The sequence below is a fragment of the Pseudomonas sp. R4-34-07 genome, assembly GCF_003852375.1.
Classification (GTDB): Bacteria; Pseudomonadota; Gammaproteobacteria; order Pseudomonadales; family Pseudomonadaceae; genus Aquipseudomonas.
This window is the reverse complement of sequence record NZ_CP027760.1, coordinates 5,256,937-5,312,391: the sequence shown is the minus strand read 5'-3', so window position 1 is coordinate 5,312,391 and position 55,455 is coordinate 5,256,937. Positions and strand designations below refer to the sequence as shown.

The 55,455-nt window shown below is 55.9% G+C and carries 58 protein-coding genes, 6 tRNA genes and 3 rRNA genes (2 of these 67 cut by a window edge); 62 read left to right on the top strand and 5 right to left on the bottom strand.

Annotated features, from left to right (window positions below; translation table 11 throughout):
• Window positions 1–225 carry the 5' portion of a protoporphyrinogen oxidase HemJ gene (hemJ, locus tag C4J85_RS24530; RefSeq protein WP_124368536.1) on the bottom strand. It extends 204 nt beyond the left edge of the window, so 225 of the gene's 429 nt are visible here — the first part of the coding sequence; it begins with the start codon at window positions 223–225; its stop codon lies beyond the left edge, outside the window.
• A gap of 135 nt (window positions 226–360) precedes the next feature.
• Here hemJ and argC point away from each other — a divergent pair, with 135 nt between their 5' ends.
• On the top strand, window positions 361–1,395 hold the full coding sequence (gene argC / locus C4J85_RS24525) for an N-acetyl-gamma-glutamyl-phosphate reductase (RefSeq protein WP_010206935.1): 1,035 nt from the start codon (window positions 361–363) through the stop codon (window positions 1,393–1,395).
• 164 nt (window positions 1,396–1,559) lie between these two features.
• A complete protein-coding gene (gene erpA, locus C4J85_RS24520; protein WP_003176443.1) occupies window positions 1,560–1,910 on the top strand; it encodes an iron-sulfur cluster insertion protein ErpA in 351 nt (116 codons plus the stop codon).
• Between the two features lie 75 nt (window positions 1,911–1,985).
• On the opposite strand, the gene C4J85_RS24515 is transcribed toward erpA, so the two are convergent.
• Window positions 1,986–3,077: an anhydro-N-acetylmuramic acid kinase gene (locus C4J85_RS24515; protein ID WP_124410899.1), complete on the bottom strand. Its 1,092-nt coding sequence runs from the start codon at window positions 3,075–3,077 to the stop codon at window positions 1,986–1,988.
• 3 nt (window positions 3,078–3,080) lie between these two features.
• Window positions 3,081–4,493, bottom strand: a complete 1,413-nt coding sequence (locus tag C4J85_RS24510; RefSeq protein ID WP_124369026.1) for a peptidoglycan DD-metalloendopeptidase family protein — start codon at window positions 4,491–4,493, stop codon at window positions 3,081–3,083.
• A 208-nt stretch (window positions 4,494–4,701) separates the two neighbouring features.
• Here C4J85_RS24510 and tyrS point away from each other — a divergent pair, with 208 nt between their 5' ends.
• The 55 genes from tyrS (at window position 4,702) to bfr (ending at window position 47,211) form a co-directional block, all read left to right on the top strand.
• Window positions 4,702–5,901 (top strand): tyrosine--tRNA ligase, encoded by a 1,200-nt coding sequence (gene tyrS, locus C4J85_RS24500; RefSeq protein WP_124408315.1) that lies wholly within the window; start codon window positions 4,702–4,704, stop codon window positions 5,899–5,901.
• Between the two features lie 497 nt (window positions 5,902–6,398).
• Window positions 6,399–7,935 (top strand): 16S ribosomal RNA (locus C4J85_RS24490).
• 122 nt (window positions 7,936–8,057) lie between these two features.
• Window positions 8,058–8,134: transfer RNA gene (locus C4J85_RS24485), tRNA-Ile, on the top strand.
• A 10-nt stretch (window positions 8,135–8,144) separates the two neighbouring features.
• Window positions 8,145–8,220: transfer RNA gene (locus C4J85_RS24480), tRNA-Ala, on the top strand.
• A 239-nt stretch (window positions 8,221–8,459) separates the two neighbouring features.
• Window positions 8,460–11,351 (top strand): 23S ribosomal RNA (locus C4J85_RS24475).
• Window positions 11,352–11,519: 168 nt separating this feature from the next.
• Window positions 11,520–11,635: ribosomal RNA gene (rrf, locus tag C4J85_RS24470) — 5S ribosomal RNA — on the top strand.
• Together the 16S, 23S and 5S rRNA genes with 2 tRNA genes alongside form the textbook arrangement of a ribosomal RNA operon.
• A 158-nt stretch (window positions 11,636–11,793) precedes the next feature.
• On the top strand, window positions 11,794–12,750 hold the full coding sequence (birA, locus tag C4J85_RS24465) for a bifunctional biotin--[acetyl-CoA-carboxylase] ligase/biotin operon repressor BirA (RefSeq protein ID WP_124410898.1): 957 nt from the start codon (window positions 11,794–11,796) through the stop codon (window positions 12,748–12,750).
• Window positions 12,740–13,489, top strand: coding sequence for a pantothenate kinase (locus C4J85_RS24460; protein ID WP_124368532.1), 750 nt, complete (start codon window positions 12,740–12,742; stop codon window positions 13,487–13,489). Before birA ends, C4J85_RS24460 begins: the two co-directional genes overlap by 11 nt.
• A gap of 7 nt (window positions 13,490–13,496) precedes the next feature.
• Window positions 13,497–13,943, top strand: coding sequence for a hypothetical protein (locus C4J85_RS24455; protein ID WP_124410897.1), 447 nt, complete (start codon window positions 13,497–13,499; stop codon window positions 13,941–13,943).
• Between the two features lie 141 nt (window positions 13,944–14,084).
• Window positions 14,085–14,169 (top strand) — tRNA-Tyr (locus C4J85_RS24450).
• 23 nt (window positions 14,170–14,192) lie between these two features.
• A tRNA-Gly gene (locus C4J85_RS24445) sits at window positions 14,193–14,266 on the top strand.
• A 26-nt stretch (window positions 14,267–14,292) separates the two neighbouring features.
• Window positions 14,293–14,368 (top strand) — tRNA-Thr (locus tag C4J85_RS24440).
• Window positions 14,369–14,531: 163 nt separating this feature from the next.
• Window positions 14,532–14,607: transfer RNA gene (locus C4J85_RS24435), tRNA-Trp, on the top strand.
• A 45-nt stretch (window positions 14,608–14,652) separates the two neighbouring features.
• On the top strand, window positions 14,653–15,021 hold the full coding sequence (gene secE, locus C4J85_RS24430; protein ID WP_005791990.1) for a preprotein translocase subunit SecE: 369 nt from the start codon (window positions 14,653–14,655) through the stop codon (window positions 15,019–15,021).
• A gap of 9 nt (window positions 15,022–15,030) precedes the next feature.
• Window positions 15,031–15,564, top strand: a complete 534-nt coding sequence (gene nusG / locus C4J85_RS24425; protein WP_003176436.1) for a transcription termination/antitermination protein NusG — start codon at window positions 15,031–15,033, stop codon at window positions 15,562–15,564.
• A gap of 116 nt (window positions 15,565–15,680) precedes the next feature.
• Window positions 15,681–16,112, top strand: coding sequence for a 50S ribosomal protein L11 (rplK, locus tag C4J85_RS24420; RefSeq protein ID WP_003176435.1), 432 nt, complete (start codon window positions 15,681–15,683; stop codon window positions 16,110–16,112).
• The gene (rplA, locus tag C4J85_RS24415) at window positions 16,112–16,807 is read left to right on the top strand and encodes a 50S ribosomal protein L1 (RefSeq protein WP_003232403.1); all 696 of its coding nucleotides are present in this window, start codon (window positions 16,112–16,114) and stop codon (window positions 16,805–16,807) included. The genes rplK and rplA overlap by 1 nt, the downstream gene beginning before the upstream one ends.
• Before the next feature lie 199 nt (window positions 16,808–17,006).
• Window positions 17,007–17,507, top strand: a complete 501-nt coding sequence (rplJ, locus tag C4J85_RS24410; protein WP_003232405.1) for a 50S ribosomal protein L10 — start codon at window positions 17,007–17,009, stop codon at window positions 17,505–17,507.
• A gap of 78 nt (window positions 17,508–17,585) precedes the next feature.
• The gene (gene rplL, locus C4J85_RS24405; protein ID WP_003176432.1) at window positions 17,586–17,951 is read left to right on the top strand and encodes a 50S ribosomal protein L7/L12; all 366 of its coding nucleotides are present in this window, start codon (window positions 17,586–17,588) and stop codon (window positions 17,949–17,951) included.
• Between the two features lie 219 nt (window positions 17,952–18,170).
• Window positions 18,171–22,244 (top strand): DNA-directed RNA polymerase subunit beta, encoded by a 4,074-nt coding sequence (rpoB, locus tag C4J85_RS24400; RefSeq protein ID WP_057724824.1) that lies wholly within the window; start codon window positions 18,171–18,173, stop codon window positions 22,242–22,244.
• Window positions 22,245–22,308: 64 nt separating this feature from the next.
• Window positions 22,309–26,508 carry a DNA-directed RNA polymerase subunit beta' gene (gene rpoC / locus C4J85_RS24395; protein WP_124364615.1) on the top strand — a complete coding sequence of 1,400 codons (4,200 nt, stop codon included), beginning with the start codon at window positions 22,309–22,311 and terminating at the stop codon, window positions 26,506–26,508.
• A 216-nt stretch (window positions 26,509–26,724) separates the two neighbouring features.
• On the top strand, window positions 26,725–27,096 hold the full coding sequence (gene rpsL / locus C4J85_RS24390) for a 30S ribosomal protein S12 (protein ID WP_002555494.1): 372 nt from the start codon (window positions 26,725–26,727) through the stop codon (window positions 27,094–27,096).
• Window positions 27,097–27,214: 118 nt separating this feature from the next.
• Window positions 27,215–27,685 carry a 30S ribosomal protein S7 gene (gene rpsG / locus C4J85_RS24385; protein WP_002555493.1) on the top strand — a complete coding sequence of 157 codons (471 nt, stop codon included), beginning with the start codon at window positions 27,215–27,217 and terminating at the stop codon, window positions 27,683–27,685.
• Between the two features lie 30 nt (window positions 27,686–27,715).
• On the top strand, window positions 27,716–29,821 hold the full coding sequence (fusA, locus tag C4J85_RS24380) for an elongation factor G (RefSeq protein ID WP_124364614.1): 2,106 nt from the start codon (window positions 27,716–27,718) through the stop codon (window positions 29,819–29,821).
• Between the two features lie 30 nt (window positions 29,822–29,851).
• The gene (gene tuf, locus C4J85_RS24375) at window positions 29,852–31,045 is read left to right on the top strand and encodes an elongation factor Tu (protein ID WP_003176426.1); all 1,194 of its coding nucleotides are present in this window, start codon (window positions 29,852–29,854) and stop codon (window positions 31,043–31,045) included.
• A 159-nt stretch (window positions 31,046–31,204) separates the two neighbouring features.
• Complete coding sequence (gene rpsJ, locus C4J85_RS24370) at window positions 31,205–31,516, top strand: 30S ribosomal protein S10 (RefSeq protein WP_003186070.1); 312 nt, start codon at window positions 31,205–31,207, stop codon at window positions 31,514–31,516.
• Between the two features lie 81 nt (window positions 31,517–31,597).
• Window positions 31,598–32,233, top strand: coding sequence for a 50S ribosomal protein L3 (rplC, locus tag C4J85_RS24365; RefSeq protein ID WP_003176425.1), 636 nt, complete (start codon window positions 31,598–31,600; stop codon window positions 32,231–32,233).
• Window positions 32,234–32,245: 12 nt separating this feature from the next.
• Complete coding sequence (gene rplD, locus C4J85_RS24360) at window positions 32,246–32,848, top strand: 50S ribosomal protein L4 (protein WP_057014518.1); 603 nt, start codon at window positions 32,246–32,248, stop codon at window positions 32,846–32,848.
• Window positions 32,845–33,144, top strand: coding sequence for a 50S ribosomal protein L23 (gene rplW / locus C4J85_RS24355; protein WP_002555488.1), 300 nt, complete (start codon window positions 32,845–32,847; stop codon window positions 33,142–33,144). The genes rplD and rplW overlap by 4 nt, the downstream gene beginning before the upstream one ends.
• Window positions 33,145–33,158: 14 nt before the next feature.
• Entirely contained in the window at window positions 33,159–33,983 is an 825-nt protein-coding gene (rplB, locus tag C4J85_RS24350; protein ID WP_003176423.1) for a 50S ribosomal protein L2, read from the top strand.
• 16 nt (window positions 33,984–33,999) lie between these two features.
• Window positions 34,000–34,275: a 30S ribosomal protein S19 gene (rpsS, locus tag C4J85_RS24345; RefSeq protein WP_002555486.1), complete on the top strand. Its 276-nt coding sequence runs from the start codon at window positions 34,000–34,002 to the stop codon at window positions 34,273–34,275.
• A gap of 11 nt (window positions 34,276–34,286) precedes the next feature.
• A complete protein-coding gene (gene rplV / locus C4J85_RS24340) occupies window positions 34,287–34,619 on the top strand; it encodes a 50S ribosomal protein L22 (protein ID WP_003103908.1) in 333 nt (110 codons plus the stop codon).
• Between the two features lie 13 nt (window positions 34,620–34,632).
• Window positions 34,633–35,319 (top strand): 30S ribosomal protein S3, encoded by a 687-nt coding sequence (rpsC, locus tag C4J85_RS24335; RefSeq protein WP_003176422.1) that lies wholly within the window; start codon window positions 34,633–34,635, stop codon window positions 35,317–35,319.
• A 12-nt stretch (window positions 35,320–35,331) separates the two neighbouring features.
• Window positions 35,332–35,745 (top strand): 50S ribosomal protein L16, encoded by a 414-nt coding sequence (gene rplP, locus C4J85_RS24330; RefSeq protein WP_003232424.1) that lies wholly within the window; start codon window positions 35,332–35,334, stop codon window positions 35,743–35,745.
• Complete coding sequence (rpmC, locus tag C4J85_RS24325; RefSeq protein WP_002555481.1) at window positions 35,745–35,936, top strand: 50S ribosomal protein L29; 192 nt, start codon at window positions 35,745–35,747, stop codon at window positions 35,934–35,936. Before rplP ends, rpmC begins: the two co-directional genes overlap by 1 nt.
• A gap of 2 nt (window positions 35,937–35,938) precedes the next feature.
• The gene (gene rpsQ / locus C4J85_RS24320) at window positions 35,939–36,205 is read left to right on the top strand and encodes a 30S ribosomal protein S17 (protein ID WP_003176419.1); all 267 of its coding nucleotides are present in this window, start codon (window positions 35,939–35,941) and stop codon (window positions 36,203–36,205) included.
• Between the two features lie 23 nt (window positions 36,206–36,228).
• Window positions 36,229–36,597 carry a 50S ribosomal protein L14 gene (gene rplN, locus C4J85_RS24315; protein ID WP_002555479.1) on the top strand — a complete coding sequence of 123 codons (369 nt, stop codon included), beginning with the start codon at window positions 36,229–36,231 and terminating at the stop codon, window positions 36,595–36,597.
• A gap of 11 nt (window positions 36,598–36,608) precedes the next feature.
• On the top strand, window positions 36,609–36,923 hold the full coding sequence (rplX, locus tag C4J85_RS24310) for a 50S ribosomal protein L24 (RefSeq protein ID WP_003176416.1): 315 nt from the start codon (window positions 36,609–36,611) through the stop codon (window positions 36,921–36,923).
• Window positions 36,924–36,943: 20 nt separating this feature from the next.
• Window positions 36,944–37,483, top strand: a complete 540-nt coding sequence (rplE, locus tag C4J85_RS24305; protein WP_003176415.1) for a 50S ribosomal protein L5 — start codon at window positions 36,944–36,946, stop codon at window positions 37,481–37,483.
• Window positions 37,484–37,496: 13 nt separating this feature from the next.
• A complete protein-coding gene (gene rpsN / locus C4J85_RS24300; RefSeq protein WP_003176414.1) occupies window positions 37,497–37,802 on the top strand; it encodes a 30S ribosomal protein S14 in 306 nt (101 codons plus the stop codon).
• Between the two features lie 209 nt (window positions 37,803–38,011).
• Window positions 38,012–38,404 (top strand): 30S ribosomal protein S8, encoded by a 393-nt coding sequence (rpsH, locus tag C4J85_RS24295; RefSeq protein ID WP_003176413.1) that lies wholly within the window; start codon window positions 38,012–38,014, stop codon window positions 38,402–38,404.
• A 12-nt stretch (window positions 38,405–38,416) separates the two neighbouring features.
• On the top strand, window positions 38,417–38,950 hold the full coding sequence (rplF, locus tag C4J85_RS24290; protein ID WP_003176412.1) for a 50S ribosomal protein L6: 534 nt from the start codon (window positions 38,417–38,419) through the stop codon (window positions 38,948–38,950).
• A 10-nt stretch (window positions 38,951–38,960) separates the two neighbouring features.
• On the top strand, window positions 38,961–39,311 hold the full coding sequence (gene rplR, locus C4J85_RS24285) for a 50S ribosomal protein L18 (RefSeq protein ID WP_017135964.1): 351 nt from the start codon (window positions 38,961–38,963) through the stop codon (window positions 39,309–39,311).
• A 3-nt stretch (window positions 39,312–39,314) separates the two neighbouring features.
• On the top strand, window positions 39,315–39,815 hold the full coding sequence (gene rpsE, locus C4J85_RS24280; RefSeq protein WP_003176409.1) for a 30S ribosomal protein S5: 501 nt from the start codon (window positions 39,315–39,317) through the stop codon (window positions 39,813–39,815).
• A 2-nt stretch (window positions 39,816–39,817) separates the two neighbouring features.
• Window positions 39,818–39,994: a 50S ribosomal protein L30 gene (gene rpmD, locus C4J85_RS24275; RefSeq protein ID WP_003176408.1), complete on the top strand. Its 177-nt coding sequence runs from the start codon at window positions 39,818–39,820 to the stop codon at window positions 39,992–39,994.
• A 3-nt stretch (window positions 39,995–39,997) separates the two neighbouring features.
• A complete protein-coding gene (gene rplO / locus C4J85_RS24270) occupies window positions 39,998–40,435 on the top strand; it encodes a 50S ribosomal protein L15 (protein WP_003176407.1) in 438 nt (145 codons plus the stop codon).
• Window positions 40,436–41,764, top strand: coding sequence for a preprotein translocase subunit SecY (gene secY, locus C4J85_RS24265; protein WP_003194637.1), 1,329 nt, complete (start codon window positions 40,436–40,438; stop codon window positions 41,762–41,764). It begins immediately after the preceding gene.
• A gap of 28 nt (window positions 41,765–41,792) precedes the next feature.
• On the top strand, window positions 41,793–41,909 hold the full coding sequence (rpmJ, locus tag C4J85_RS24260; RefSeq protein WP_002555468.1) for a 50S ribosomal protein L36: 117 nt from the start codon (window positions 41,793–41,795) through the stop codon (window positions 41,907–41,909).
• A gap of 129 nt (window positions 41,910–42,038) precedes the next feature.
• Window positions 42,039–42,395: a 30S ribosomal protein S13 gene (gene rpsM, locus C4J85_RS24255; protein WP_003210063.1), complete on the top strand. Its 357-nt coding sequence runs from the start codon at window positions 42,039–42,041 to the stop codon at window positions 42,393–42,395.
• Between the two features lie 30 nt (window positions 42,396–42,425).
• Entirely contained in the window at window positions 42,426–42,815 is a 390-nt protein-coding gene (gene rpsK / locus C4J85_RS24250) for a 30S ribosomal protein S11 (protein ID WP_002555466.1), read from the top strand.
• Window positions 42,816–42,833: 18 nt separating this feature from the next.
• Window positions 42,834–43,454, top strand: coding sequence for a 30S ribosomal protein S4 (gene rpsD / locus C4J85_RS24245; RefSeq protein WP_003176404.1), 621 nt, complete (start codon window positions 42,834–42,836; stop codon window positions 43,452–43,454).
• A gap of 22 nt (window positions 43,455–43,476) precedes the next feature.
• Window positions 43,477–44,478 (top strand): DNA-directed RNA polymerase subunit alpha, encoded by a 1,002-nt coding sequence (gene rpoA / locus C4J85_RS24240; protein WP_003176403.1) that lies wholly within the window; start codon window positions 43,477–43,479, stop codon window positions 44,476–44,478.
• Window positions 44,479–44,519: 41 nt separating this feature from the next.
• Window positions 44,520–44,906: a 50S ribosomal protein L17 gene (gene rplQ / locus C4J85_RS24235; RefSeq protein WP_007918448.1), complete on the top strand. Its 387-nt coding sequence runs from the start codon at window positions 44,520–44,522 to the stop codon at window positions 44,904–44,906.
• A gap of 236 nt (window positions 44,907–45,142) precedes the next feature.
• Window positions 45,143–46,591, top strand: coding sequence for a catalase (locus C4J85_RS24230; RefSeq protein WP_124410896.1), 1,449 nt, complete (start codon window positions 45,143–45,145; stop codon window positions 46,589–46,591).
• A 155-nt stretch (window positions 46,592–46,746) separates the two neighbouring features.
• Window positions 46,747–47,211, top strand: a complete 465-nt coding sequence (bfr, locus tag C4J85_RS24225; RefSeq protein ID WP_003176400.1) for a bacterioferritin — start codon at window positions 46,747–46,749, stop codon at window positions 47,209–47,211.
• A gap of 65 nt (window positions 47,212–47,276) precedes the next feature.
• Here the strand turns inward: bfr and uvrA are convergent, their stop codons facing one another.
• Window positions 47,277–50,111 (bottom strand): excinuclease ABC subunit UvrA, encoded by a 2,835-nt coding sequence (gene uvrA, locus C4J85_RS24220; RefSeq protein ID WP_124410895.1) that lies wholly within the window; start codon window positions 50,109–50,111, stop codon window positions 47,277–47,279.
• 178 nt (window positions 50,112–50,289) lie between these two features.
• Here uvrA and C4J85_RS24215 point away from each other — a divergent pair, with 178 nt between their 5' ends.
• The 3 genes from C4J85_RS24215 (at window position 50,290) to tam (ending at window position 53,065) form a co-directional block, all read left to right on the top strand.
• Window positions 50,290–51,684, top strand: coding sequence for an MFS transporter (locus C4J85_RS24215; protein WP_124410894.1), 1,395 nt, complete (start codon window positions 50,290–50,292; stop codon window positions 51,682–51,684).
• A gap of 9 nt (window positions 51,685–51,693) precedes the next feature.
• Window positions 51,694–52,209, top strand: coding sequence for a single-stranded DNA-binding protein (locus C4J85_RS24210; protein ID WP_003232445.1), 516 nt, complete (start codon window positions 51,694–51,696; stop codon window positions 52,207–52,209).
• A gap of 94 nt (window positions 52,210–52,303) precedes the next feature.
• Complete coding sequence (gene tam, locus C4J85_RS24205) at window positions 52,304–53,065, top strand: trans-aconitate 2-methyltransferase (protein WP_124410893.1); 762 nt, start codon at window positions 52,304–52,306, stop codon at window positions 53,063–53,065.
• 16 nt (window positions 53,066–53,081) lie between these two features.
• Here tam and C4J85_RS24200 read toward each other — a convergent pair whose 3' ends face one another.
• On the bottom strand, window positions 53,082–53,645 hold the full coding sequence (locus C4J85_RS24200) for a cysteine hydrolase family protein (protein WP_124408309.1): 564 nt from the start codon (window positions 53,643–53,645) through the stop codon (window positions 53,082–53,084).
• A 249-nt stretch (window positions 53,646–53,894) separates the two neighbouring features.
• On the opposite strand from C4J85_RS24200, the gene C4J85_RS24195 reads away from it, so the two are divergent.
• A complete protein-coding gene (locus tag C4J85_RS24195) occupies window positions 53,895–55,004 on the top strand; it encodes a DUF3182 family protein (protein WP_124410892.1) in 1,110 nt (369 codons plus the stop codon).
• Window positions 54,994–55,455, top strand: the 5' portion of a protein-coding gene (locus tag C4J85_RS24190; RefSeq protein WP_124408307.1) for a S9 family peptidase. Its footprint extends 294 nt past the window's final position; the window shows 462 of its 756 coding nt (coding positions 1–462); the start codon lies at window positions 54,994–54,996; its stop codon lies beyond the right edge, outside the window. Before C4J85_RS24195 ends, C4J85_RS24190 begins: the two co-directional genes overlap by 11 nt.

Sequence of the window (55,455 nt, the reverse complement as noted above, 5' to 3'; positions counted from 1 at the left end):
ACCGGGGTTGAGCACCAGCAACCAGATGCCGAAGACCAGCGTGGCAACCATCGCCGGGCCCATGATGCCCCGGTACAGCTTGCGCTCCATGACGCTGAAGCGCTCCTTGCTGACGGTGTCTTCACTTTGGGCGTGGTAGACAAACAGGCGTGGCAGGTAGAACAGCCCGGCAAACCAGCAGACGATGCTGACGATATGGAAGGCTTTGACCCATAGATAGAGCATTTTCAGTAATTCCCAGGTTCACGGTAGCGAAGATAGTAGTAGCTCATGCGCCCGTACGTCACGTTGGCGGTTGTCGCAGGGCGATACGGCCCCTATTATCGACGGCTTTCCAGTGGGTTCGTTGAGGGCAGGTTTATGGTCAAGGTCGGTATCGTCGGCGGCACGGGTTACACCGGTGTCGAATTGCTGCGTCTGTTGGCTCAGCATCCGCAGGCTGAGGTGGTGGTCATCACTTCACGCTCCGAGGCTGGCCTGGCCGTGGCCGATATGTACCCCAACCTGCGAGGCCACTACGACGGCCTGGCCTTCAGTGTGCCGGACATCAAGACGTTGGGCGCCTGTGATGTGGTGTTCTTCGCCACGCCTCACGGGGTTGCGCACGCATTGGCCGGCGAGCTATTGGCGGCGGGCACCAAGGTTATCGATCTGTCGGCGGACTTCCGCTTGCAAGATGCCGATGAGTGGGCCAAGTGGTACGGCCAGCCCCACGGCGCGCCAGAGTTACTGGAGGAGGCGGTGTACGGCTTGCCGGAAGTCAATCGTGAGCAGATCAAGCAGGCCCGCCTGATCGCGGTGCCGGGTTGCTATCCGACTGCGACCCAGCTGGGTTTCCTGCCGCTGTTGGAAGCCGGCTTGGCGGATGCCTCGCGTCTGATCGCGGACTGCAAGTCGGGCGTCAGCGGTGCTGGTCGTGGAGCTGCAGTGGGCTCGCTGTACTCCGAAACCTCGGAAAGCATGAAAGCCTATGCAGTCAAAGGGCATCGTCACCTGCCTGAAATTCGCCAGGGGTTGCGCCGTGCTGCGGGTAAGGATGTGGGCCTGACCTTCGTACCGCATCTGACGCCGATGATCCGTGGGATCCACTCCACGTTATACGCGACCGTTGTCGATCGCTCGGTAGACCTGCAGGCATTGTTCGAAAAGCGTTATGCCAACGAACCGTTCGTCGATGTGATGCCGGCGGGCAGCCATCCGGAAACCCGTAGCGTGCGGGGCGCCAACGTGTGCCGGATTGCGGTGCATCGTCCGCAGGATGGCGACCTGGTGGTGGTGCTGTCGGTGATCGATAACCTGGTCAAGGGCGCATCGGGCCAGGCGGTGCAGAACATGAACATCCTGTTTGGTCTGGATGAGAAGTTGGGCTTGTCCCATGCGGGCATGTTGCCTTAAGGCGTCGCCCTGATGCGCAAAAGGCCCGTAAGTCGGGCCTTTTGTATTTTTACGGGGTGCAACGCAGATTGATATACCGTAACAATAGTTGACCGCTTTTCTAGGAGAAGCGGATAATAACGGCCATTACGCATATGGCGGCGCTACGCCGGGAGATTATCAGCATGAGCGTTGAATCCTTCACCCCCACGGCTTTGCAATTCACCCACGGTGCTGCGCACAAGGTGAAGAGCCTGGTCGATGAAGAGGGTAATGATCGCTTGAAGCTGCGCGTATTCGTTACGGGCGGCGGTTGTTCAGGGTTTCAGTACGGTTTTACCTTCGATGAAGATGTGGCCGATGACGACACCATCGTTGAGCGCGAGGGCGTGAGCCTGGTCGTTGATCCGATGAGCTTCCAGTACCTGGCGGGTGCTGAAGTGGATTACCAGGAAGGGCTCGAGGGGTCGCGTTTCGTGATCAAGAACCCTAATGCTACGACGACCTGTGGTTGCGGGTCGTCGTTCTCGATCTGATCGAAGCCTGATTTGCACGCATAAAAAAACGCCGCTTGGCTTTGATCGGCCAAGCGGCGTTTTGCTGCCTGGCGATCAGGCCGGGTAGATCGCGCCCAGCACGCGCAGCCCGCGAGCACCCGTGACGCTAGGGCGGTTCGCGGCGATGCCTTCCAGGCAGCAATGGGCCAGCCAGGCGAAGGCCATGGCTTCCACCCAGTCGGGGTCTACGCCATAGAGCGCGGTGCTACTGACCTGTGTGGACGGTAGCAGCGCGGCCAATCGATTCATCAGCGTTCCGTTGTGGGCGCCGCCGCCGCATATCAACAGGGTTTCTGTCTGAGGTTGGGCGCTTTGCAGAGATTCGACGATGGTCAGGCTGGTCAGCTCCAGCAAGGTGGCTTGCACGTCCTCGGGAAGAAACGCTGGCAGCCCGTCGAGATGTTGCTGCAGCCAACGCAGATTGAAAACTTCCCGGCCGGTACTTTTCGGGCCTTTGGTCGCGAAAAAAGGGTCGCTGAGCAGCGTGTTGAGTAACTGCGGCTGAACTTTGCCGCTGGCTGCCCATTGCCCGTTACGATCAAAGTGTTCGCCACGTTGATGATGAATCCACGCGTCCAGCAAGACATTACCCGGGCCGCAGTCGAAGCCCGATACCGGCCTGCCGGTTTCTATCAGGCTCAGGTTGCTGAAACCGCCGACATTCAACACCGCACGCTTGCCGGCACTTTCACCGAACAGCGCCTCGTGGAAGGCAGGTACCAAGGGTGCGCCCTGACCGCCTGCGGCAACGTCGCGGCTGCGGAAGTCACTGACCACCGTGATGCCAGTCAGCTCGGTGAGCAACGCAGGATTGCCGATCTGTACCGTAAAACCTCGGGAAGGTTCATGGCGGATGGTCTGCCCGTGGCTGCCAATCGCACGGATGTCCTGGGGTGTGAGGTTTTGCTGGTCCAGCAAAGTGTGGATGCCTTGAGCGGCGAGTGTCACCCAGGATTGCTGGGCGATTGCCGAACGGGCGATCTCATCCGGGCCGCTGGCGCACAGGCTTAGCAGCTCGGCGCGCAGAGGGGCAGGCATGGGGATGTAATGGGTGGCGATCAGACTGATCGCCGAATCTTGTTCGATAAGGGCGATATCCAGGCCATCGAGGCTGGTCCCGGACATCACACCGATATAACGCGGCATGCCTTAACGCTTCGCCGAAGCCAGCAGGGTGGAGCGCTCCTGATCCATGCGGGCCATCAGCGGCTGGCTTTGTTGCATGAAGCGCGCGCGTTCTGCTTTGGCGATCGGGTCGGCCATTGGCAGTTTTTGGCCCAATGGATCTACGTGTACCCCGTTGACCTGGAATTCATAATGCAAGTGTGGCCCGGTGGACAGGCCGGTCGTGCCGATGTAACCGATCACTTGCCCCTGCTTCACGTTGCCACCGGTTTTGACGCCCTTGGCAAACCCTTGCATGTGGCCATACAGCGTACGGTAGGTGTTGCCGTGCTGGATGATCACCGTGTTGCCGTAACCACCACGACGCCCGGCCAACAGAACCTTACCGTCGCCAGCTGCCTTGATTGGCGTGCCACGGGGAGCGGCATAGTCGACACCTTTGTGAGCGCGGATTTTGTTCAGAATTGGATGCTTGCGACCCATGGAGAAACGCGAGCTAATACGAGCGAAGTCCACCGGTGTACGGATGAACGCCTTGCGCATGCTGTTGCCATCTGCGGTGTAGTAACTGGTATTGCCCTGTTTGTTGGTATAGCGCACTGCGGTGTAGGTTTTGCCGCGGTTGGTAAAGCGTGCAGACAGGATGTTGCCAGTGCCGACCACCTTGCCGTTGGCAACTTTCTGCTCGTAGATCACATCGAATTCGTCACCCTGGCGAATGTCCTGGGCGAAGTCGATGTCGTAGCCAAATACGCTGGCCATGTCCATGGTCATGCTGTGGGACAGGCCCGCCCGGGCGGCGGATTGCGACAGCGAGCTATTGATCACGCCGTGTACGTAGGCAGAGCGCATGACCGGTTTGGTGGTAATGCGATTGAAGGCAAAACCCTTTGCGCCTTTGCTCAGGCTGATGCTTTCCAGGTCATTGATATTGGTGTGCAGGTTGTTCAACTGGCCATCGGGCGTCAGTTCGAACTCAAGCTTCTGCCCATGTTTGAGCTGGGTGAATTGCTTGGCTTGCTTATCGGTGGCCAGGACGTCATTGACGGTGGCGGCAGGCAATCCGACCTTTTCGAACAGCGTTGACAGTGTGTCGCCTTTACTCACGATCACTTCGCGGTGCTGAGGACTCTTGGCTGCAACTGCTGCGGGCTTTTCCTGGGCGGCTTCCTGAGTTTCTTCGGGCGTGTTTTCAATCTGTGCGAACGGAGACTCAGCAGGGGTATTTGTGGCTTGTTGAGCGTCGGAAGCGTCTTGATCTTGTGTCAGTTGCTCAACAGGGCTTTCCAGGTCGAGGCTTAGGGATGTTCGTTTGGCTTCTACGTCACTGGAAGGGAATACCAGGAGTGCCAGGCTGAGAAGGGCGGCGATACCACTTGCGGCGAGCAGGTGGGTCTTCGGGTAAAGCGGCGGCGCTTTAGACGGTTCAGTGGTCATAGGTATTTTGACTTTGAAGATGAAATGGAAAAGATGAATGACATGATGAAGATGAAATAACTGTATAAAATATAACCAAATCATCTGTGGCGCAAGCTCGCGAACGCTGGGCTTGCGCAATGGTGTCCGTGCGCAGGGCAAAACTTGTAATTAGTCCCTGATCTTGTATGGTTGGTTCCCTTTTGAATCTGAGCCTTGCGGGTCTGTTATGAAGTCGGTTGAAGAGCAGCTAGCGCTGATAAAACGTGGTGCGGAAGAACTGTTGGTCGAAGCTGAGCTGGTCGAAAAGCTCAAGCGTGGCCAGCCCCTGCGTATTAAGGCCGGCTTTGACCCAACCGCGCCGGATCTGCACCTTGGCCATACCGTGCTTATTAATAAGCTGCGTCAGTTCCAGGAGCTGGGTCATCAAGTCATCTTCCTTATCGGTGACTTCACCGGGATGATCGGCGACCCGAGCGGCAAGAGCGCAACGCGTCCGCCGCTGACTCGCGAGCAAGTGCTCGACAATGCCGAGACCTACAAGACCCAGGTATTCAAAATCCTTGATCCGGCCAAAACCGAGGTGGCATTCAACTCCACCTGGATGGACCAGATGGGGCCGGCGGACTTCATCCGCCTGACGTCGCAATACACCGTCGCTCGCATGCTCGAGCGCGATGACTTCGACAAGCGCTATTCCACCAATCAGCCGATCGCTATCCATGAGTTTCTTTACCCGTTGGTCCAGGGGTATGACTCGGTGGCGTTGCGTGCGGATATCGAGCTGGGCGGGACGGATCAGAAGTTCAACCTGTTGATGGGGCGTGAGCTGCAGCGTGCCTATGGGCAGGAAGCTCAGTGCATTTTGACCATGCCGTTGCTGGAGGGGTTGGACGGCGTCAAGAAGATGTCCAAGTCGCTGGGCAACTATGTCGGCATCCAGGAAGCGCCGGGCGTGATGTACGGCAAGCTGGTTTCCATTCCGGATTCGTTGATGTGGCGTTACTTCGAGTTGCTGAGCTTCCGCTCGATGGATGAGATCAATGCGTTGCGTGCTGATGTGGAGGCAGGTGCAAACCCGCGTGATGTGAAGATCAAGCTGGCCGAAGAGATCGTGGCGCGCTTTCATGGTGAAGAGGCTGCGGCCAATGCTCACCGTGCGGCGGGCAATCGCATGAAGGATGGCGAGTTGCCGGACGATCTGCCGGAGATCGAGTTGACGGCGGCCGAGGCAATGCCTATCGCAGCTGTCCTTAATAAGGCGGGCCTGGTGAAGAACTCAGCGGTTGCCCGTGACCTTCTCGGTTCGGGCGGTGTGCGTATAGATGGTGAGGTGGTTGATCGCACCTTTATATACGAGCTGGGCGCGACTCACGTTTGCCAAGCGGGAAAGAAGGCATTTGCGCGTATCACGCTCAAATCCGAATAAGTCGTTAATTAGGGCTTGACGGCGAATTATATCGCTCTATAATTCGCCCCACTTCCGGCGCAGTCGAAACGGAAAACTTCTTGGTAAACAATGAGTTAAGTAGGTTTCGATAGCAGGTTGCTTCAGTTCATCGAAGCCAAAAGGAAGTTGAAAAAGAGGTGTTGACAGCAGCGTGTAACGCTGTAGAATTCGCCTCCCGCTTACGAGAGATCGCAAGCGCAAGTGGTTGAAGTTGTTGAAGAATTCTTCGAAAGCTTCTGAAAATAACCGCTTGACAGCAAATGAGGCTGCTGTAAAATGCGCGCCTCGGTTGAGGCGAATAGCTCTTAGCCAACCGCTCTTTAACAACTGAATCAAGCAATTCGTGTGGGTGCTTGTGGAGTCAGACTGATAGTCAACAAGATTATCAGCATCACAAGTTACTCCGCGAGAAATCAAAGATGTAACCAACGATTGCTGAGCCAAGTTTAGGGTTTCTTAAAAACCCAAAGATGTTTGAACTGAAGAGTTTGATCATGGCTCAGATTGAACGCTGGCGGCAGGCCTAACACATGCAAGTCGAGCGGTAGAGAGAAGCTTGCTTCTCTTGAGAGCGGCGGACGGGTGAGTAATGCCTAGGAATCTGCCTGGTAGTGGGGGATAACGTTCGGAAACGGACGCTAATACCGCATACGTCCTACGGGAGAAAGCAGGGGACCTTCGGGCCTTGCGCTATCAGATGAGCCTAGGTCGGATTAGCTAGTTGGTGAGGTAATGGCTCACCAAGGCGACGATCCGTAACTGGTCTGAGAGGATGATCAGTCACACTGGAACTGAGACACGGTCCAGACTCCTACGGGAGGCAGCAGTGGGGAATATTGGACAATGGGCGAAAGCCTGATCCAGCCATGCCGCGTGTGTGAAGAAGGTCTTCGGATTGTAAAGCACTTTAAGTTGGGAGGAAGGGCAGTTACCTAATACGTGATTGTTTTGACGTTACCGACAGAATAAGCACCGGCTAACTCTGTGCCAGCAGCCGCGGTAATACAGAGGGTGCAAGCGTTAATCGGAATTACTGGGCGTAAAGCGCGCGTAGGTGGTTTGTTAAGTTGGATGTGAAATCCCCGGGCTCAACCTGGGAACTGCATTCAAAACTGACTGACTAGAGTGTGGTAGAGGGTGGTGGAATTTCCTGTGTAGCGGTGAAATGCGTAGATATAGGAAGGAACACCAGTGGCGAAGGCGACCACCTGGACCAACACTGACACTGAGGTGCGAAAGCGTGGGGAGCAAACAGGATTAGATACCCTGGTAGTCCACGCCGTAAACGATGTCAACTAGCCGTTGGGAGCCTTGAGCTCTTAGTGGCGCAGCTAACGCATTAAGTTGACCGCCTGGGGAGTACGGCCGCAAGGTTAAAACTCAAATGAATTGACGGGGGCCCGCACAAGCGGTGGAGCATGTGGTTTAATTCGAAGCAACGCGAAGAACCTTACCAGGCCTTGACATCCAATGAACTTTCTAGAGATAGATTGGTGCCTTCGGGAACATTGAGACAGGTGCTGCATGGCTGTCGTCAGCTCGTGTCGTGAGATGTTGGGTTAAGTCCCGTAACGAGCGCAACCCTTGTCCTTAGTTACCAGCACGTCATGGTGGGCACTCTAAGGAGACTGCCGGTGACAAACCGGAGGAAGGTGGGGATGACGTCAAGTCATCATGGCCCTTACGGCCTGGGCTACACACGTGCTACAATGGTCGGTACAGAGGGTTGCCAAGCCGCGAGGTGGAGCTAATCCCAGAAAACCGATCGTAGTCCGGATCGCAGTCTGCAACTCGACTGCGTGAAGTCGGAATCGCTAGTAATCGCGAATCAGAATGTCGCGGTGAATACGTTCCCGGGCCTTGTACACACCGCCCGTCACACCATGGGAGTGGGTTGCACCAGAAGTAGCTAGTCTAACCTTCGGGAGGACGGTTACCACGGTGTGATTCATGACTGGGGTGAAGTCGTAACAAGGTAGCCGTAGGGGAACCTGCGGCTGGATCACCTCCTTAATCGACGACATCAGCTGCTCCATAAGTTCCCACACGAATTGCTTGATTCATTGAAGAAGACGATAGAAGCAGCTTTAAGCTCCAAGCTGATAGCTCTTAGCTAATCAGTTGCGCTCGAAATTGGGTCTGTAGCTCAGTTGGTTAGAGCGCACCCCTGATAAGGGTGAGGTCGGCAGTTCGAATCTGCCCAGACCCACCAATTTTGTTATGGGGCCATAGCTCAGCTGGGAGAGCGCCTGCCTTGCACGCAGGAGGTCAACGGTTCGATCCCGTTTGGCTCCACCATTAACTGTTTCTGCTGTTAGAGTTTAGAAATGAGTATTCCGCTGTGAATATTGATTTCTAGTCTTTGATTAGATCGTTCTTTAAAAATTTGGGTATGTGATAGAAAGATAGACTGGACGTTACTTTCACTGGTAACGGCTCAGGCTAAGGTAAAATTTGTGAGTCGCTCTTAATTGAGTATGATCGAATTTTCGGCGAATGTTGTCTTCACAGTATAACCAGATTGCTTGGGGTTATATGGTCAAGTGAAGAAGCGCATACGGTGGATGCCTTGGCAGTCAGAGGCGATGAAAGACGTGGTAGCCTGCGAAAAGCTTCGGGGAGTCGGCAAACAGACTTTGATCCGGAGATGTCTGAATGGGGGAACCCAGCCATCATAAGATGGTTACCTTACACTGAATACATAGGTGTATGGAGCGAACCAGGGGAACTGAAACATCTAAGTACCCTGAGGAAAAGAAATCAACCGAGATTCCCTTAGTAGTGGCGAGCGAACGGGGACTAGCCCTTAAGTGGCTTTGAGATTAGCGGAACGCTCTGGAAAGTGCGGCCATAGTGGGTGATAGCCCTGTACGCGAAAATCTCTTAGTCATGAAATCGAGTAGGACGGAGCACGAGAAACTTTGTCTGAATATGGGGGGACCATCCTCCAAGGCTAAATACTACTGACTGACCGATAGTGAACTAGTACCGTGAGGGAAAGGCGAAAAGAACCCCGGAGAGGGGAGTGAAATAGATCCTGAAACCGTATGCGTACAAGCAGTGGGAGCCTACTTTGTTAGGTGACTGCGTACCTTTTGTATAATGGGTCAGCGACTTATTTTCAGTGGCGAGCTTAACCGAATAGGGGAGGCGTAGCGAAAGCGAGTCTTAATAGGGCGTCTAGTCGCTGGGAATAGACCCGAAACCGGGCGATCTATCCATGGGCAGGTTGAAGGTTGGGTAACACTAACTGGAGGACCGAACCGACTACCGTTGAAAAGTTAGCGGATGACCTGTGGATCGGAGTGAAAGGCTAATCAAGCTCGGAGATAGCTGGTTCTCCTCGAAAGCTATTTAGGTAGCGCCTCATGTATCACTGTAGGGGGTAGAGCACTGTTTCGGCTAGGGGGTCATCCCGACTTACCAAACCGATGCAAACTCCGAATACCTACAAGTGCCGAGCATGGGAGACACACGGCGGGTGCTAACGTCCGTCGTGAAAAGGGAAACAACCCAGACCGTCAGCTAAGGTCCCAAAGTTATGGTTAAGTGGGAAACGATGTGGGAAGGCTTAGACAGCTAGGAGGTTGGCTTAGAAGCAGCCACCCTTTAAAGAAAGCGTAATAGCTCACTAGTCGAGTCGGCCTGCGCGGAAGATGTAACGGGGCTCAAACCATACACCGAAGCTACGGGTATCACGTAAGTGATGCGGTAGAGGAGCGTTCTGTAAGCCTGTGAAGGTGAGTTGAGAAGCTTGCTGGAGGTATCAGAAGTGCGAATGCTGACATGAGTAACGACAATGGGTGTGAAAAACACCCACGCCGAAAGACCAAGGTTTCCTGCGCAACGTTAATCGACGCAGGGTTAGTCGGTCCCTAAGGCGAGGCTGAAAAGCGTAGTCGATGGAAAACAGGTTAATATTCCTGTACTTCTGGTTATTGCGATGGAGGGACGGAGAAGGCTAGGCCAGCTTGGCGTTGGTTGTCCAAGTTTAAGGTGGTAGGCTGGAATCTTAGGTAAATCCGGGATTCCAAGGCCGAGAGCTGATGACGAGTTGTCTTTTAGACGACGAAGTGGTTGATGCCATGCTTCCAAGAAAAGCTTCTAAGCTTCAGGTAACCAGGAACCGTACCCCAAACCGACACAGGTGGTTGGGTAGAGAATACCAAGGCGCTTGAGAGAACTCGGGTGAAGGAACTAGGCAAAATGGCACCGTAACTTCGGGAGAAGGTGCGCCGGTGAGGGTGAAGGACTTGCTCCGTAAGCTCATGCCGGTCGAAGATACCAGGCCGCTGCGACTGTTTATTAAAAACACAGCACTCTGCAAACACGAAAGTGGACGTATAGGGTGTGACGCCTGCCCGGTGCCGGAAGGTTAATTGATGGGGTTAGCTAACGCGAAGCTCTTGATCGAAGCCCCGGTAAACGGCGGCCGTAACTATAACGGTCCTAAGGTAGCGAAATTCCTTGTCGGGTAAGTTCCGACCTGCACGAATGGCGTAACGATGGCGGCGCTGTCTCCACCCGAGACTCAGTGAAATTGAAATCGCTGTGAAGATGCAGTGTATCCGCGGCTAGACGGAAAGACCCCGTGAACCTTTACTATAGCTTTGCACTGGACTTTGAATTTGCTTGTGTAGGATAGGTGGGAGGCTTTGAAGCGTGGACGCCAGTTCGCGTGGAGCCAACCTTGAAATACCACCCTGGCAACTTTGAGGTTCTAACTCAGGTCCGTTATCCGGATCGAGGACAGTGTATGGTGGGTAGTTTGACTGGGGCGGTCTCCTCCTAAAGAGTAACGGAGGAGTACGAAGGTGCGCTCAGACCGGTCGGAAATCGGTCGTAGAGTATAAAGGCAAAAGCGCGCTTGACTGCGAGACAGACACGTCGAGCAGGTACGAAAGTAGGTCTTAGTGATCCGGTGGTTCTGTATGGAAGGGCCATCGCTCAACGGATAAAAGGTACTCCGGGGATAACAGGCTGATACCGCCCAAGAGTTCATATCGACGGCGGTGTTTGGCACCTCGATGTCGGCTCATCACATCCTGGGGCTGAAGCCGGTCCCAAGGGTATGGCTGTTCGCCATTTAAAGTGGTACGCGAGCTGGGTTTAGAACGTCGTGAGACAGTTCGGTCCCTATCTGCCGTGGACGTTTGAGATTTGAGAGGGGCTGCTCCTAGTACGAGAGGACCGGAGTGGACGAACCTCTGGTGTTCCGGTTGTCACGCCAGTGGCATTGCCGGGTAGCTATGTTCGGAATAGATAACCGCTGAAAGCATCTAAGCGGGAAACTAGCCTCAAGATGAGATCTCACTGGGACCTTGAGTCCCCTGAAGGGCCGTCGAAGACTACGACGTTGATAGGTTGGGTGTGTAAGCGCTGTGAGGCGTTGAGCTAACCAATACTAATTGCCCGTGAGGCTTGACCATATAACACCCAAGCAATTTGTTGCTCCTAGTTGAAAGACGAAAGAGGCCAGATTGCGGTGTGTGAAGACGCAATGAACCGAAAGTTCGATGCTCACAAAACACCGACTTCTATCCCATACCCAATTTGCTGAAGCGAGGCCACATGGTCACGACTCAGTACCCGAATTTCTTGACGACCATAGAGCATTGGAACCACCTGATCCCATCCCGAACTCAGTAGTGAAACGATGCATCGCCGATGGTAGTGTGGGGTTTCCCCATGTGAGAGTAGGTCATCGTCAAGATTAAATTCCGAAACCCCATTTGCGAAAGCAGATGGGGTTTTGTTTTGGGCGGTCGAAAAGTGCCAAGGCCTATATCTCCGGCTGAGGGCGTGCGGCCTTTCTATGCAATGCCTCTTGGCATGGCTATTATGCGTGCCTCATTGTGAGGCGATACCTGCATGCTTACGCTGTTAGAACTTCTGAAAGATGGCCGATTCCATTCCGGGGAGGCGCTGGGTGCCGCCTTGGGCGTTAGCCGCAGTGCCGTGTGGAAGCAGCTTCAGCTTCTCGAGGCTGAATTGAATCTACCTATTCATAAGGTGCGTGGTAAGGGATACCAGCTAGCAGCGCCGCTGGTGTTTTTGAATGCAGAAGAGATTGCGCGAAGTGTGCCGTCGTTGCCGTGGCCTATCCACATTCATGGCTCGATTGATTCCACCAACGCTGAGGCGTTGCGCTTGGTGGGTGCCGCGCAAGCCGCGCCGGTTCTGGTATTGGCTGAGCAGCAAACAGCTGGCCGGGGCAGACGTGGTCGAAAGTGGGTCAGTCCATTCGCCCAAAACATCTATTACAGTCTCGTGCTGCGTATTGAGGATGGTCTCCGGCAATTGGAGGGCTTGAGTCTTGTGGTTGGCTTGGCAGTCATCCAGGCTTTGCGAGAGTCGGGTGTGCAGGGCGCAGTCTTGAAATGGCCAAACGACGTACTGGTCGGGCAGAAGAAGATTGCTGGAATATTGCTGGAGTTGGTGGGGGATCCGGCAGACATCTGTCATGTGGTTGTCGGCATCGGGATCAATGTGAATATGCAGAAGGCTGAAGTTGACCAGCAATGGACGTCGGTACAGCTTGAGACGGGGACTGCTGCTGATCGTAATGCCTTGGTGGCCCAAGTCAGCTTGCAGCTCCAGCGCTACCTGGATCGGCACAGGGAGTCTGGCTTTTCAGCTCTCCAGGAGGAATGGGAGAGCAATCATGCATGGCAAGGGCGGGCGGTATCGCTTATCGCCGGTGTGAGTCGTATTGATGGAGTGGTACTCGGTGTTGACCGTCAAGGTGCGTTGCGCTTGAGCGTTGACGGTGTTGAGAAAACTTACAGCGGTGGTGAGCTAAGCCTGAGGTTGCGTGATGATTCTTGAGCTCGACTGCGGGAATAGCTTTATCAAATGGCGAGTGCTGGGTGCCGACAGGGTGGCCGCCGTGGCGGAGGGCGTTGTCGGTTCGAATCTCGCATTGATTGAAAGCCTGAATGCGGTGCCGGATATGTCGCTCACTCGTTGCCGGCTGGTGAGCGTTCGTGCGCTGGAGGAAACAAACAAGCTGGTCGAGACATTGGTCCAGGCTTTTGGCATCACTGTTTCGTGCGCGACATCGGCTGCGCAGATGGCGGGCGTTCGCAATGGCTATGACGATTTCGAACGACTTGGTCTTGATCGTTGGCTGGCGATCCTTGGTGGGTACAAGTTGGCGTCAGGCGCTTGCCTGGTGCTGGATTTTGGCACTGCGGCGACTGCCGATTTTATCGATGCCGATGGCGAACACTTGGGAGGTTTCATTTGCCCAGGTCTGCCCCTTATGCGCAACCAGCTGCGCACGCATACCCGCAAGATACGCTACGACGATGCTGCTGCTGAGCGTGCTCTGGAACGTCTAACGCCTGGACGTACAACCGCCGAGGCGGTCGAGCGTGGCTGTACACTGATGCTAAGGGGGTTTGTGTTGACACAGACCGAGCTTGCCAGAAGTTATTGGGGAAATGACTTCACGGTGTTCCTGACCGGTGGAGATGCTGACCTGGTGTTCGACGCTGTGCCGCAGGCGCGGCTTGTTCCTGATCTGGTATTTATTGGTCTGGCAATGGCATGTCCGTTGTTATGAGGTGTTTATGCGTTGGCTGTTCCTGCTTCTACTGATCCTCAACGTCTTTTATTACATATGGCATCAGCAAGAGGCGCCATTGCGCGCCAAGGACGTCACCCCCCTGAGCCTTTATCGTGGCTCCCAGCAGGACATACGATTGCTGAGTGAATCTTCCGAAACGATGGGTCGAAGAGATCGTGCAAAAACGCCCGACGCGCAAAATTCCTGCCTGTACATCGGAGGATTTACCGATCAGCGTCAGGCGCAAGCTGTCGAGCAGCGCCTCACCAGCCTGGATATAAAGGTCAGGGTTCAATTGCTGAACATGCCTGAGGCCAGCGGTTACTGGCTTCGAGTGGCCCCTGAAAGCAGGCGCTTGGCGGATGATCTGCCCTTTGAAAACCTTGCTAAGGAATTCAATGAGTTAAAACACAAAATAATGCTGTGCGAAGGCATTGCAACTCTCGAATAGTTTGCATAGAATGGCGCCCGCTTCGCAGTGAAGACCTTCAGAGGCTTTGGTGGGAAGCGGCGTCAATGCAGCTAACCTCATAATTTAAATGAGAAAATGCTTGACAGAAGGTCGGCGTGATGTAAAATGCCGGCTCGCTTAGGAGGGGTTCCCGAGCGGCCAAAGGGATCAGACTGTAAATCTGACGTCTACGACTTCGAAGGTTCGAATCCTTCCCCCTCCACCATTTTAGCGTGAGCTGCAAGCTCCGCGGGTATAGTTTAGTGGTAGAACCTCAGCCTTCCAAGCTGATGATGCGGGTTCGATTCCCGCTACCCGCTCCAAGTTTGCAGGTTGTGCACGGTGTTTTGCTCTTGTAGCTCAGTTGGTAGAGCACACCCTTGGTAAGGGTGAGGTCAGCGGTTCAAATCCGCTCAAGAGCTCCATATAACAAGGCAGATATGAAAATATCTGCCTTTGTTTTAACGGCTGCCTCGGCTTGTGTCGTGTTGTTTCTGGCGTTGGTTGTCAGTTGATTTCAAGTCTGTTGGGGTTGGTTGTTGTAAAGTCTTTTTCGGGCCTGCATAATGGTCGGCCTGATTTTGTTTTAGGTCAGTAGCTCAATTGGCAGAGCGACGGTCTCCAAAACCGTAGGTTGGGGGTTCGATTCCCTCCTGACCTGCCAGATTCACGTGGTGTGTCTGGCTTTCTTTTCACAGGATCTTCATAGATGACTCCTAAGGCTGAAGCTCAAAGCTCTCGTTTCGATCTGTTCAAGTGGCTCGCCGTAGTCGCCTTGGTGGTCGTAGGCGTTGTTGGCAATCAGTACTATTCTGCTTCGCCGATCCTGTACCGCGTTCTCGCTTTGCTTGCCCTTGCTGCTGTAGCTGCCTTTGTAGGTCTGCAGACCGCTAAAGGCAAGTCTTTCGCGGTCCTGGTAAAGGAAGCTCGCACCGAAATTCGTAAAGTCGTTTGGCCGACTCGCCAAGAAACCACACAGACCACATTGATTGTCGTGGCTGTCGTTCTGGTTATGGCGTTGCTGTTGTGGGGGCTTGATTCCCTGCTCGGCTGGCTTGTTTCCTTGATTGTTGGCTAAGGGTGTCCCGTGGCTAAGCGTTGGTACGTTGTGCATGCTTACTCGGGTTACGAGAAGCATGTTATGCGCTCTTTGCTGGAGCGCGTAAAGCTGGCAGGCATGGAAGATGGCTTCGGCGAAATTCTGGTTCCCACTGAAGAAGTGGTTGAAATGCGGAATGGTCAGAAGCGCAAGAGTGAACGCAAGTTCTTCCCTGGCTACGTGCTGGTACAGATGGACATGAACGAAGGTACTTGGCACTTGGTCAAGGACACTCCTCGTGTCATGGGTTTCATTGGCGGTACCGCTGATAAGCCTGCGCCGATCACTGACAAAGAGGCGGAAGCAATTCTGCGTCGCGTTGCTGACGGTAGTGACAAGCCTAAGCCGAAGACGTTGTTCGAGCCAGGTGAGGTTGTTCGTGTTACAGACGGTCCGTTCGCTGATTTCAACGGCACTGTCGAAGAAGTTAACTACGAAAAGAGCCGGATCCAAGTGGCAGTGCTCATTTTCGGTCGCTCTACTCCGGTAGAGTTGGAATTCAGTCAGGTCGAGAAGGTCTAGCTGAGCAAGCATCCCAACCCCGCAGCCTAGGCTGTGGGGTTTTGTCGTCACTGGGATAAACGCGCAAGTAACCGGGGAGCCTTTCGAGGCGTTCGAACCCGTAATTGGAGTGCCTCATGGCCAAGAAGATTACCGCTTACATCAAGCTGCAAGTGAAGGCCGCTCAGGCCAACCCTAGCCCACCCGTCGGTCCAGCTCTGGGTCAGCACGGCGTGAACATCATGGAGTTCTGCAAGGCTTTCAACGCCCGTACTCAGGGTCTTGAGCCAGGTCTGCCGACTCCAGTGATCATCACTGTATACAGCGACCGTAGCTTCACTTTCGAAACCAAGTCGACTCCGGCTTCGGTTCTTCTGAAGAAAGCTGCCGGTCTGACTAGCGGTTCCGCTCGTCCGAACACCGTTAAGGTTGGCACCGTAACTCGTGCTCAGCTGGAAGAAATCGCGAAAACCAAAAACGCGGATCTGACTGCAGCTGATATGGATGCAGCCGTGCGTACCATCGCCGGTTCTGCTCGTAGCATGGGCCTTAACGTGGAGGGTGTGTAATGGCTAAGCTGACCAAGCGCCAAAAGGCTATCGCCGGCAAAATCGAAGCGGGCAAGGCCTACAATTTTGTAGACGCTGCTGCTCTGCTGACCGAGCTGTCGACTGTCAAGTTCAGCGAGTCCGTTGACGTTGCTGTGAACCTGGGTGTTGACCCACGTAAATCCGACCAGGTCGTTCGTAGCGCTACTGTGCTGCCACACGGTACTGGCAAGACCGTACGTGTTGCTGTCTTCACCCAAGGCCCGGCCGCTGAAGCTGCTCTGGCCGCCGGCGCCGATCGCGTTGGCATGGACGACCTGGCTGCCGAAATGAAAGGCGGCGACCTGAACTATGACGTCGTTATTGCCTCCCCGGATGCAATGCGCGTTGTAGGTCAGTTGGGTCAGATCCTGGGCCCGCGCGGCCTGATGCCTAACCCTAAAGTCGGCACCGTAACGCCAGACGTAGCTACCGCGGTTAAAAACGCCAAGGCTGGTCAGGTTCGTTATCGCACCGACAAAAACGGCATCATTCACACCTCCGTTGGCAAAGTCGGCTTCGATGCCGTCAAGCTGAAGGAAAACGTTGAAGCCCTGATCGCTGATCTGAAGCGTATCAAGCCTGCTTCCTCGAAAGGTATCTACGTCAAGCGCGTTACCCTGAGCACCACTATGGGCCCAGGTCTGGTCATCGACCAAGGCTCGCTGGACGTATAAGACACAGGTTGGCGCAAGTGATTGCGCCAATTGAAAGATTGGGGTCCCTGCCTGGCGGGGGCTATCCAAGACCGTAGGCGACGCAAGTCTTAAACCAACAAGCCTACGCAGATGGTGCTCCCGGTTCCTTACCGAATCAGACACCAAAACGACATCAGGCCTAGGCCGGATGAAACGGTAACAAGCAGGAGTTAAACCCGTGGCAATTAATCTCGAAGACAAGAAGGCCATCGTCGCTGAAGTCAACGAGGCTGCCAAAGCTGCTCTGTCCGCTGTCGTGGCTGATGCCCGTGGTGTGACAGTAGGCGCTATGACCGGACTCCGTAAAGAGGCTCGTGAAGCTGGCGTGTACGTACGTGTTGTACGTAACACCTTGCTCAAGCGCGCCGTTGCTGACACTGAATACAGTGTGCTCAACGACGTGTTCACCGGCCCGACTCTGATCGCGTTCTCCAAAGATCATCCAGGCGCTGCTGCCCGTTTGTTCAAGGAATTCGCCAAGAGTCAGGACAAGTTCGAGATCAAGGCAGCTGCGTTCGAGGGCAAGTTCCTCGCAGCTAACCAAATCGACGTACTGGCAACACTGCCGACCCGCGACGAAGCCATTTCGCAGCTGATGAGCGTGATTCAAGGCGCTACCAGCAAGCTGGCTCGTACTCTGGCTGCAGTTCGCGAGCAAAAAGAAGCTGCCGCAGCCTAAGGCTGAGCAACTTCTCTCGCGTATTTTTGTTTATTTCGATGGCCGCGTAGGCCGTCCCCCAATTCAGGAAATACAGCAATGTCTATCTCCCAAGACGATATCCTCAACGCCGTAGCTGAAATGTCGGTTCTGCAGGTTGTTGAGCTGATCAAAGCTTTCGAAGAAAAATTCGGCGTTTCCGCTGCCGCTGCTTCCGCTGGTCCAGCTGTTGCTGCTGTCGCTGCTGAAGAGCAAACCGAATTCAACGTCATGCTGCTGGAAGCTGGCGAGAAGAAAGTAAACGTGATCAAGGCAGTACGTGAACTGACCGGTCTGGGCCTGAAAGAAGCCAAGGCTGTAGTTGACGGCGCTCCTGCCCAGGTTCTGGAAGCTGTGTCGAAAGACGCTGCTGACAAAGCCAAAGCTACTCTGGAAGAAGCAGGCGCTAAAGTCGAGCTGAAGTAAGCATCGACCTTGCGTCTCCAGCCCACGCTTTAAGCTGAAGGCTGATGGCTGGTGGCTCTTGCCACCGGCCTTTTTCCGTTCTTGGCTGACGACTCGGTCGCCGCCATTAACGCGCTGTAGCCACCCGATGCGGTGGTGCAAACCATGGGGTTTGCAAGATTTTCTGGCTGCTCCCGTCGGGAGGGCCAAACAAGCAGGTGACCAAGCTGGGGAACGCTGATGGCTTACTCATATACTGAGAAAAAACGTATCCGCAAGGACTTTAGCAAGTTGCCGGACGTCATGGATGTCCCGTACCTTCTGGCTATCCAGCTGGATTCGTATCGTGAATTCTTGCAGGCGGGAGCGACCAAAGATCAGTTCCGCGACGTGGGCCTGCATGCGGCCTTCAAATCCGTTTTCCCGATCATCAGCTACTCCGGCAATGCTGCGCTGGAGTACGTCGGTTATCGCCTGGGCGAACCGGCATTTGATGTCAAAGAATGCGTGTTGCGCGGTGTTACGTACGCCGTACCTTTGCGGGTAAAAGTCCGTCTGATCATTTTCGACAAAGAATCGTCGAACAAAGCGATCAAGGACATCAAAGAGCAAGAAGTCTACATGGGCGAAATCCCACTGATGACTGAAAACGGTACCTTCGTTATCAACGGTACCGAGCGCGTAATCGTTTCCCAGCTGCACCGTTCCCCGGGCGTGTTCTTCGACCACGACCGCGGCAAGACGCACAGCTCCGGTAAGCTCCTGTACTCCGCGCGGATCATTCCGTACCGCGGTTCGTGGTTGGACTTTGAGTTCGACCCGAAAGACTGCGTGTTCGTGCGTATCGACCGTCGTCGCAAGCTGCCGGCTTCGGTACTGCTGCGCGCGCTCGGCTATACCACTGAGCAAGTGCTGGACGCCTTCTACACCACCAACGTATTCAGCCTGAAGGATGAAACCCTCAAGCTGGAGCTGATCGCTTCGCGTCTGCGTGGTGAAATTGCCGTCCTGGACATCCAGGATGAAAAGGGCAAGGTCATTGTTGAAGCTGGCCGTCGTATTACCGCGCGCCACATCAACCAGATCGAAAAAGCCGGCCTCAAAGAGTTGGAAGTGCCGCTGGACTACGTCCTGGGCCGCACTACCGCCAAGGTCATTGTTCACCCGGCTACAGGCGAAATCCTGGCTGAGTGCAACACCGAGCTGAACACCGAGATCCTGGCCAAAATTGCCAAGGCCCAGGTCGTTCGCATCGAGACCCTCTACACCAACGACATCGACTGCGGTCCGTTCATCTCCGACACGCTGAAGATCGACTCCACCAGCAACCAATTGGAAGCGCTGGTCGAGATCTATCGCATGATGCGTCCTGGTGAGCCGCCAACCAAAGACGCTGCCGAGACCCTGTTCAACAACCTGTTCTTCAGCCCTGAGCGCTATGACCTGTCTGCGGTCGGCCGGATGAAGTTCAACCGTCGTATCGGTCGTACCGAAATCGAAGGTTCGGGCGTGCTGTGCAAGGAAGACATCGTCGCGGTACTGAAGACCCTGGTCGACATCCGTAACGGCAAAGGCATTGTCGATGACATCGACCATCTGGGTAACCGTCGTGTTCGCTGCGTAGGCGAAATGGCCGAGAACCAGTTCCGCGTTGGCCTGGTACGTGTTGAGCGTGCGGTCAAAGAGCGTCTGTCGATGGCTGAAAGCGAAGGCCTGATGCCGCAAGACCTGATCAACGCCAAGCCAGTGGCTGCAGCGGTGAAAGAGTTCTTCGGTTCCAGCCAGCTCTCGCAGTTCATGGACCAGAACAACCCGCTCTCCGAGATCACCCACAAGCGCCGTGTCTCCGCACTGGGCCCGGGCGGTCTGACCCGTGAGCGCGCTGGCTTTGAAGTCCGTGACGTACACCCGACGCATTACGGTCGTGTATGCCCGATCGAAACGCCGGAAGGTCCGAACATCGGTCTGATCAACTCCCTGGCCGCTTATGCGCGCACCAACCAGTACGGCTTCCTTGAGAGCCCGTACCGTGTGGTGAAAGAGGGTCTGGTCACTGACGAGATCGTGTTCCTGTCCGCCATCGAAGAAGCTGATCACGTGATCGCTCAGGCTTCGGCCACGATGAACGACAAGAAAGTCCTGATCGACGAGCTGGTAGCCGTTCGTCACTTGAACGAGTTCACCGTCAAGGCGCCGGAAGACGTCACCTTGATGGACGTATCGCCCAAGCAGGTAGTTTCGGTTGCAGCGTCGCTGATCCCGTTCCTGGAGCACGATGACGCCAACCGTGCGTTGATGGGTTCCAACATGCAGCGTCAAGCTGTACCGACCCTGCGCGCCGACAAGCCGCTGGTAGGTACCGGCATGGAACGTAACGTAGCCCGTGACTCCGGCGTTTGCGTCGTGGCTCGTCGTGGCGGCGTGATCGACTCCGTTGATGCCAGCCGTATCGTGGTTCGTGTTGCAGATGACGAAGTTGAAACCGGTGAAGCCGGCGTCGACATCTACAACCTGACCAAATACACCCGTTCGAACCAGAACACCTGCATTAACCAGCGTCCGCTGGTGCGTAAGGGTGATCGCGTTCAGCGTAGCGACATCATGGCCGATGGCCCGTCCACCGACATGGGTGAGCTGGCACTGGGTCAGAACATGCGCATCGCGTTCATGGCCTGGAACGGTTACAACTTCGAAGACTCCATCTGCCTGTCGGAACGAGTTGTTCAAGAAGATCGCTTTACCACGATCCACATCCAGGAACTGACCTGTGTGGCGCGTGACACCAAGCTTGGGCCAGAGGAAATCACTGCAGACATCCCGAACGTGGGTGAAGCTGCACTGAACAAGCTGGACGAAGCCGGTATCGTTTATGTAGGTGCTGAAGTTGGCGCCGGCGACATCCTGGTCGGTAAGGTCACTCCGAAAGGCGAGACCCAGCTGACTCCGGAAGAGAAGCTGCTGCGTGCCATCTTCGGTGAAAAAGCCAGCGACGTTAAAGACACCTCCCTGCGTGTACCTACCGGTACCAAGGGTACTGTCATCGACGTACAGGTCTTCACCCGTGACGGCGTTGAGCGTGATGCTCGTGCGCTGTCCATCGAGAAGACTCAACTCGACGAGATCCGCAAGGACCTCAACGAAGAGTTCCGTATCGTTGAAGGCGCGACCTTCGAACGTCTGCGCTCCGCTCTGGTAGGCCACAAGGCTGAAGGCGGCGCAGGTCTGAAGAAAGGTCAGGACATCACCGACGAAATCCTCGACGGTCTTGAGCACGGCCAGTGGTTCAAACTGCGCATGGCTGAAGATGCTCTGAACGAGCAGCTCGAGAAGGCCCAGGCCTACATCGTTGATCGCCGCCGTCTGCTGGACGACAAGTTCGAAGACAAGAAGCGCAAACTGCAGCAGGGCGATGACCTGGCTCCAGGCGTGCTGAAAATCGTCAAGGTTTACCTGGCAATCCGTCGTCGCATCCAGCCGGGCGACAAGATGGCCGGTCGTCACGGTAACAAGGGTGTGGTCTCCGTGATCATGCCGGTTGAAGACATGCCGCACGATGCCAATGGCACCCCGGTCGACGTCGTCCTCAACCCATTGGGCGTACCTTCGCGTATGAACGTTGGTCAGATCCTCGAAACCCACCTGGGCCTCGCGGCCAAAGGTCTGGGCGAGAAGATCAACCGTATGATCGAAGAGCAGCGCAAGGTCGCAGACCTGCGCAAGTTCCTGCACGAGATCTACAACGAGATCGGCGGTCGCAACGAAGAACTGGACACCTTCACCGACCAGGAAATCCTGGATCTGGCGAAGAACCTGCGCGGCGGCGTTCCAATGGCTACCCCGGTGTTCGACGGTGCCAAGGAAAGCGAAATCAAGGCCATGCTGAAACTGGCAGACCTGCCGGAAAGCGGCCAGATGCAGCTGTTCGACGGCCGTACCGGCAACAAGTTCGAGCGCCCGGTTACTGTTGGCTACATGTACATGCTGAAGCTGAACCACTTGGTAGACGACAAGATGCACGCTCGTTCTACCGGTTCGTACAGCCTGGTTACCCAGCAGCCGCTGGGTGGTAAGGCTCAGTTCGGTGGTCAGCGTTTCGGGGAGATGGAGGTCTGGGCACTGGAAGCATACGGTGCTGCATACACTCTGCAAGAAATGCTCACAGTGAAGTCGGACGATGTGAACGGTCGTACCAAGATGTACAAAAACATCGTGGACGGCGATCACCGTATGGAGCCGGGCATGCCCGAGTCTTTCAACGTGTTGATCAAAGAAATTCGTTCCCTCGGCATCGATATCGATCTGGAAACCGAATAACACGTGACGCGAATCGAGAGCGGGGCAGTGATGCCCGCTCTCTGCTCCGCCAGGAGGAAAGGCCTTGAAAGACCTACTGAATTTGCTGAAAAACCAGGGTCAAGTCGAAGAGTTCGACGCCATCCGTATTGGACTGGCATCGCCTGAGATGATCCGTTCGTGGTCGTTCGGTGAAGTTAAAAAACCGGAAACCATTAACTACCGTACGTTCAAACCTGAGCGTGACGGCCTGTTCTGCGCCAAGATCTTTGGCCCGGTAAAGGATTACGAGTGCCTGTGCGGTAAGTACAAGCGCTTGAAGCACCGTGGTGTGATCTGCGAGAAGTGCGGCGTTGAAGTTGCGCTGGCCAAGGTTCGTCGTGAGCGCATGGCGCACATCGAACTGGCTTCGCCGGTTGCCCACATCTGGTTCCTGAAATCGCTGCCGTCCCGTATCGGCTTGCTGATGGACATGACCCTGCGTGATATCGAACGCGTTCTCTACTTCGAGAGCTATGTCGTTATCGACCCAGGCATGACCACCCTTGAAAAAGGTCAGCTGCTGAACGACGAGCAGTACTTCGAAGCGCTGGAAGAGTTCGGTGATGATTTCGATGCCCGCATGGGTGCCGAAGCTGTCCGCGAACTGCTGCACGCTATCGACCTGGAACACGAGATTGGCCGTCTGCGCGAAGAAATTCCGCAAACCAACTCCGAAACCAAGATCAAGAAACTGTCCAAGCGTCTGAAGTTGATGGAAGCCTTCCAGGGTTCCGGCAACTTGCCAGAGTGGATGGTGCTGACCGTTCTGCCGGTTCTGCCGCCAGATCTGCGTCCGCTGGTACCGTTGGACGGTGGTCGTTTCGCGACGTCCGACCTCAACGACCTGTACCGCCGCGTGATCAACCGTAACAACCGCTTGAAGCGCCTGCTTGATCTGTCCGCTCCGGACATCATCGTGCGCAACGAAAAGCGTATGTTGCAAGAAGCCGTCGACGCCTTGCTCGACAACGGTCGTCGTGGCCGCGCTATCACAGGTTCCAACAAGCGTCCTCTGAAATCCCTGGCTGACATGATCAAGGGTAAACAAGGTCGTTTCCGTCAGAACTTGCTCGGTAAGCGTGTTGACTACTCCGGTCGTTCGGTAATTACCGTAGGCCCGACCCTGCGTCTGCACCAGTGCGGTCTGCCTAAGAAGATGGCGCTCGAGCTGTTCAAGCCGTTCATCTTCGGCAAGCTGGAAATGCGCGGTCTTGCGACCACCATCAAAGCGGCCAAGAAAATGGTCGAGCGCGAGCTGCCAGAGGTTTGGGACGTTCTCGCTGAAGTGATTCGCGAACACCCGGTTCTCCTCAACCGTGCACCGACCCTCCACCGTCTGGGTATCCAGGCGTTTGAACCGGTACTGATCGAAGGCAAGGCTATCCAGCTGCACCCTCTGGTCTGTGCTGCGTACAACGCCGACTTCGACGGCGACCAAATGGCCGTGCACGTTCCGCTGACACTGGAAGCCCAGTTGGAAGCGCGTGCGTTGATGATGTCGACCAACAACATCCTGTCGCCAGCCAACGGTGAGCCAATCATCGTTCCGTCGCAGGACGTTGTATTGGGTCTGTACTACATGACCCGTGAAGCGATCAACGCCAAGGGTGAAGGTCGTGTGTTCGCTGACCTGCAGGAAGTTGACCGTGTGTTCCGTGCCGGCGAAGCCGCACTGCACGCCAAGGTCAAAGTGCGGATTCACGAAACCGTCAACGACCGTGACGGCGGCAGCGTGAGCAATGTTCGTATCGTCGACACGACTGTCGGCCGTGCGCTGTTGTATCAGGTTGTACCAAAAGGCTTGTCGTACGACGTCGTCAACCTGCCAATGAAGAAAAAGGCGATCTCCAGGCTGATCAACCAGTGCTACCGCGTGGTTGGTTTGAAAGAGACCGTGATCTTCGCTGACCAGTTGATGTACACCGGTTTTGCTTATTCGACCATTTCCGGCGTTTCCATCGGTGTTAACGACTTTGTTATCCCTGATGAAAAAGCTCGCATCATCGCGGCTGCAACCGATGAAGTGAAAGAGATCGAGAGCCAGTACGCCTCCGGCCTGGTAACCCAGGGCGAGAAGTACAACAAGGTGATCGACCTCTGGTCCAAGGCCAACGACGAAGTTTCCAAGGCGATGATGGCCAACCTCTCGAAAGAGAAAGTCATCGACCGTCACGGCGACGAAGTTGACCAGGAATCCTTCAACTCGATGTACATGATGGCCGACTCGGGCGCACGGGGTTCTGCTGCGCAGATCCGTCAGCTCGCCGGTATGCGTGGCCTGATGGCCAAGCCGGACGGTTCCATCATCGAAACGCCGATTACAGCGAACTTCCGTGAAGGGTTGAGCGTACTCCAGTACTTCATCTCCACTCACGGTGCTCGTAAAGGCCTGGCGGATACCGCGTTGAAAACCGCTAACTCCGGTTACCTGACACGTCGTCTGGTAGACGTTGCCCAGGATCTGGTTGTAACCGAGATCGATTGCGGCACCGAGCATGGCCTGGTGATGACTCCGCACATTGAAGGCGGTGACGTTGTAGAGCCGCTGGGTGAGCGCGTATTGGGTCGTGTTATTGCCCGTGACGTCTTCAAGCCGGGTACCGAGGAAGTTATCGTTCCTGCCGGCACTCTGGTAGACGAGAAGTGGGTCGAGTTCATCGAACTCAACAGCATCGACGAAGTGATCGTTCGTTCGCCGATCAGCTGCGAAACCCGCTATGGCATCTGCGCCAAGTGCTACGGCCGTGACCTGGCTCGTGGTCACCAGGTGAACATCGGTGAAGCGGTCGGCGTTATCGCTGCCCAGTCCATCGGTGAGCCGGGTACCCAGCTGACCATGCGTACGTTCCACATCGGTGGTGCGGCAAGCCGGACCTCCGCAGCCGACAGCGTTCAGGTGAAGAATGGCGGTACTGTCCGTCTGCACAACCTGAAACACGTTGAGCGAGTGGATGGCCACCTGGTTGCTGTGTCCCGTTCCGGTGAGCTGGCGATCGCTGATGACTACGGTCGTGAGCGTGAGCGTTACAAGCTGCCGTACGGTGCTGTGATTTCGGTTAAAGAAGGTGACAAGGTCGACGCTGGCGCAATCGTGGCCAAGTGGGATCCGCACACTCACCCAATCGTTACCGAAATGAAAGGTACCGTGACCTACGTGGGCATGGAAGAAGGCATCACGATCAAGCGTCAGACTGACGAATTGACCGGTATGACCAACATTGAAGTACTCGACGCGAAAGATCGTCCAGCTGCCGGTAAAGACATCCGTCCTGCCGTGAAGATGGTCGATGACAACGGCAAGGACTTGTTGCTGCCAGGCACTGACGTAATCGCTCAGTACTTCCTGCCAGCCAACGCCTTGGTCGGTGTAGCGGATGGTGCGAAGATCGCGATCGGTGATGTTATCGCGCGTATCCCGCAAGAAACTTCGAAGACTCGAGACATCACCGGTGGTCTGCCGCGTGTTGCCGACTTGTTCGAAGCTCGTCGTCCGAAAGAAGCGTCGATTCTGGCTGAAGTCAGCGGCACCATCGCGTTCGGTAAAGAGACCAAGGGCAAGCGTCGTCTGGTCATTACCCCGAACGACGGTAGCGATCCGTACGAAGAGCTGATTCCTAAGTGGCGTCACCTGAACGTCTTCGAAGGCGAACAGGTAAACCGCGGCGAAGTTATCTCCGACGGCCCGAGCGACCCACACGATATCCTGCGTCTGCTGGGTGTGAGTGCGCTGGCCAAGTACATCGTTAACGAGATCCAGGACGTTTATCGTCTGCAAGGCGTGAAGATCAACGATAAGCACATCGAGACCATCCTGCGTCAGATGTTGCGTAAAGTTGAAATCGCTGAATCCGGCGATTCCAGTTTCATCAAGGGCGACCAGATGGAATTGACTCACGTACTCGTAGAGAACGAGCGTCTGGCTGGCGACGAGAAATTCGTTTCCAAGTTCACTCGCGTGCTGCTGGGTATCACCAAGGCGTCGTTGTCCACTGAATCGTTCATCTCGGCGGCCTCCTTCCAGGAGACCACTCGCGTACTGACCGAAGCTGCGGTAACCGGCAAGCGCGATTACCTGCGCGGCCTGAAAGAAAACGTGGTCGTGGGTCGTTTGATCCCGGCTGGTACCGGTTTGGCTTACCACAGCGAGCGCAAGCGCCGCCGTGACGCTGACAAGCCGTTGCGCGTAAGCGCCAGTGAAGTGGAAGCTGCACTGACCGAAGCGCTGAACTCAAGCGGTAACTGAGTTCTGCGATAAATAAGTCCGGGCCCTGGCAGCCCCATTCGTCGGATCGAGGCATTTTTGCCCCGGTTCGACGGGCGGGGAGGTCGGGGCCTTGCCTTGACTGGGGGCAAGATCCTCTTTAGACTCTTGTACCCCTAAATTTGGCGGGAATTCGTTCCTGCCATTTTGCTTTTCTTGCAAGACAATAGCGTCGCAAGACAACAGTGGAGCTAGTAGATGGCAACTATCAACCAGCTGGTACGTCAGCCGCGTAAGCGTATCGTCGAGAAATCCGACGTGCCTGCGCTGCAGAACTGCCCGCAACGTCGTGGCGTATGCACCCGTGTGTATACCACCACGCCGAAAAAACCTAACTCGGCACTGCGTAAAGTATGCCGTGTGCGCCTGACCAACGGTTTCGAGGTTTCCTCGTACATCGGCGGTGAAGGCCACAACCTGCAAGAGCACAGCGTGGTACTGATCCGCGGCGGTCGTGTAAAAGACTTGCCAGGTGTTCGTTATCACACCGTACGCGGCTCCTTGGATACTTCCGGCGTTAAAGGTCGTAACCAGGGTCGTTCGAAGTACGGTACCAAGAAGCCTAAGTAGTAACGGCTTTTTGTAAACCTGAATCATCTTATTTTCTGAGTCGATAAGAGTAAGGTCGGAGGCGTCCCGAAAGGGCACCGATTCCGAGCGAACCTGAAGACCGTTTGAGGGCTTATCCATGCCAAGAAGACGCGTAGCAGCCAAGCGCGAAGTGCTTGACGATCCAAAATACGGAAGCCAAATTCTGGCCAAGTTCATGAACCACGTAATGGAAAGCGGCAAGAAAGCCGTTGCCGAGCGTATCGTTTATGGCGCGCTGGAAAAGGTTAAAGAACGCAAGAACAGCGACCCCCTGGAAATCTTCGAGAAAGCTCTCGACGCCATCGCTCCGCTGGTCGAAGTGAAGTCGCGCCGTGTAGGCGGTGCTACTTACCAGGTTCCGGTTGAAGTTCGTCCGTCCCGTCGTAACGCTCTGGCAATGCGCTGGTTGGTAGACTTCGCCCGTAAGCGCGGCGAGAAGTCTATGGCCCTGCGTTTGGCCGGCGAACTGTTGGACGCTGCTGAAGGTAAAGGTGCTGCTGTTAAGAAGCGTGAAGACGTGCACCGTATGGCTGAAGCTAACAAAGCTTTCTCGCACTACCGCTTCTAATTTTAGCTTCACTAATTTTGCGAGGGCTTTATGGCTCGTACTACTCCGATTAGCCGCTACCGTAATATCGGTATCGTCGCTCACGTGGATGCTGGTAAAACCACCACCACCGAGCGCGTACTGTTTTACACCGGCAAAAGTCACAAGATGGGCGAGGTGCATGACGGCGCCGCGACCACAGACTGGATGGTTCAGGAGCAGGAGCGTGGTATTACCATTACTTCTGCTGCTATTACCGCCTTCTGGAAAGGTTCCGAGAAGCAGTACAAAGACGAGCACCGCTTCAACGTAATCGATACCCCAGGTCACGTAGACTTCACCATTGAAGTTGAACGTTCCCTGCGCGTACTCGACGGCGCTGTCGTTGTGTTCTGCGGTACCTCGGGTGTTGAGCCACAGTCGGAAACCGTATGGCGTCAAGCCAACAAATACGGCGTTCCACGTCTTGTTTACGTAAACAAGATGGACCGTGCTGGTGCCAACTTCCTGCGTGTGATCGGTCAGATCAAGCAACGTCTGGGTCACACTCCGGTGCCGATCCAGTTGGCTATCGGTTCCGAAGATAATTTCCAAGGCCAGATCGATCTGCTGACCATGGAAGCTGTCTACTGGAACGATGCCGACAAAGGTATGGTTCCTGTTCGCAAGCCTATCCCTGCTGAACTGCAGGAACTGGCTGACGAATGGCGCAACAACATGGTTGAAGCTGCGGCCGAAGCCAACGAAGAGCTGATGAACAAGTACCTCGAAGGTGAAGAACTCACCAACGTGGAAATCAAGGCTGCTCTGCGTCAGCGTACTATCGCTGGTGAGATCGTCCTGGCTGTTTGTGGCTCCTCGTTCAAGAACAAGGGCGTTCCCCTGGTTCTCGATGCTGTGATCGACTACCTGCCGGCACCGGTTGATATTCCTGCCATCAAGGGTACCGACCCGGATGACGAGACTATCGAGCTGGAGCGTCATGCAGACGACGCAGAACCGTTTTCCGCTCTGGCATTTAAAATTGCCACTGACCCATTCGTGGGTACCTTGACCTTCGTCCGCGTTTACTCGGGCGTGTTGAACTCCGGCGACGGCGTAATCAACTCGGTTAAAGGCAAGAAAGAGCGCGTGGGTCGTATGGTGCAAATGCACGCAAACGCCCGCGAAGAGATCAAGGAAGTACGCGCTGGTGACATCGCGGCCTTGATCGGCATGAAGGATGTCACCACTGGTGAAACCTTGTGCAACGCTGACAAGCCAATCATCCTGGTTCGCATGGACTTCCCGGAGCCGGTTATTTCGGTTGCCGTTGAGCCCAAGACCAAGGATGACCAGGAAAAAATGGGTATCGCTCTGGGCAAGCTTGCTCAGGAAGATCCATCTTTCCGCGTCAAGACTGATGAAGAGACTGGTCAAACGATCATCTCGGGCATGGGCGAGCTTCACCTGGACATCCTGGTTGACCGGATGCGCCGTGAGTTCAACGTCGAAGCCAACATCGGTAAGCCTCAGGTTTCCTATCGTGAGCGCATCACGAAAAGCTGTGAAATCGAAGGCAAGTTCGTTCGTCAGTCCGGCGGTCGTGGTCAGTTCGGTCACTGCTGGATCCGTTTTGCTCCTGCTGACGAAGGTCAGGAAGGTCTGCAATTCGTGAACGAAGTAGTAGGTGGTGTTGTTCCTAAGGAATACATCCCTGCTATCCAGAAGGGTATCGAAGAGCAGATGAAGAACGGTGTTGTTGCCGGCTATCCGCTGATCGGCCTGAAAGCAACCGTTTTTGACGGTTCTTACCACGACGTCGACTCCAACGAGATGGCGTTTAAGGTGGCTGCCTCCATGGCAACCAAGCAGCTGGCCCAAAAGGGCGGTGGTGAGTTGCTTGAGCCAATCATGGCGGTAGAAGTTGTTACACCTGAAGACTATATGGGTGATGTCATGGGCGACCTTAACCGTCGTCGCGGCATGATCTTGGGTATGGAAGACACGGTTTCCGGCAAAGTGATTCGCGCCGAGGTTCCGTTGGGTGAGATGTTCGGTTATGCGACCGACGTTCGCTCCATGTCTCAGGGTCGCGCAAGCTACTCTATGGAATTCAAAAAATACAACACAGCTCCGGCGCACATCGCTGAAACTGTATCCAAAAAACAAGGCTGATTCAGTCCTTTAGGCAAGGAGTTAATTGTCGTGGCTAAAGAAAAATTTGATCGTTCCCTACCGCACGTCAACGTTGGCACTATCGGTCACGTTGACCACGGTAAAACCACTCTGACTGCTGCTCTGACTCGCGTTTGCTCCGAAGTATTCGGTTCCGCAATCGTTGATTTCGATAAAATCGACAGCGCACCAGAAGAAAAAGCTCGTGGTATCACCATCAACACCGCGCACGTTGAATACAACTCGCTGATCCGTCACTACGCTCACGTTGACTGCCCAGGTCACGCTGACTATGTGAAGAACATGATCACCGGTGCTGCCCAGATGGACGGCGCAATCCTGGTTTGCTCGGCCGCTGATGGTCCGATGCCACAAACCCGTGAGCACATCCTGCTGTCCCGTCAGGTTGGCGTTCCGTACATCGTGGTTTACCTGAACAAGGCTGACCTGGTAGACGACGCTGAGCTGCTGGAACTGGTTGAGATGGAAGTGCGCGACCTGCTGAGCACTTACGACTTCCCAGGTGACGACACTCCGATCATCATCGGTTCTGCTCGTATGGCTCTGGAAGGCAAAGATGACAACGAAATGGGCACCACGTCCGTTCGTAAACTGGTTGAGACTCTGGACAGCTACATCCCAGACCCAGTCCGTGTTATCGACAAGCCGTTCCTGATGCCAATCGAAGACGTATTCTCGATCTCCGGTCGCGGTACTGTTGTAACTGGTCGTATCGAGCGCGGTATCGTCAAGGTTCAGGATCCACTGGAAATCGTTGGTCTGCGTGACACTACCGTCACCACCTGCACCGGTGTTGAAATGTTCCGTAAACTGCTCGACGAAGGTCGTGCTGGCGAGAACTGCGGCGTTCTGCTGCGTGGTACCAAGCGTGACGACGTTGAGCGTGGCCAGGTTCTGGTCAAGCCAGGTTCGGTTAAGCCGCACACCAAGTTCGAAGCTGAAGTGTACGTGCTGAGCAAAGAAGAAGGCGGCCGTCACACTCCGTTCTTCAAAGGCTACCGTCCACAGTTCTACTTCCGTACTACTGACGTGACTGGTAACTGCGAACTGCCGGAAGGCGTAGAAATGGTAATGCCAGGCGACAACATCAAAATGGTTGTCACCCTGATCAAAACCATCGCTATGGAAGACGGTCTGCGTTTCGCAATCCGTGAAGGCGGCCGTACCGTTGGTGCTGGCGTTGTAGCTAAAATCATCGAGTAATTATCTCTTCTGAGATAGTTCTGATGTTTTGAAAAGGCCCCCGCTCAGCGGGGGCCTTTTTTATTGGGTTGACACCTATCAGGGCCGTCTATAGAATTGCGCCTCCTTTTAACGGGCGTATTGCGCTCGCTGGGAATAGCAGCCGGAGTCTGAAATCCAATGCAAAATCAGCAAATCCGTATCAGGTTGAAGGCTTTTGACCATCGCCTGATCGACCAATCCACCCAGGAAATCGTGGAAACCGCGAAACGTACTGGTGCTCAAGTGCGTGGTCCAATTCCACTGCCTACCCGTAAAGAGCGGTTCACCGTTCTGGTCTCCCCGCACGTCAACAAAGACGCGCGTGACCAGTACGAGATCCGCACTCATAAGCGCGTACTGGACATCGTCCAGCCAACGGATAAAACCGTTGACGCACTTATGAAGCTTGATCTGGCGGCCGGTGTGGAAGTACAGATCAGCCTCGGCTAAGACTTGGGTCTTAGTCGTGTAACGCTCTGAAATGGGCGGCCATAGCGGGTGAAAGCCCCGTACACTCATGAGGTTTACAACATGACTATTGGTGTAGTCGGTCGTAAATGCGGTATGACCCGTATTTTCACCGAAGAAGGTGTCTCCATTCCGGTCACGGTCATTGAGATCGAGCCGAATCGCGTCACCCAGTTCAAAACTGAAGAAACCGATGGCTATCGTGCAGTGCAAGTCACTGTCGGCGAGCGTCGTGCTTCGCGCGTGACTGCTGCTCAAGCAGGTCACTTCGCTAAAGCAAACGTTGCAGCTGGTCGCACCGTCATGGAGTTCCGTCTTGAAGACGGCGACTACAAGGCTGGCGATCTGATCAACGCTGAAATCTTCGCCGCTGGTCAACTGGTTGATGTAACCGGTCAGTCCAAGGGTAAAGGCTTCCAGGGTACGATCAAGCGTTGGAATTTCCGTGGTCAAGACAACACTCACGGTAACTCCGTTTCCCACCGCGTCCCGGGCTCTATTGGCCAGTGCCAGACTCCTGGTCGTGTATTCAAGGGCAAAAAAATGTCCGGTCATATGGGCGCTGAGCGCGTGACCGTGCAGTCCCTCGAAGTAGTGCGCGTCGACGCTGAACGCAATCTGTTGTTGGTCAAGGGTGCTGTTCCTGGCGCTACTGGCGGCAACCTGGTTGTACGTCCAGCGGCCAAGGCTCGCGGTTAAGGGGAAGCTGACATGCAATTAAATGTAAATGACGCTCAAGCGATCGAAGTTTCCGAACTGACATTTGGCGGCGAATTCAACGAGACGCTGGTTCACCAAGCAGTCGTGGCCTACATGGCCGGCGGCCGTCAAGGTAGCAAGCAGCAAAAGACCCGTTCCGACGTACGTGGTGGCGGTAAGCGCCCTTGGCGTCAGAAAGGCACTGGCCGTGCTCGTGCCGGTACTATCCGTAGCCCAATCTGGCGTGGCGGTGGTACCACTTTCGCAGCTCGTCCACAGGATCACTCTCAGAAGCTCAACAAGAAGATGTACCGCGCAGCACTGCGCTCCATCCTTGCTGAACTCGTGCGTACTGATCGTCTGGTCGTGGTTCAGGACTTCGCTGTTGAAAGTCCAAAAACCAAAGAACTGCTGGGCAAACTGACCAACATGAGCCTGACCGACGTTTTGATCGTGTCTGAAGCTGTTGATCAGAACCTGTACCTGGCTGCTCGCAACCTGCCTCACGTTGATGTACGTGACGTGCAAGGTTCCGATCCAGTTAGTCTGATCGCATACGACAAGGTGTTGATCACCGTGTCGGCCGTGAAGAAATTCGAGGAGCTGCTGGGATGAACCAGGAACGCGTATTTAAAGTTCTGCTTGGCCCGCACGTTTCCGAAAAGGCTACGGTTCTGGCTGACAAGAAAGGTCAGTTCGTTTTCAAGGTTGCAACTGACGCAACCAAGCTGGAAATCAAGAAGGCCGTCGAAAGCCTGTTCAGCGTGAAAGTAGAGCGTGTTACTACCCTGAATGTTCTGGGTAAGAGCAAGCGCACTGCTCGCGGTCTGGGCAAGCGTAATGACTGGAAGAAGGCGGTTATCTCCCTTCAACCAGGCCAAGATCTCGATTTCAGCAGCAGTGCTGAGTAAGGAAGGGGTGCATCATGGCAATCGTTAAATGCAAACCGACTTCCCCTGGCCGCCGTTTTGTGGTCAAGGTGGTCAACCAGGAGCTGCATAAAGGCGCTCCTCACGCACCGCTGCTCGAGAAGAAATCGAAGACTGGTGGTCGTAACAACAATGGTCGTATTACCACTCGTCACATCGGTGGTGGCCATAAGCAGCATTATCGTCTGGTCGATTTCCGTCGCAACGACAAAGATGGCATCTCCGCCACTGTCGAGCGTATTGAATACGATCCAAACCGTACTGCTCACATCGCTCTGCTGCTGTACGCAGATGGCGAGCGTCGCTACATCATCGCCCCTAAAGGCGTGAGTGCTGGTGACCAGCTGATCGCAGGTGCCTTGGCACCGATCAAGCCGGGCAACGCTCTGCAACTGCGCAACATTCCAGTTGGTAGCACCGTACACGGCATCGAATTGAAGCCAGGTAAAGGCGCGCAAATCGCTCGTTCCGCTGGTGCTTCGGCTCAGCTGATCGCTCGTGAAGGTGTCTACGTGACCCTGCGTCTGCGTTCTGGTGAGATGCGTAAAGTACTGGCTGAATGCCGTGCGACCCTGGGCGAAGTCTCGAACTCCGAGCACAGCCTGCGTTCGCTGGGTAAAGCTGGTGCCAAACGCTGGCGTGGCGTTCGCCCAACCGTTCGTGGTGTTGCCATGAACCCGGTTGACCACCCACACGGTGGTGGTGAAGGTCGTACCTCTGGTGGTCGTCATCCGGTATCGCCATGGGGCTTCCCGACTAAGGGCGCGAAGACTCGTGGTAATAAGCGTACCGACAAAATGATCGTCCGTCGTCGCAAGTAAATAGAGGGATACGACAGTGCCACGTTCTCTGAAAAAAGGTCCTTTTATTGATCTTCACCTACTGAAGAAGATCGAAGTGGCGGCGGAAAAGAACGATCGCAAACCAGTTAAAACCTGGTCGCGTCGTTCGATGATCCTGCCACAAATGGTCGGTTTGACCATCGCAGTACACAACGGTCGTCAACACGTCCCAGTTCTCGTTAACGAAGACATGGTCGGCCACAAACTGGGCGAGTTTGCCGGTACCCGCACTTATCGTGGGCACGTGGCAGACAAGAAAGCCAAGCGTTAAGGGGTTAGGAAATGGAAGTAGCCGCTAAGTTGTCGGGCGCTCGAATCTCCGCCCAGAAAGCCCGCTTGGTCGCCGACCAGATCCGCGGGAAGAAGGTGGGCGAAGCGCTCAACCTGTTGGCTTTCAGCAGTAAGAAAGCCGCCGAGATCATGAAGAAAGTGCTGGAGTCGGCCGTAGCCAACGCCGAGCATAACGAAGGCGCAGACGTTGATGACCTGAAGGTCAGCACCGTTTTCGTCAACGAAGGGCGTTCGCTGAAGCGCATCATGCCACGTGCCAAAGGCCGTGCTGATCGCATCGTCAAGCGGTCTTGCCATATCACTGTCAAGGTTGCTGACAAGTAACGGAGTCGAAGAGATGGGTCAGAAAGTACATCCCATTGGCATTCGCCTGGGAATCGTCAAGGAACACACCTCCGTCTGGTATGCAGACGGCCGGACTTATGCGGACTATTTGTTCGCTGATCTGAAGGTGCGTGAGTATCTCCAAGACAAACTAAAAAGCGCGTCCGTAAGCCGTATCGATATCCATCGCCCGGCGCAAACCGCACGTATCACCATCCACACCGCTCGTCCAGGTATCGTTATCGGGAAGAAAGGTGAAGATGTTGAGAAACTGCGTCAGGACCTGACCAAGCAAATGGGTGTGCCTGTGCACATCAATATCGAAGAGATCCGCAAGCCGGAGCTCGACGGTATGCTGGTTGCGCAGAGCGTAGCTCAGCAGCTGGAGCGTCGTGTCATGTTCCGTCGCGCTATGAAGCGCGCTGTACAGAACGCCATGCGCATTGGTGCCAAAGGCATCAAAATCCAAGTGAGCGGTCGTCTCGGCGGTGCTGAAATCGCACGTACTGAATGGTATCGCGAAGGTCGTGTGCCATTGCACACCCTGCGTGCCGACATCGACTATGCCAACTACGAAGCTCACACCACTTACGGTGTGATCGGTGTAAAGGTTTGGATCTTCAAAGGCGAAGTAATTGGTGGTCGCCAAGAAGAACTGAAACCACAAGCACCAGCGCCTCGTAAAAAAGCTGCTAAGTAAGGGGTACGCCAAATGTTGCAACCAAAGCGTACGAAGTTCCGCAAGCAGATGACAGGCCACAACCGTGGTCTGGCTCAGCGCGGTAGCAAAGTCAGCTTCGGCGAGTTCGCGCTGAAGTCTGTAGCTCGTGGTCGTCTCACCGCTCGTCAGATCGAGTCAGCGCGTCGTGCTCTGACCCGTCACGTAAAACGTGGCGGCAAGATCTGGATCCGTGTATTCCCGGACAAGCCGATCTCCAAAAAACCTCTCGAGGTTCGGATGGGTAAAGGTAAGGGTAACGTGGAATACTGGGTAGCCCAGATTCAGCCAGGCAAAGTCCTGTATGAAATCGAGGGTGTAACTGAAGAGCTGGCGCGTGAGGCTTTTGCCCTGGCTGCTGCAAAGCTGCCGCTCGCCACCGCCTTTGTTAAACGGACGGTGATGTGATGAAAGCGAATGAACTTCGTGAAAAATCCGCACAGCAGCTGAACGAGCAACTGCTCGGCCTGCTGCGCGACCAGTTCAATCTGCGTATGCAGAAAGCAACTGGCCAGTTGGGGCAGTCTCATCTGCTCTCGCAAGTTAAGCGTGACATCGCTCGCGTGAAGACTGTGCTCAACCAGCAGGCAGGTAAGTGATCATGGCTGAAGCCGAAAAGACTGTCCGTACGCTGACTGGCCGTGTTGTCAGCGACAAGATGGACAAAACCATCACCGTTTTGATCGAGCGTCGCGTTAAGCACCCGATCTACGGTAAATATGTTAAGCGTTCGACTAAGCTGCACGCGCACGACGAAACCAATCAGTGCCACATCGGCGACAAAGTCACTATTCGTGAAACTCGTCCGCTGGCCAAGACCAAGTCTTGGGCATTGGTTGATGTTCTCGAACGCGCTGTGGAAGTCTAAGGACTAGGGGTCGGAGAAATTATATGATTCAGACTCAATCCATGCTCGATGTGGCCGATAACAGCGGCGCTCGCCGCGTTATGTGCATCAAGGTGCTGGGTGGCTCCCATCGTCGTTACGCTGGTATCGGTGACATCATCAAGGTTACCGTCAAGGAAGCAATTCCTCGCGGTAAAGTGAAAAAAGGCCAAGTGATGACTGCTGTTGTAGTCCGCACTCGTCACGGCGTACGTCGTGCTGATGGCTCCATTATCCGCTTTGATGGCAACGCTGCTGTTCTTCTGAACAACAAGCAAGAGCCTATCGGCACCCGTATCTTTGGGCCAGTGACCCGTGAACTTCGTACTGAGAAGTTCATGAAGATCGTCTCGCTCGCCCCAGAAGTGCTGTAAGGAGATCCGACATGCAAAAGATTCGTCGTGACGACGAGATCATCGTGATCGCCGGCAAAGACAAAGGTAAGCGCGGTAAGGTGCTTAAGGTTCTCGCTAATAACCGTCTGGTTATCGGCGGTCTGAACCTGGTCAAGCGTCATACCAAGCCTAACCCGATGTCGGGCGTGCAGGGCGGTATCGTCGAAAAAGAAGCTCCGCTGGACGCTTCTAACGTCGCCATTTTCAACGGCGAAACCAACAAGGCTGACCGCGTTGGTTTCAAAGTAGAAGATGGCAAGAAAATTCGTGTCTTCAAGTCGACCCAAAAAGCGGTTGATGCTTGAACACTGCTAGGTAGAAGACCATGGCACGACTAAAAGAGATTTACTGGAAAGAAATCGCACCGAAACTTAAGGAAGAACTTAAGCTTTCGAACGTGATGGAAGTTCCACGCGTTACCAAAATCACCCTGAACATGGGTTTGGGCGAAGCGGTCGGTGACAAAAAAGTCATCGAGCACGCTGTTGCTGACCTGGAAAAGATCACCGGTCAAAAAGTCGTTGTGACTTACGCTCGGAAATCCATCGCTGGCTTTAAAGTCCGCGAAGGCTGGCCGATCGGCGTCAAAGTGACTCTGCGCCGTGAGCGTATGTACGAATTCCTGGATCGTCTGCTGTCGATCTCCCTGCCTCGGGTTCGCGACTTCCGCGGCCTGAATGCCAAGTCCTTCGATGGTCGTGGTAACTACAGCATGGGCGTGAAAGAGCAGATCATCTTCCCGGAAATCGACTACGACAAGATCGATGCTCTCCGCGGTCTGGACATCACCCTGACCACCACTGCCAAGAACGATGATGAAGGTCGCGCCCTGTTGCGTGCTTTCAAATTCCCGTTCCGCAACTGATTGGAGTAGGACCATGGCCAAGATGAGCATGAAAAACCGCGAGCTGAAACGTCAGCTCACGGTTGCCAAGTACGCCAAGAAGCGTGCAGCACTGAAAGCAATCATCGTTGATCTGAACGCAAGTCCAGAAGCGCGTTGGGAAGCTACAGTTGCTCTGCAGAAGCAGCCACGTGACGCAAGCGCCTCGCGCATGCGTAACCGCTGCCGCCTGACCGGTCGTCCACACGGCGTTTACCGCAAGTTCGGCCTCGGCCGTAACAAACTGCGTGAAGCGGCAATGCGTGGTGACGTACCAGGTCTGGTTAAAGCCAGCTGGTAAGTACTTTCAGCGTCAAGGTGGTTGGTATCGCAAGATACTGACCGCCGGTGACCTTGAATCTGGAACAAGCCCCTTTTGGGGCTTGTTTCATTTCCGGACTGTGTCTAAAATACGCGGCTCGCCTGAGCCCGTGTTTTTTACGCTCGGAGATTCTCGGCGACATATGTAGCCGCAAGGCTAATTTTTTGTGTATTAGGAGCGTCTAGCCCATGAGTATGCAGGACCCGTTAGCGGACATGCTAACTCGTATCCGTAATGCCCAGATGGCTGAAAAGTCCGTCGTAAGCATGCCATCTTCCAAGTTGAAGGTAGCTGTTGCCAAAGTCCTGAAAGACGAAGGTTACATTGCGGGTTATCAGATCAGCAGCGAAATCAAGCCGTTGCTGTCCATCGAGCTGAAGTACTTCGAAGGCCGTTCGGTCATCGAGGAAGTGAAGCGCGTTAGCCGTCCAGGCCTGCGTCAGTACAAGTCCGCTGAAGATCTGCCGAAAGTTCGTGGCGGTCTGGGCGTGTCTATCGTCTCCACCAACAAAGGTGTGATGACGGATCGTGCTGCGCGCGCTGCCGGTGTCGGCGGCGAAGTTCTTTGCACTGTGTTCTAAGGGGGGATAAGCATGTCTCGCGTCGCTAAGAACCCCGTTAAGCTGCCAGCCGGTGTCGAAGTCAAATTCGCAGGCCAACAGCTTTCGGTGAAGGGTGCCAAGGGCACTCTTGAACTGAACATCCATTCGTCCGTTGAGATCGTTGAAGAAGCTGGTGAGCTGCGTTTCGCTGCTCGCAATGGCGATCAACAAACTCGCGCAATGGCCGGTACCACGCGTGCGTTGGTAAACAATATGGTCCAAGGCGTAAGCCAAGGCTTCGAGCGTAAGCTCCAGCTGGTCGGTGTTGGTTACAAAGCGCAAGCAAAAGGCACGGTTCTGAACCTTGCCCTTGGCTTCTCGCACCCAGTGGATTACGAACTGCCGGAAGGCATCACCGCTGAGACCCCTAGCCAAACCGATATCCTGATCAAGGGCATCGATAAGCAGCTGGTAGGTCAGGTGGCCGCTGAGATCCGCGACTTCCGTCCACCAGAGCCGTACAAAGGCAAAGGTGTGCGCTACGCGGACGAAGTCGTCCGTCGTAAAGAAGCCAAGAAGAAGTAGGGCATAGCAAATGACCGACAAAAAAGTTACTCGACTGCGTCGCGCTCGCAAAGCACGCCTGAAAATGCACGAACTCGAAGTCGTGCGTCTCTGCGTGTACCGCTCGTCGCAGCATATCTACGCCCAGGTCATCTCGGCCGACGGCAACAAAGTCCTGGCAAGCGCCTCGACTTTGGATAAAGAACTGCGTGATGGTGCCACCGGCAACATCGACGCGGCCACAAAGGTTGGCCAGCTGGTCGCTACACGTGCTAAGGCCGTGGGCGTCTCGCAAGTGGCTTTCGACCGCTCTGGCTTCAAGTACCACGGCCGCGTTAAAGCGCTGGCTGATGCTGCTCGTGAAGCTGGGCTGGAGTTCTAAGTTATGTCAAATAACGACCAAAAGCGCGACGAAGGCTACATTGAGAAGCTGGTTCAAGTTAACCGCGTAGCCAAAACCGTTAAAGGCGGCCGTATCTTCACTTTCACCGCGTTGACCGTGGTTGGTGATGGTAAAGGGCGTGTTGGCTTCGGCCGTGGCAAGTCACGTGAAGTGCCTGCCGCGATCCAGAAGGCAATGGAAGCTGCTCGTCGCAACATGATCCAAGTTGATCTGAACGGCACCACTCTGCAGTACGCAATGAAGTCCGCCCATGGCGCTTCGAAGGTGTACATGCAGCCTGCTTCTGAAGGTACCGGTATCATCGCTGGCGGCGCTATGCGTGCTGTCCTCGAAGTTGCTGGCGTTCAGAACGTTCTGGCCAAGTGCTACGGCTCGACTAACCCGGTAAACGTGGTTCACGCCACTTTCAAGGGTTTGAAAGCTATGCAATCTCCTGAGTCCATTGCTGCCAAGCGCGGCTTGACTGTCAAGGAGATCTTCTGATCATGGCTACCGTTAAAGTAACGCTGATCAAAAGCATGACCGGCCGCATCCCTAACCACAAATTGTGCGTTAAAGGTCTGGGTCTGCGTCGCATCGGTCACACTGTAGAAGTCCAGGATACTCCCGAGAATCGCGGGATGATCAACAAGGCTTACTACATGCTGCGTGTAGAGGGTTAATCGATGAAACTCAATGATCTGAGTCCAGCGCCGGGTTCCCGTCGCGAAAAGCATCGTCCGGGCCGTGGTATCGGTAGCGGTTTGGGTAAGACTGGTGGCCGTGGCCACAAAGGTCAAACCTCCCGCTCCGGTGGCACCATTGCTCCAGGCTTTGAAGGCGGTCAACAGCCGTTGCATCGTCGCCTGCCTAAGTTCGGTTTCGTATCCCTGAAAGCCATGGACCGCGCAGAAGTGCGTCTGTCCGAGCTGGCTAAAGTGGAAGGCGACATCGTTACTGTGCAGACCCTGAAAGATGCCAACGTGATCAACGTCAACGTACAGCGTGTGAAAATAATGCTGTCCGGTGAAGTGACTCGCGCTGTCACTATCGGCAAGGGAATCGGCGCCACCAAAGGTGCGCGTTCGGCTATCGAAGCAGCTGGCGGCAAGTTCGAGGAATAAATGGCTAAGCAAGGTGCTCTCTCAGCGCTCGGCAAAGGCGGTATGTCTGAACTTTGGGCTCGTCTGCGTTTTCTGTTCCTGGCGATTATCGTCTACCGAATAGGCGCACACATCCCGGTTCCAGGTATCAACCCGGACCGACTCGCAGACCTGTTTCGACAGAATGAGGGGACCATTCTTAGCTTGTTCAACATGTTTTCCGGCGGCGCGCTGGAACGGATGAGCATCTTTGCACTGGGGATCATGCCGTACATTTCGGCATCGATCATCATGCAACTGATGACCGCCGTCAGCCCGCAGTTGGAGCAGTTGAAGAAGGAAGGTGAAGCTGGCCGTCGCAAGATTAGCCAGTACACCCGCTACGGCACTGTCGTCCTCGCCCTGGTTCAAGCTATCGGCATGTCCGTTGGCCTGGCTGGGCAGGGCGTTGCGTTCACTGGTGACTTTGGCTTCCATTTCGTCGCGGTATCCACTTTTGTGGCTGGTGCGATGTTCATGATGTGGCTGGGTGAGCAGATTACTGAGCGTGGTGTTGGCAACGGTATCTCGATGTTGATTTTCGCAGGTATCGTCGCCGGTCTTCCGAGAGCAATCGGGCAGTCTTTCGAGTCTGCGCGTCAGGGTGATATCAATATCTTCGCCTTGGTTGCCATCGGTTTGCTGGCAGTAGCGATTATCGGTTTTGTGGTGTTCATTGAGCGTGGCCAGCGTCGTATTGCTGTTCACTACGCCAAGCGTCAGCAGGGCCGTAAGGTCTTTGCTGCGCAGACTAGCCACTTGCCGCTGAAGGTGAATATGGCCGGCGTTATTCCGGCAATTTTCGCGAGCAGCATCTTGCTGTTTCCGGCTTCGTTGGGTACCTGGTTTGGTCAGTCCGAAAATATGGGCTGGCTGCAGGACCTCTCTCAGTCGATCGCTCCTGGTCAGCCGTTGAATATTCTGCTGTTTAGTGCAGGGATTATTTTCTTCTGCTTCTTCTATACGGCGTTGATGTTCAATCCGAAAGACGTAGCGGAAAACCTGAAGAAGTCCGGTGCCTTTATTCCGGGTATTCGTCCAGGTGAGCAGTCTGCGCGCTACATTGATGGCGTTCTGACTCGTTTGACCCTGTTCGGTGCTCTATATATGACGGCCGTGTGTCTGCTTCCCCAGTTCCTGGTGGTTGCAGCAAACGTTCCGTTCTACCTTGGCGGGACCTCGTTGCTGATCGTGGTCGTGGTTGTGATGGACTTCATGTCCCAAGTACAATCGCACCTCGTTTCGCACCAGTACGAATCCCTGATGAAGAAAGCCAACCTGAAGGGCTACGGCAGCGGCATGTTGCGCTGAGTACCCCATAAGGTTCGAGGAGTTGGTGATGAAAGTTCGTGCATCGGTGAAAAAGCTGTGCCGTAACTGCAAAATTATTCGCCGCGAAGGTGTTGTTCGAGTAATTTGCAGCGCGGAACCGCGTCACAAACAGCGCCAAGGCTGAGTGTGATCCGCTTGAAGCCCGGCAGCTAGTGCGCTGCCGGGTTGATTATTTGTTATTACAGCGATATTATCTCGCGCCCTATTTCTTGGCTTCCGGGGCGTAGGTAGCTGTCAATTGGAGTCCCACTGAATGGCCCGTATTGCAGGCGTTAACATTCCAGATAACAAGCACACTGTTATCTCGCTGACCTACATCTATGGTGTTGGTCGCACTACTGCGCAGAAGATTTGCGCAGATACTGGGGTAAACCCAGCCGCAAAGATCAAAGATCTGAGCGACGAGCAGATTGAGCTGTTGCGTGGCGAAGTGGCGAAGTTCACCACTGAAGGTGACCTGCGTCGCGAAATCAACATGAAAATCAAGCGTTTGATGGACCTCGGTTGCTACCGTGGTCTGCGTCATCGTCGTGGTCTTCCAGTACGCGGTCAGCGTACCAAGACTAACGCGCGTACCCGTAAAGGTCCGCGTAAGCCGATCCGCAAGTAATCGCCCACGCGAATCGACAGGAAAATTATCATGGCAAAACCTGCTGCTCGTCCTCGTAAAAAAGTTAAAAAGACAGTGGTTGATGGCATCGCCCACATCCATGCATCTTTTAACAACACAATCGTGACCATCACCGACCGTCAAGGTAACGCGCTTTCTTGGGCTACCTCCGGTGGTTCGGGTTTCCGCGGTTCCCGCAAGTCCACCCCGTTCGCTGCTCAAGTAGCTGCTGAACGTGCTGGCCAAGCTGCGCTGGAATACGGCCTGAAAAACCTCGACGTTAACGTCAAAGGTCCAGGTCCAGGTCGTGAGTCTGCTGTCCGTGCTTTGAACGGCTGTGGCTATAAGATCGCCAGCATCACCGACGTGACGCCAATCCCGCACAACGGGTGCCGTCCGCCGAAGAAGCGCCGCGTGTAATCCAGGAGATTGTAAAGAATGGCTCGTTACATTGGTCCAAAATGCAAACTCGCTCGTCGCGAAGGCACCGATCTCTTCTTGAAGAGCGGCGTGCGCGCGATCGAATCGAAGTGCAACATTGAAGCAGCACCTGGTATCCACGGCCAACGCCGCGGTCGCCAGTCCGATTACGGCACCCAACTGCGTGAAAAGCAGAAGGTCCGTCGTATTTACGGCGTTCTCGAGCGTCAGTTCAGCGGCTACTACAAAGAAGCTGCTGGCAAAAAAGGTGCAACCGGTGAAAACCTGCTGCAACTGCTCGAATGCCGTCTGGACAACGTTGTATACCGTATGGGCTTTGGTTCGACTCGTGCCGAATCCCGTCAGCTGGTATCGCACAAGTCGATCAGCGTTAACGGTCAGACCGTAAACGTTCCGTCCTACCAGGTTCGTGCTGGTGACGTGGTCGCAGTTCGCGAGAAAGCAAAAAACCAACTTCGCATTGTCCAAGCTCTCGATCTGTGTGCCCAACGTGGCCGCGTAGAATGGGTAGAAGTAGACACTGAGAAGAAGTCGGGCGTTTTCAAGAACGTTCCTGCTCGCAGTGATCTGTCCGCCGACATCAACGAAAGCCTGATTGTCGAGCTCTACTCCAAGTAAGGGCTAGAAAATAGGTGCATCCATGCAGATTTCGGTAAATGAGTTCCTGACACCCCGCCACATTGATGTGCAGGTTGTCAGTCCAACCCGCGCTAAAATTACGCTCGAGCCTCTCGAGCGTGGTTTTGGCCACACCCTGGGCAACGCGCTGCGCCGCATCCTGTTGTCCTCAATGCCCGGCTGTGCAGTAGTCGAGGCCGAGATTGACGGTGTGCTCCACGAGTACAGCGCCATCGAAGGTGTACAGGAAGACGTAATTGAAATCCTGTTGAACCTTAAAGGTCTGGCTATCAAGCTGCACGGCCGTGACGAAGTTACGCTGACCTTGTCGAAGAAGGGTTCGGGGGTGGTTACCGCTGCCGATATTCAGCTGGATCATGATGTCGAGATCGTTAACCCCGATCACGTAATCGCTAACCTGGCGTCTAACGGCGCCCTGAACATGAAGCTCACCGTAGCTCGTGGTCGTGGTTATGAACCGGCCGACTCGCGTCAGAGCGATGAAGACGAAAGCCGCAGCATTGGTCGCTTGCAGCTTGACTCTTCGTTCAGTCCGGTTCGCCGTATCGCATACGTGGTGGAAAACGCCCGTGTCGAGCAGCGTACTAACCTGGACAAGCTGGTTATTGATCTGGAAACCAACGGTACCCTGGATCCTGAAGAGGCTATCCGCCGCGCTGCAACCATTCTGCAACAGCAGTTGGCTGCGTTCGTCGACCTCAAAGGTGACAGCGAACCAGTGGTAATCGAGCAGGAAGACGAGATCGATCCGATCCTGCTTCGCCCGGTTGACGATCTGGAACTGACTGTACGTTCGGCTAACTGCCTTAAGGCGGAAAACATTTACTACATCGGTGATCTGATTCAGCGTACCGAAGTAGAACTGTTGAAGACTCCGAACCTGGGCAAGAAATCCTTGACTGAAATCAAGGACGTTCTGGCCTCCCGCGGTCTGTCCCTCGGCATGCGCCTCGACAACTGGCCGCCTGCAAGTCTTAAGAAGGACGACAAGGCGACTGCCTGATCGTCGTAATCACCGAACGTGAGTTTGGTAAGGAATGAACCATGCGTCATCGTAAAAGTGGTCGTCACCTGAGCCGTACCAGCTCGCACCGCAAGGCCATGTTCCAAAACATGGCGGTGTCGCTGTTCGAGCACGAGCTGATCAAAACTACACTGCCGAAAGCTAAAGAACTGCGTCGCGTTGCTGAGCCGCTGATCACTTTGGCCAAGACAGACAGCCTGGCTAACCGCCGTCTGGCTTTCGACCGTACTCGTTCGAAAGCTATCGTTGGTAAGCTCTTCAACGACCTGGGCAAGCGTTACGCTACCCGTGAGGGTGGCTACCTGCGCATCCTCAAGTGCGGTTTCCGCACTGGCGACAACGCGCCTATGGCGTACGTCGAGTTGGTTGATCGTGCTACTGCCGGCGAAGCTGTAAGCGCCGAGTAAGACGAGTCTGTAACGAAGAACCGGGCCTAGCGCCCGGTTTTTTGTGCGCGTAACAAAAGCGCGATATGTACAAGTTTCCCTATGGAGCAAGGGGCACTATGCGTATTGCCTTGGTTGGTAGTAATTTTCTATTGAAGTCCGCAATTTAATAAATTTGTGGGTGTCATGCCGTTGATCAATACTCCCTCCAAGCCGATTAGCCGGCAGTTTCAATTCCGACCTGAGGAAGATTGCGCATGAGCCAGAATAAAATCCTTACCACCGCCAGCGGCGCTCCCGTTGCGGATAATCAGAATTCCCGTTCCGCCGGCCCCCGTGGCCCACTGCTGCTCGACGACTTTCACCTGATCGAGAAGCTCGCTCACTTCAACCGTGAAAATATTCCGGAGCGCCGTGTACACGCCAAAGGTTCAGGCGCCTACGGTACATTCACCGTTACCCAAGACATTACTCAATACACCAGCGCCAAGCTGTTCGAGTCAGTAGGTAAGCAAACGCCGACCTTCCTGCGGTTCTCCACTGTGGGTGGCGAGCGCGGTTCGGCTGACACTGAACGCGACCCACGCGGTTTCGCCTTGAAGTTCTACACCGAGGAAGGCAACTGGGACATCGTTGGCAACAACACGCCTGTGTTCTTCATCCGCGACCCGCTGAAATTCCCCGATTTCATCCATACCCAAAAGCGCTTGCCGCAAAGCAACCTGAAAAGCGCGCAGATGATGTGGGATTTCTGGTCGCACTCCCCAGAGGCGCTGCACCAGGTCACCATCTTGTTTTCGGACCGTGGCATCCCGGACGGCTACCGCCACATGCACGGCTTCGGCAGTCACACCTACAGCCTGATTAACGCCAAGGGCGAGCGCCACTGGGTGAAGTGGCACTACAAGACCAAGCAAGGCATCAAGAACCTGGCACCGGCTGAAGCTGCGCGCCTGGCGGGCACCGATCCAGACTACGCCCAGCGCGATCTGTTCGGCGCAATCGAGCGCGGTGACTTCCCGAAATGGCGCGTCTGCATCCAGGTCATGACCGAGGCCCAGGCCAATGCTCATTACGAAAACCCGTTCGATGTAACCAAGACCTGGTCGCAGAAGGAGTTCCCCCTGATCGAGGTGGGTGAGCTGGAACTCAACCGCAACCCGCAGAACTATTTCGCTGAAGTGGAACAAGCCGCGTTCGGCCCAAGCAACATGGTTCCGGGCGTTGGCCTGTCGCCAGACCGTATGCTGCAAGGTCGCGTCTTTGCCTACGCAGATGCTCATCGGTACCGCGTTGGCACCAATCACCAGCAGCTGCCGGTGAACGCCCCACGTAACCCCGTCAATAGCTATCAGCGTGACGGTTCGATGGCCTTTGGCAGCAACGGTGGCGCAGCGCCCAACTACGAGCCAAACAGCTACGCCGATGCGCCTAAGCAGGCGCCACACTACGCGGAGCCTGCACTGGCCTTGAGCGGCGCAGCAGATCGTTACGATCATCGCGAAGATACCGATTACTACAGCCACGCCGGCGCGCTGTTCCGCTTGATGAGCGACGAGCAGAAAGCGCTGCTTACCAGCAACGTCGCCGGTGCGATGGGCGGCGTTTCCAGCGATGTGGTCCAGCGCCAGCTGCAGCATTTCTATAAGGCGGACCCCGCTTATGGAGAAGCAATCGCAAAGGCACTGGGTGTATCGCTTAACTGACTCTAAACGATAAGCAGAACCGCCCTCATTTGGGCGGTTTTTGCGTTATTTCAGCTACTTTTCTCCGGAAATCTTCGCTTTTCTGCCGTTGATCCCGTGACCTTCAAGTCAGCATGGTTCAAACTACAGACTTTCAAGCAGGGAGATGTAGGGCGATGCAAGGTCACCCCGACGTAATCGATTACCTCAACACGTTGCTGACGGGCGAACTGGCAGCTCGTGACCAATATTTCATCCATTCGCGCATGTACGAAGACTGGGGCTTTACCGAGCTCTACGAACGTATCAATCACGAGATGGAAGAAGAGGCGCAGCACGCTGACGCACTGATGCGCCGTATCTTGATGCTCGAAGGTACGCCACGTATGCGCCCCGACGACTTGGATGTGGGCACTACGGTGCCTGACATGCTCGCAGCCGATCTTCGCCTTGAGTACAAGGTGCGGGCCGCGCTCTGCAAGGGCATCGAGCTCTGCGAGCAGCACAACGACTATGTCACTCGTGAAATCCTGCGAGTGCAGTTAAATGACACCGAAGAAGATCACACCTACTGGCTGGAAAAGCAGTTGGGTCTGATCAAGCTGATCGGCCTGGAAAATTACCTGCAATCGCAGTTCTGATTCCGGCTGCAAAAAAGCCCCTGCCACCGATGAGGTGACAGGGGCTTTGTATTGGGCCCGATAAATCAGGCCCGGTCACGCTCCAGCAGCGGCTTCAGGTAGTAGCCAGTGTGGGACTGTGACATTTCGGAGACTTGCTCCGGTGTACCGACCGCAATGATCTGACCGCCCTTGGAACCGCCCTCCGGTCCTAGGTCTACCAGCCAGTCTGCCGTCTTGATCACGTCCAGGTTGTGCTCGATCACTACCACTGTGTTGCCGTGATCGCGCAAGCGGTGCAGCACGTCCAGCAGTTGCTGGATATCGGCAAAGTGCAGGCCCGTAGTGGGTTCATCAAGGATATACAGGGTTTTGCCCGTATCCCGTTTGGACAACTCACGGGACAACTTCACCCGCTGCGCTTCACCACCCGATAGCGTGGTCGCCGACTGCCCCAGCTTGATATAAGACAGACCAACATCCATCAACGTCTGCAGCTTGCGCGCCAGCGCCGGAACCGCATCGAAGAACACCCGAGCTTCCTCGATGGTCATCTCCAGGGTTTCGTGGATGTTCTTGCCCTTGTATTTGATTTCCAGGGTTTCGCGGTTATAGCGTTTGCTCTTGCACACGTCGCACGGTACGTAGATATCTGGCAGGAAGTGCATCTCTACCTTGATCAGACCGTCGCCTTGGCAGGCTTCACAGCGACCGCCCTTGACGTTGAACGAGAAGCGGCCCGGCCCATAACCCCGCGAGCGGGATTCCGGGACGCCGGCAAACAGCTCGCGAATCGGCGTGAACAGCCCGGTATACGTCGCTGGGTTGGAACGCGGCGTACGGCCAATCGGGCTCTGGTCGATATCGACCACCTTGTCCAGGTGTTCCAGGCCCTTGATGCTGTCGTGGGCCGCCGCTTCCAGGGTAGTGGCGCCGTTCAGGGCGGTGGCACTCAACGGGAACAGCGTGTTGTTGATCAGCGTCGACTTGCCCGAACCGGAAACACCGGTCACACAGGTCAGCAGGCCCAGGGGAATTTCCAGGTCCACATTGCGCAAGTTGTTGCCACGGGCACCCTTGAGGTGCAAGGCCATCTTCTTGTTGCGCGGGGTACGTTTGGCCGGCACTTGAATTTTGACCCGGCCAGACAGGTATTTACCGGTCAGGGAGTCTGGGTGAGCCATCACTTCGGCAGGTGTGCCTTCGGCGACAATATGCCCGCCATGTATGCCAGCCCCCGGTCCGATATCGACGACGTAATCCGCCAGGCGAATAGCGTCCTCATCGTGCTCGACCACAATCACCGTGTTGCCGATATCCCGCAGGTGTTTCAGCGTGCCGAGCAGGCGATCATTGTCACGTTGGTGCAAGCCAATCGACGGCTCGTCGAGGATGTACAGCACCCCCACCAGCCCCGCGCCGATCTGGCTGGCCAGGCGAATCCGCTGGGCCTCGCCACCCGACAAGGTATCGGCACTGCGATCCAGCGACAGATAGTCCAGGCCAACGTTGACCAGGAACTGCAGACGCTCGCGAATTTCCTTGAGGATCTTGTCGGCAATCTCCCCACGGCGGCCGGTCAGCTTGAGCACGCCAAAGTATTCACAGGCATCGCCGATTGGCAGGTTGGTCACCGCCGGCAACGTCTTCTCGCCAACCCACACATGCCGCGCTTCACGGCGCAGGCGAGTGCCGCGGCAATCAGGGCAAGGTTGGGTGCTGAGGAATTTGGCCAGTTCTTCACGTACGCTCGCCGACTCGGTCTCGCGATAGCGACGTTCCAGGTTTGGCACGATGCCTTCGAACGGGTGCGAACGTTTGACGATATCGCCCCGGTCGTTCAGGTATTTGAAGTCGACATTCTGCGAACCACTGCCATTGAGGATGACCTTCTGCTGGTCAGCCGGCAATTGGTTGAACGGCACCTCCAGGCTGAACTTATAGTGGGACGCCAACGACCCCAGCATCTGGAAGTAATAGACGTTGCGCCTGTCCCAGCCGCGTATCGCCCCCTCGGCCAAGGTCAGTTCGCCATTGACCAGGCGCTTGATGTCGAAGAATTGCTTGACGCCCAGGCCATCACAGGTCGGGCAGGCGCCGGCCGGGTTGTTGAAGGAAAACAGCTTGGGTTCCAGCTCGCTGATAGCGTGGCCGCAGATCGGGCAGGCAAAGCGCGCAGAGAAGATGACCTCTTCGCCCAGCTCATCGTCCATCGGCGCCACCAGGGCAATACCGTCTGCCAGCTTCAGCGCGGTCTCGAACGACTCCGCCAGGCGCTGCTGCAGATCGGCACGCACCTTGAAGCGGTCGACTACCACATCGATGGAGTGCTTCTTCTGCTTGTCGAGCTTCGGCGCTTCATCCAGCTCATACAGCTTGCCGTTGATGCGGGCGCGCACGAAACCTTGCGCCCGCAGCTCTTCAAAGACCGACAGGTGCTCACCCTTGCGCTCGCGGATGACGGGCGCCAGCAGCATCAGCTTGGCACCTTCCGGCTGGGTCAGGACCAGGTCGACCATCTGGCTGACGGTCTGGGCTTCCAGCGGAATATCGTGGTCCGGGCAGCGGGGAATACCCACCCGTGCATACAGCAGACGCAGGTAATCGTAGATTTCGGTAATGGTGCCCACGGTGGAACGCGGGTTATGGGACGTCGACTTCTGCTCGATGGAAATGGCCGGCGACAACCCTTCGATAGTGTCGACGTCGGGCTTTTCCATCATTGACAGGAACTGCCGGGCATAGGCCGACAGCGATTCCACATAGCGCCGCTGGCCTTCGGCGTACAGCGTGTCGAACGCCAGGGACGATTTGCCCGAGCCGGACAGGCCGGTGATAACGATCAATTTGTCCCGGGGCAGGGTCAGGTCGATGTTCTTCAGGTTGTGGGTTCTAGCCCCACGAATCAGGATCTTGTCCAAGATGGCCTCGCACGGCGGGCGTAAATAATGCCGGAGTATACGGCTAAAGACTGGATGAATATACACTGTCAAAAGGCCGCTTGCAGCCTTACATGAAAGCTGCGCGGCAAAGCGCCGCATATACCCCCTCAATCGATGGGACTGGTAGAATCGCCGCCGGTTCACACGAGGTTTTTCCATGCACGATCCCCATAGCGAACGCATGAGTAGCGGCGAGACCCGAGCGGCAAGCGGTCTGGCCCTGGTGTTCGCCTTCCGTATGCTGGGCATGTTCATGGTGTTGCCGGTGCTGGCGACCTATGGGATGGATCTCGCCGGCGCGACCCCCGCATTGATCGGCCTGGCGATTGGCGCCTATGGCCTGACCCAGGCGATCTTCCAGATTCCGTTCGGCATTATTTCCGACCGTATCGGCCGGCGCCCGGTGATTTACCTGGGGCTGATCGTGTTCGCCCTCGGCAGTGTGCTCGCGGCGCAGTCCGATTCGATCTGGGGCGTGATCGCCGGACGTATCCTGCAGGGCGCCGGGGCGATTTCCGCCGCGGTAATGGCGCTGCTGTCGGACCTGACCCGCGAACAGCATCGCACCAAGGCCATGGCCATGATCGGCATGACCATCGGTTTGTCGTTTGCCGTGGCGATGGTGGTCGGTCCGCTGCTGACGCGCGCCTTCGGCCTGCATGGGTTGTTTCTCGCCACCGGCGGCATGGCATTGTTCGGTATCGTGATCGTGGCCTTTATGGTGCCGCGCTCTACCGGCACGCTGCAGCACCGTGAATCCGGGGTCGCGCGCCAGGCGCTGTTGCCGACCCTCAAGCATCCGGACCTGTTGCGCCTGGATTTAGGTATCTTCGTGTTGCACGCAATGCTGATGTGCAGCTTCGTCGCCTTGCCCCTGGCCCTGGTGCAAAAAGCCGGGTTGCCCAAGGAGCAGCACTGGTGGGTCTACCTGACCGCGCTGTTGGTTTCGTTCTTCGCCATGATCCCGTTCATCATCTACGGCGAGAAGAAACGCAAAATGAAACGAGTTTTACTCGGCGCCGTCGCGACACTGATGCTCACTGAACTATTCTTCTGGGAGTTCGGCGACAGCCTGCGGGCGCTGGTGATCGGTACGGTGGTGTTCTTCACCGCGTTCAACCTGCTGGAGGCGTCATTGCCTTCGCTGATCAGCAAGGTTTCACCGGCCGGCGGCAAGGGCACGGCGATGGGCGTGTATTCCACCAGCCAGTTCCTCGGTTCGGCGCTGGGTGGGATCATGGGCGGCTGGATGTTCCAGCATGGCGGTTTGTCGGTTGTGTTCCTCGGATGCGCCGGGCTGGCTGCACTTTGGCTGGCCTTTGCTGTTACCATGCGCGAACCTCCGTATGTGACGAGCCTGCGCTTGCCGTTATCGCCTGAAGCGATGCGCGAAGCTGGCCTGGCCGAGCGCCTCAAGGCCGTCGTTGGAGTAACGGATGCAGTAGTGATCGCGGAAGAAGCTGCGATTTACATCAAATTGGACACCGAATTATTGGATCGCGCGACGCTCGAGCAACTGGTCAACCCAGTGCCGACAGCGCGCCCAGCCTAGGAGAACGTTATGGCCCGTGGGGTTAACAAAGTCATATTGGTCGGTACATGCGGCCAGGATCCCGAAGTTCGCTACCTGCCGAACGGTAACGCCGTGACCAACCTGAGTCTGGCGACCAGCGAACAGTGGACCGACAAGCAGACTGGCCAGAAGGTCGAGAAAACCGAATGGCACCGTGTGTCGATGTTCGGCAAGGTTGCCGAGATCGCCGGTGAGTACCTGCGCAAAGGTTCGCAGGTGTACATCGAAGGCAAACTGCAGACCCGCGAGTGGGAAAAAGACGGCATCAAGCGTTACACCACCGAAATCGTGGTCGACATGCAAGGCACCATGCAACTGCTGGGCGGCCGTCCACAGGGCGACCAACAGGGCCAGGGAGGCATGTCCAACTCGGCACCGCGTCCACAGCAGTCGCGTCCGCAGCCAAGCCAGCAGCCTCAGCGTGAGTCGCGCCCAGCGCCACAACAGGCCGCGCCGCAGCCAGCTCCGGATTTCGACAGCTTTGATGACGATATCCCGTTCTGAAGTCTGAGACCCAGAACCCCCAAAACCCCCGATAGCCCCTGGCTTCGGGGGTTTTTTATGGGGCATGCTTAACCGCCAACGAAGGAGAACTGTGATGACCTGGTCCGCCAAGCAATACACGATGTTCGAGCAGCAACGCACGCGCCCCGTCCGCGACCTGGTGGCGGCGATTCCCAATACCGACGTGGGCACAGCCGTCGATTTGGGCTGTGGCCCCGGCAATTCCACCCAGGTGCTGGCCGAGCGCTTTCCCCATGCGCACATCACCGGCATGGACAGCTCCGACGACATGTTGATCGACGCGCGCAAACGCTTGCCGACGCTCAGCTTCGAATTGGCGGATATCGGCGCCTGGACCCCGGCGCAGCAGTTCGACGTGATTCTCGCCAACGCGTCCCTGCAATGGTTGCCGGACCACGCCACGCTGTACCCGCACCTGGTGCACCAACTGACCCCCGGCGGCACGCTGGCGATACAGACGCCGGACAACCTCGACGAGCCTGCCCACCGGCTCGCCCGCGAAGTCGCGGCGCAGGGGCCATGGGCTGCAAAGATCGGCGCGGTCAAGCATAACCAGCGGCATTCGGCGAGCTATTACTACGAGCTGCTGAGTCGGTACTGCACTACCGTTGACGTATGGCGCACCACCTACCAACATCCGCTGGCAGACCACGCGGCCGTGGTGGAGTGGTTCAAGGCTTCAGGGCTGCGACCCTTCCTGGCCCCCCTGAATGATGGCGAACAAGCTGCGTTCCTGCAGGAGTACCAGGCGCGGATTAGCCACGCTTACCCAGCCCTGAGCGACGGCACCGTGTTGCTGCCATTCCCGCGCCTGTTCATCATCGCCACGCGCTGAGGTTACTCAGCGGCGGTCAAGCCACCGCCGCTTGGGCCTTCAGATAGTCATTTGTCGACACCACGCCCGCATACCCGAAGGCCAGCGACGCCATGTATGCGCCATGCACCTGCGCGGCGGGAATCACCTGCCCATTGAATTCCTGGTCGCGGGTCGCGCACGCATCGTGGATCACCGTGACCTTGTAGCCCAAGTCCGCTGCTGCCCGCACCACCGCATCGATGCACATATGGCTCATGCTGCCGGCCACAACCACGTCGGTGATGCTGCGCTGTTCCAGCAACTCGCGCAGGTTGGTCTGGCGAAAAGCATTCACAAAATGCTTGAGCACCACCGGCTCATTGCCCTGGTTCAGCACTTTGGCATGCAGATGAGCACCTTCTGAGCCCGGCGTGAAGAACGGCGCGTCATCGCCTTCGAACTCGTGACGAACGTGAATCACGGCATCCCCGGCCTGACGAAAGGCCTGCAGCACTCGCGCAGCGTTGTCTGCGGCGGCCTCCACACCATCAAGCGGCCACTTGCCTTGGGGGAAGTAGTCGTTCTGGATATCGATCAGGATGAGTGCTTGCTTGGCCATGTGGATTGCCTCGTGATGGGTTGATAGGCCCAGTATCTTAGCTGGCGCCGTCGCCGGATATCGGGTGCGATGCATGTGAATCGTGCAGAACGCCGCTTACCCGCGCCCGCGTCGTGCAGAATGGCGCAGGCTAACTGCTATTGCGTTTGCGCCAACTGATTGATTTTCAAACGATCCTCCTCGGCCAGATCTTGGCCTAATCCCTGCTACGCTTCCCCTACACACATGGCCGAATGCCAAGGGGGACGCATGACCCCAATTTCACCGAAAAAATGGGTAGTCGCTCACTCGACACGCGCTGGCGCACCCCAGCATGAAGTCGATACCAATCGCGCCCTGGCGCGCTGGCTGGCGCAGATACTGGGGCTCAAGTTCGGCGGCAGCTACGATCCACAGCAGCACGCTGGCCGCGACCTCTACCTGCTTCCCACACAAACTCTGGTGGGGGCGGCCCAAGCCCGCGCGCTCAATATCAAAGGCCCGCAAGACCTGTGGGGCGGTTATGTCGATCACGGGTTCATCTGCACCAAAGCCATCAGTCATGGCTTGCTGGGCCCTGAAGCCAAGGCGCCGGAGGGCTGGTCGCCGTTGTTCAGTGAGCGGGTGCGCGATGTGGTACTCGATGGCTTGAGTGTCTTCGCTGTGGAGGATGCACGGCCGGCCGCCACGCGCTTGCTCTACAGCGGGCCGATTCGCTTGAAACCCGTGAACGCCTGCGCTGGGCGCGGCCAGCAAGTCATTCGCAGCCTCGACGAATTCGACGCCCTGTTGGCACGTCCCGGAGCGGCGGGGATGTTCGACGATGGCGTGGTGCTGGAACAAGACCTGCACGACGTGGTCACTCACAGTGTAGGCCAGAGCTTTATTGGCGATCAGGTGCTGAGCTACTGCGGCGAGCAATACCTGACCCAGGACGGGCAGGGGGAAGACGTCTACGGCGGCTCCAGATTGCTGGTGGTGCCCGGTGGCTACGACGATTTGCTCAGGCTGGACCTGCCCGACGATGTACGTGAAGCCGTGAGGCAAGCGCAGGTCTTCGACAGAGCTGCCGACGAAGCCTACCCAGGCTTCTATGCCTCGCGGCGCAACTACGACATCGCCCAGGGCCTGGACAGCGACGGCCAGCGCCGCAGTGGAGTGCTCGAGCAATCCTGGCGCATGGGCGGGGCCAGCAGCGCGGAAGTCGCGGCGCTGCAGAGCTTTATCAACAACCCGAGCCTTACGGCGATCCGTGTGGCCTCGGTGGAAACCTACGTGGACCAGGCGCTGCCGGCGGATGCCATCGAGGTGTACCGAGGCCCGGCTGAAAACAGCGATTTTTTACTCAAATACGTGACGGTTGAGGCTTATGACGGCTAGAAGCGAGAGCATTGCGATCGATATAGACGACGAACAGATGAGCGGGACCTTCCTGAGCCCCAAATCCAAAGTGCCGGGCGTGCTGTTCGTGCATGGCTGGGGCGGTAGCCAGGAGCGCGACCTGGAACGGGCCAAAGGCATCGCGGGGCTCGGTTGTGTGTGTCTGACCTTCGACCTGCGCGGCCACGCCGGCACCGGGATCCCGCTGTCCCGCGTGACCCGTGAAGATAACCTGCGCGACCTGCTGGCCGCCTATGACCGCCTGCTGTCCCACCCGGCGATCGACACTTCGGCGGTGGCGGTGGTGGGCACCAGCTACGGCGGCTACCTGGCCGCCATCCTCACCTCATTGCGCCCGGTGCGCTGGCTGGCGTTGCGTGTGCCGGCGCTGTACCGCGACCAGGAATGGCTCAAGCCCAAGCGTGACCTGGATAAAGCTGACCTGATGGAC

What these genes read in the sequence shown, in the direction of transcription:
- argC (WP_010206935.1), top strand. Translation starts at nt 361, where the DNA reads ATGGTCAAGGTCGGTATCGTCGGCGGCACGGGTTACACCGGTGTCGAA.
- erpA (WP_003176443.1), top strand. Translation starts at nt 1,560, where the DNA reads ATGAGCGTTGAATCCTTCACCCCCACGGCTTTGCAATTCACCCACGGT.
- C4J85_RS24515 (WP_124410899.1), bottom strand. Translation starts at nt 3,077, where the DNA reads ATGCCGCGTTATATCGGTGTGATGTCCGGGACCAGCCTCGATGGCCTG.
- C4J85_RS24510 (WP_124369026.1), bottom strand. Translation starts at nt 4,493, where the DNA reads ATGACCACTGAACCGTCTAAAGCGCCGCCGCTTTACCCGAAGACCCAC.
- tyrS (WP_124408315.1), top strand. Translation starts at nt 4,702, where the DNA reads ATGAAGTCGGTTGAAGAGCAGCTAGCGCTGATAAAACGTGGTGCGGAA.
- birA (WP_124410898.1), top strand. Translation starts at nt 11,794, where the DNA reads ATGCTTACGCTGTTAGAACTTCTGAAAGATGGCCGATTCCATTCCGGG.
- C4J85_RS24460 (WP_124368532.1), top strand. Translation starts at nt 12,740, where the DNA reads ATGATTCTTGAGCTCGACTGCGGGAATAGCTTTATCAAATGGCGAGTG.
- C4J85_RS24455 (WP_124410897.1), top strand. Translation starts at nt 13,497, where the DNA reads ATGCGTTGGCTGTTCCTGCTTCTACTGATCCTCAACGTCTTTTATTAC.
- secE (WP_005791990.1), top strand. Translation starts at nt 14,653, where the DNA reads ATGACTCCTAAGGCTGAAGCTCAAAGCTCTCGTTTCGATCTGTTCAAG.
- rplK (WP_003176435.1), top strand. Translation starts at nt 15,681, where the DNA reads ATGGCCAAGAAGATTACCGCTTACATCAAGCTGCAAGTGAAGGCCGCT.
- rplA (WP_003232403.1), top strand. Translation starts at nt 16,112, where the DNA reads ATGGCTAAGCTGACCAAGCGCCAAAAGGCTATCGCCGGCAAAATCGAA.
- rplL (WP_003176432.1), top strand. Translation starts at nt 17,586, where the DNA reads ATGTCTATCTCCCAAGACGATATCCTCAACGCCGTAGCTGAAATGTCG.
- rpoB (WP_057724824.1), top strand. Translation starts at nt 18,171, where the DNA reads ATGGCTTACTCATATACTGAGAAAAAACGTATCCGCAAGGACTTTAGC.
- rpsL (WP_002555494.1), top strand. Translation starts at nt 26,725, where the DNA reads ATGGCAACTATCAACCAGCTGGTACGTCAGCCGCGTAAGCGTATCGTC.
- rpsG (WP_002555493.1), top strand. Translation starts at nt 27,215, where the DNA reads ATGCCAAGAAGACGCGTAGCAGCCAAGCGCGAAGTGCTTGACGATCCA.
- fusA (WP_124364614.1), top strand. Translation starts at nt 27,716, where the DNA reads ATGGCTCGTACTACTCCGATTAGCCGCTACCGTAATATCGGTATCGTC.
- rpsJ (WP_003186070.1), top strand. Translation starts at nt 31,205, where the DNA reads ATGCAAAATCAGCAAATCCGTATCAGGTTGAAGGCTTTTGACCATCGC.
- rplC (WP_003176425.1), top strand. Translation starts at nt 31,598, where the DNA reads ATGACTATTGGTGTAGTCGGTCGTAAATGCGGTATGACCCGTATTTTC.
- rplD (WP_057014518.1), top strand. Translation starts at nt 32,246, where the DNA reads ATGCAATTAAATGTAAATGACGCTCAAGCGATCGAAGTTTCCGAACTG.
- rplW (WP_002555488.1), top strand. Translation starts at nt 32,845, where the DNA reads ATGAACCAGGAACGCGTATTTAAAGTTCTGCTTGGCCCGCACGTTTCC.
- rplB (WP_003176423.1), top strand. Translation starts at nt 33,159, where the DNA reads ATGGCAATCGTTAAATGCAAACCGACTTCCCCTGGCCGCCGTTTTGTG.
- rplV (WP_003103908.1), top strand. Translation starts at nt 34,287, where the DNA reads ATGGAAGTAGCCGCTAAGTTGTCGGGCGCTCGAATCTCCGCCCAGAAA.
- rpsC (WP_003176422.1), top strand. Translation starts at nt 34,633, where the DNA reads ATGGGTCAGAAAGTACATCCCATTGGCATTCGCCTGGGAATCGTCAAG.
- rplP (WP_003232424.1), top strand. Translation starts at nt 35,332, where the DNA reads ATGTTGCAACCAAAGCGTACGAAGTTCCGCAAGCAGATGACAGGCCAC.
- rpmC (WP_002555481.1), top strand. Translation starts at nt 35,745, where the DNA reads ATGAAAGCGAATGAACTTCGTGAAAAATCCGCACAGCAGCTGAACGAG.
- rpsQ (WP_003176419.1), top strand. Translation starts at nt 35,939, where the DNA reads ATGGCTGAAGCCGAAAAGACTGTCCGTACGCTGACTGGCCGTGTTGTC.
- rplN (WP_002555479.1), top strand. Translation starts at nt 36,229, where the DNA reads ATGATTCAGACTCAATCCATGCTCGATGTGGCCGATAACAGCGGCGCT.
- rplX (WP_003176416.1), top strand. Translation starts at nt 36,609, where the DNA reads ATGCAAAAGATTCGTCGTGACGACGAGATCATCGTGATCGCCGGCAAA.
- rplE (WP_003176415.1), top strand. Translation starts at nt 36,944, where the DNA reads ATGGCACGACTAAAAGAGATTTACTGGAAAGAAATCGCACCGAAACTT.
- rpsN (WP_003176414.1), top strand. Translation starts at nt 37,497, where the DNA reads ATGGCCAAGATGAGCATGAAAAACCGCGAGCTGAAACGTCAGCTCACG.
- rpsH (WP_003176413.1), top strand. Translation starts at nt 38,012, where the DNA reads ATGAGTATGCAGGACCCGTTAGCGGACATGCTAACTCGTATCCGTAAT.
- rplF (WP_003176412.1), top strand. Translation starts at nt 38,417, where the DNA reads ATGTCTCGCGTCGCTAAGAACCCCGTTAAGCTGCCAGCCGGTGTCGAA.
- rplR (WP_017135964.1), top strand. Translation starts at nt 38,961, where the DNA reads ATGACCGACAAAAAAGTTACTCGACTGCGTCGCGCTCGCAAAGCACGC.
- rpsE (WP_003176409.1), top strand. Translation starts at nt 39,315, where the DNA reads ATGTCAAATAACGACCAAAAGCGCGACGAAGGCTACATTGAGAAGCTG.
- rpmD (WP_003176408.1), top strand. Translation starts at nt 39,818, where the DNA reads ATGGCTACCGTTAAAGTAACGCTGATCAAAAGCATGACCGGCCGCATC.
- rplO (WP_003176407.1), top strand. Translation starts at nt 39,998, where the DNA reads ATGAAACTCAATGATCTGAGTCCAGCGCCGGGTTCCCGTCGCGAAAAG.
- secY (WP_003194637.1), top strand. Translation starts at nt 40,436, where the DNA reads ATGGCTAAGCAAGGTGCTCTCTCAGCGCTCGGCAAAGGCGGTATGTCT.
- rpmJ (WP_002555468.1), top strand. Translation starts at nt 41,793, where the DNA reads ATGAAAGTTCGTGCATCGGTGAAAAAGCTGTGCCGTAACTGCAAAATT.
- rpsM (WP_003210063.1), top strand. Translation starts at nt 42,039, where the DNA reads ATGGCCCGTATTGCAGGCGTTAACATTCCAGATAACAAGCACACTGTT.
- rpsK (WP_002555466.1), top strand. Translation starts at nt 42,426, where the DNA reads ATGGCAAAACCTGCTGCTCGTCCTCGTAAAAAAGTTAAAAAGACAGTG.
- rpsD (WP_003176404.1), top strand. Translation starts at nt 42,834, where the DNA reads ATGGCTCGTTACATTGGTCCAAAATGCAAACTCGCTCGTCGCGAAGGC.
- rpoA (WP_003176403.1), top strand. Translation starts at nt 43,477, where the DNA reads ATGCAGATTTCGGTAAATGAGTTCCTGACACCCCGCCACATTGATGTG.
- rplQ (WP_007918448.1), top strand. Translation starts at nt 44,520, where the DNA reads ATGCGTCATCGTAAAAGTGGTCGTCACCTGAGCCGTACCAGCTCGCAC.
- C4J85_RS24230 (WP_124410896.1), top strand. Translation starts at nt 45,143, where the DNA reads ATGAGCCAGAATAAAATCCTTACCACCGCCAGCGGCGCTCCCGTTGCG.
- bfr (WP_003176400.1), top strand. Translation starts at nt 46,747, where the DNA reads ATGCAAGGTCACCCCGACGTAATCGATTACCTCAACACGTTGCTGACG.
- C4J85_RS24215 (WP_124410894.1), top strand. Translation starts at nt 50,290, where the DNA reads ATGCACGATCCCCATAGCGAACGCATGAGTAGCGGCGAGACCCGAGCG.
- C4J85_RS24210 (WP_003232445.1), top strand. Translation starts at nt 51,694, where the DNA reads ATGGCCCGTGGGGTTAACAAAGTCATATTGGTCGGTACATGCGGCCAG.
- tam (WP_124410893.1), top strand. Translation starts at nt 52,304, where the DNA reads ATGACCTGGTCCGCCAAGCAATACACGATGTTCGAGCAGCAACGCACG.
- C4J85_RS24200 (WP_124408309.1), bottom strand. Translation starts at nt 53,645, where the DNA reads ATGGCCAAGCAAGCACTCATCCTGATCGATATCCAGAACGACTACTTC.
- C4J85_RS24195 (WP_124410892.1), top strand. Translation starts at nt 53,895, where the DNA reads ATGACCCCAATTTCACCGAAAAAATGGGTAGTCGCTCACTCGACACGC.